The sequence below is a fragment of the Planctobacterium sp. R6 genome (assembly GCF_055755215.1).
On the sequence record NZ_JBVTQY010000007.1, the window covers coordinates 115,344 to 163,364 of the forward strand.

The following is a 48,021-nucleotide window of genomic DNA, read 5'->3' on the forward strand; positions in this document are numbered from 1 at the left end:
GGCCGGGCTGAAGGTGTCAATCAAAATGCCCCCCGTAGGACACACGGCACCGTGCTCTACAAATGGTGGGATAAGGCAACTGTCACCGGGTTTCAGGATTTTCATTTCACCGCCAATACTAAAGTGAAACTCCCCCTCTTCCACATAGGTCACCTGCGAGTGGCGATGTTTGTGGGTGTAGCCTTCCGCCCCTTTGTCAAAGAACACCTTTACGGCCATTAGCTCTTCATTGTAGCCCAACATCTGACGTTTCAGACCGCCACCGAGATCTTCTATTTCTGTTTCGTTGCCAAATAAAAAATGGGCGCTTTGTTTTTGCATTGCGGTTACTCCTGGGGGTCTTTAATCACATAAACGGCCAAGCGCTTATCAAGTGAATAACTGTCGTTGAGATAATTAAATTGAATGGGTGTCTGGTTAAGTTTGTTCTGGTTGTTTTCCGGCATCTGATTAATAACGATCAGGTAGCTTTTGCCTGCTCTATCCAGCCGTACTAACGCCAGGTTTTCTTGTTGTTCGAATGACAGACCGGTTATTAGACTCTCAGCCTGCAAGGTATATTCTTTGGCCGGGTTGTATTCACCGTGCGGTTCCAGTACCGAAACAAACTGGTGACTGGCTTTACCTTGCACCCGACGAATAAACCCTGACTCGTTGCGAAGATTAAAATTGGGATCATTGGCACCCAGTTGCGTAAACAGAAAGGCTTCATCTCCGTTTGTCAGGCTGGTATGCGTATAAAAGCTGCCGTTATCATTTAACCAGGAAACGCTGGCCAGGCCACGCTCAGGTGTCGCCTCCCCCTTCAACCATAAATGCTGATACCCATTCTGGTTGCCCAGCGCGCGCAATTGTTGCTGATGACTATGAATGCTGAAACTGGTATCGATAAGCTGTCCCTGATAATGCAGGGGTAAATCCAGTAGTTTTGCTTCACCGGCATTGACCCTGAACACATCAATCACCAGACTGGTATCTGTGTCAGGCAACTTCACCAGAGCCATGGTCCTGGATAAATGCGCATCCGGATAGGCGTTGCCAATTTCGGCCATGGCCACAGACCCTTGCGGAGTATGTTCAAAGAAATTCAAGGTAGGGTGTGAGCGATTGCCAAGTTCAACATCTGAGTCAAAATGGCTGATTTCATTGACCACCAGCGTATTGTGAGCCACGGTTTGTTTTGCCCAGCTGTTGTTTTCCGGTAGATACCGGCCACCAAACTTGGCTTCGACATTTAGAAAACGGGCAGCGCCATAATCCGACACGATCTCCTGCCCCTGATGGTAGAACTGCCATGTCAGCTTATCAAAATGGCCATGTCCCAGACCTTGTGCTGCGGGCTTAAACACCAAAGCAGAGTTCCCACCTTGTTGTTCACGCATTACGACCAATGCCCCTTCCTCACCTTGTGCCCCGTCTCCGAATGCCACCGACCGGAAAGGGTATGGTGATTGCTTTTGTGCATCCAATGCCTGCGCTATCTTCAGTCCATCACCGGTCAACAGTATCTGATTTTGTTGCCCGGCAATATCCAGATATCCGCTGTCCTGAGTCTGGCTATACGCCACAGCAACCCCATGTACCAGTTCAATGGTGTCGATGCCTTTGCTCTTGATGGCATCGTTAATAGGGAAGAACAGCCCGTTGTAGCTGAGTTGAACGGTGGTATCGATAGCTTTTATCAATATGCCATTGCGATAGTCAAAAATGTTGCGCTGCGGTTCATTGTTTTCTATTGCCTTGGCAAACGTGATAAAGGGCAATAAAGCAAATCTCTGATAATAGGGACCTTCGTTATAATACCCGGCCGGCGAAAAAAGTTCGTCCAGTTGCCGTAAAAAGCCACCTTTACCTGATTTGTCCAAATCCAGCAGCGCCTTTTCCACCCATTCGGGTTTATTCAGGACATATCCAGCCATGCCAACACCGGCGGTTGCCCAGGTGCCATGGTTATGGACTTTGTTAAACGTAGAGGGTTGCCCTTCCGACAAAAACAAAGCGACCGGCACTAACAACTGTCGCTCAATAGTTGCGGTATCCTGTTTTGATAATCCGGAATTTACCAGGTCATAGGCCTGAATGGTGTACACCAACCACATGGCCTCGTTAAGGCTCTGCCAAAACAACTTGCCAGGATTCTGAAAACCGATTTTGCGTTTTGGGTGCAGCGCCAATGTGGGATACAACTGTGCATAAGCCAACAGCATCCGACCGACAAAATCTGCGTATTGTTGCTCCTGAGTTAGCTGAAAGAGCACCCCTGCGTTATACATTAACTGATAATTTTTCTTGTGCTGCTCGTGCGTATAGCCTCCCCCGCCATCACGGGGTACCGGCACAACGATCGGCGCTTGCATTTGCGCGTCAACCTGTAGGCGCACCGCTTGAAAGACGTCAGAAAAACGCCCAGGTTGGGTTATTGCGATACGCATCTGTTCTATGTCACTCTGGGTAATCACCAGATTAGGTGTGTCTTTGGCCACAACTGCCGTTATGGACCCCAACATAAACATCAGCAGCGCGATGCCCCTTTTGAAGTACAAATTACCTAGTAAATTCATCGTATTCTCCGGCTATGGACGTGCGTCATACTGATTGTCAGAAACAATCGCCGTATGCGGGCCTTTGACTCGCAATTCAGCGATAGCCGGTGCCGGTGTTTCGATAAAGGTATTTTCTGTGATCCTGGTTTTGGGTTCACCCACAGTGTGCTCAATCTTTACAGGTGCGGAGCTGAACCACTGATTGTTGAGTAGATCGGCCACCTGAACACCGTGTAAATACAGGCTGGCCTGGGTTTTATTGCGCTTACCATCACCGACATTGATGATTTCGTTACCGCTGGCTAACAGGTGCGGTCCGAAGGTACTTTCGTCCGTACCGCCGCGATATAATTTAAGCAAAGCACCCTGCACATCTTCAAACAGGTTGTCCTGCAAATTCACATATTCCGCATTGTAAATACCCAGGTCTTCTATCTCTGTATCAAGGCGTAAAATGTCGCCGGTCACATTGATAAAGGCATTGTTCTGCAGCGTAATCTCATCGGCAAATGCGCCTTTACCCGTAACAAAAAAATGAAAGGAGTGGTTAATATCCAGATCTTTAATGTAGCTGTTGAGTACCTGCAGGCGATAATTCTCCACCATACCCCATTTTTGCGTGCGCACTACCGCATTGCCTGCCGCATCCGGGCTGGCTTCACCGGAGATATTCAGTTCGTCTAATTTCAGACTACCACCATCGCGGATTTCAAACAGTGCAGAGCGTTCATAAGTTAAAGTAGTGCCTTTTTCCTGCGCGCCTTTAATGGTTAAGGTTTTACTGACGGGGATGAGCCTGGGAATATCATACTGGCCCGGAGACAGCGTCAGAATATCGCCGGATTGGGCACTTTCAATCGCCTTTACTAATGCCTCAGCACCGGCCTCTACCTGAATAACACGACCAGAATCAAATGGGAGCAGTGCCGGTGTTTTTGGATACCAGGTGACCCCAGTTTCGGCTTTAGACACGACCTGCAAATTTGGCTCTGCACCAATCTTTCGCGCTGATGAACTCAACAAGCCATTTTTATTGCGTTGCAAAGTCATTGCCTGGGTATTAATACCCGCTTTTATAGCATCGGGGGCCTGGGTATTGGCCACATTGCCAGAAAATTCAATGCCACTCACATCATCAAACAAAGTAAAAGGCTGTTGACCATCGTCGTTGACAATCAGGTTATTTTTAAAATAGCTGTTCACCGGTACCGCACTGCGCTCTGCGTCGCTACCGGCAGCCAATTGAATATGCCTGACGTTCACAAAGGTGTTGTTTTCAATTCGAGCATTGTCTACCTGATGGTACCGGTTGATTGGCGAGTCAGGCACCCCATTCATAACCGTAAAACCACTGCCGAAACGATAACCGGTCAATCCTTCCAGGTAATTGTTGCGCACTATTTGATCTTTATTGATGATCCGAATTCCACCGGTGTGTGGCACACCATTGCCAATAAAGACATTTTTCTCAATCAGGTTGCCATTTCCATGACGCATAGTGAGTGTGCCCTGGGCTTCGTAAAAGACATTGCCACGTAAGGTGTTTTTACCGGATTTCACCGAAATGATTTCAACTTCGCCATTGGTTTGCTCAAAATAATTGTTCTCAACCAGGGTATACGAGTCTGTCAAAGAAAAGTGACTGGTACCAATGCGTAGTGTTTCGCCACCATTGGACCCAAAGGTTGGGCGATAACCGAAATAGTTGTGATCAATCTGATGATGGTTTTGCTGGCTGTTTTCGTGATTCAGGCGAACGGCAACCGTAACACCTTTATTGCGTTTACCTACCAAATGACTGTGATCAAAGCGATTGTGTTGGCCATACATCGCGACCCAATAATCCGACTCTTGTTTGTCAGGATTGTTGTAATTGTCGATCACGACTTCAGTAACACGGGAGTGATAAGCAAATTCATCTTTGTTGCGACGAAATTCAATCACAGCGCTACTGGGCGTATAGCCATCGCGAAACACCAAACCCGACACCAGCAGGTGTCTACCCGCCAGTCGCAAGTTGGATTGTCCGGATAGTATCACCCGCCCCCTGGTCTCGGCGGTCAGGTGAATCGGGGCGTCTTTCGTCCCATTGGCATGCAGCAATATTTCAAAATCCTGCCAGGTACCATTTTTAAGGACAATGACATCACCGGGTTGCAATCCGGTACTGATTTCCTTAAATGCCTGCTGAGTGTCAATAAAGTACTCTTTTGCCGATAATGGAGAAGCCATTAACAGCAACGCAACTGAGCACAATTTTGCAAAAAAGACGCCGGAGACTTTCATAATCACCCCTTCTGAACCAAGGACACCAAATTACTTTTCTAACTTGCAAAAGTAATCAAAGATTTCCGGCACATTACCCCGGCCCATACCCGCGTCGAATGCGGCCTGTAGATAACCAGATGAGCCTTCCGCGATTTTTGACTCGGTGCCAAGGTCAGATAACATCTGTACAAAGTAGTGCAAATCTTTGTTGGCGTTAGAAATAGAAAAGCCCAGGTCACTGACGTTATCAACCGCATAGTTTTTGCAAAACTGCATAAACGGAGAACTAGATGGGCCGGTTGACATGATGTCAAACAGTTGTTGCTTATCAACACCAGCGCGCTCAGCGACAGCAAAGGCCTGAGACATGGCACAAACCGTGGTCATGCCCATAAAATTGTTAATCAATTTTGTTGTGTGACCGGAGCCTAATGCGCCGAGATAAAAGACGTTTTCACCCTGGTCTTCCAGTACAGGCTTAACCTTGTTAAAGGTGTCAAGCTCGCCTGATGCCATAATATTGAGCAGACCATCTTTTGCATGGGCAGGTGTGCGACCCAGTGGTGCGTCGATCATGCCTACGCCTTTTTTAGCCAAATCGGCGCCAATCTTGCGGGTAGAAGCCGGAATCGAGGTGCCAAAGTCAATCAGTGTCGAACCGCTTTTTATTCCCGCTAAAATACCCGCTTCACCGTAGATAACGTTTTCGACAATGTCAGAGGTCGTCAAACATAACATCACAATATCTGCGCCTGCGGCCAGGTCCTGAGCCGTCTCAACAGTGCGGGCTCCTCTGGCAACACACTGGGCAACCGCATCTTTGTTAAGGTCCATCACAATCAGGTCATACCCTTTGTTTTGCAGATTCTCTACCATATTGCTGCCCATAAGGCCCAGACCGATAAAACCAATAGTTGGTTTAGACATGAATCACTCCTGAGTTTTGGTTGCAGGTGATTGTAATCACCCCGGATGCCACGGACGTAGCTACAGTCGCATCCCAATTATTTCATTCAAGGCCAGAGAGTTTAAAAAGTTTCCTGAAAACCTTCCTTCCAGGTTCGTCCTCTGTTCTTGTCAACATTCAGTCAAAAATGCCAGACAAGTTGGCCACTTGTAAGAGGGTAAATGGTTACCAGATAACAGTTACCACCCAACCCTTAATTAAACTTTATTTTTGTATTACCATTTTGTCAACCAATTATTTACCAATTGTAAATCATTGGTTTGGAAACTGTTTATTAAAACCAAAACAGATCAGATTTTAATTAATAATTTCAATTGGTTATAGGCTTGGATGGTTTGCACCAGAAAACGAAGTTTTAATGGTTGACGCATTAATTTTTAAGTGGAGAGGTTGGACATAGTGGTTTCAAGACAGCTGACCGAGCCACGAGGAACACGAATATTGAATACTGGTAATAACAATTTAACACTGCCGGTAAACAGATCCGTTTAAAATTTGCTAATTGCTCCCTGTTCGAAACAAGAGTGGATAAAATAGCGCTTGCAACGTACCCTAGTATCGATGAGTACAACCGGATTTCAGGGAATTTAATGTCAGAGAAAAACACTAAAAAACTTCCCCCCAACGTAAGGGTAATGATTGCACTGTGTGCCAGCCCTACCCTGATGGTGATCGCTTTTTTGTTTTACAATCTGTACACAGCGCAATGGCGGGAAATAGGGATCAGCACGGTGATATTTTCACTGCTGGGGGGCTTTGCCTACTATGTGGTCATTATGGGGAAATTGCCTTTCACCGGGCGTAAGTAAGTCGCAGCGTAAAACGCAGGATTAGCACTTAAACCGATCCAGGCGCTTTTCTAACCGATTGGCGCTTTCTAGCAAACCTTCGATATCATTGGTATTTTCCTGAACTTCCTTACTTTGCATTTCGGTATTATCGCTTAACAACTGCAGGGACTTAGAGATTGCTGCTGATACCGAGGTTTGCTCCTGCACAGCGTCGGCCACTGACTCCATATTATCAGCCAGTTCTTCAATGGCACGATTCGCTTCAACCATGATCTCTTTGGAATCAGACGCAATGTTGACCACATTTTCCACCATAGTGATGCTTTCGGTCATGGCGACAACTGAGGCGTCGGCGTCTTCAATCAAACCACTGGTAATGCCTGATATCGATTCCGTATTTTCCCGGGTTTTTATGGCCAGTTGTCTGACTTCGTCAGCCACCACAGCAAATCCCCGACCATGCTCACCCGCCCTGGCTGACTCAATAGCGGCATTTAATGCCAACAGATTAGTTTGGTCAGAGATAGCGCGTATGGACTCCATAACAGTTTCTATCTTTGCGCTGCGCTCTGCCAGTTGATTGACCTTAGCCCCGGTTTGACGTAATTCATTGTTGAGTATATTCACTTCAGACACCGCCTTATCAATAGCTGACGCGGCCTTGTCGGTCTCGTTGCGTGCAGCGTGAGACAGGGTGTTAACGTCCTGGGTGCGACGTGCAACCTCTTCGTTGGTAACCGCTAACTGTTCTGTGGCGGAGGCAATCTGGTGAACCTGGTCCATATTACTGCTGGACAACGCGGTAATATGACGCGTATTTTTCGAGACGCGCTGACTCATTTCAGCCACCTGATTTGAAATTTGTTTTGCTTCGCCAGACAGGCCTCTGAAAGCCGTTACCATATTAATAAAAGGGGTCAGGTCTTTGTTGTTTTGGTCCAGCTCCACGGTTAAATCAACAAATCGTTCGTCCTTGAGCATTTCGCTCACTGACTCGATAATACTGTCGCTAAATTCGGCTTCGCGTTTACTGATGTTGGATATCCAGATAAGTACGGCTCCCTCAGCCACAGCAAACCCGGCGTGGATCACCAAAATGTAAAATTTGACATACTCCGGCAAAAACACATACACCGGTGCCCCGCTACTTTGTAAAACGAAAAAGATGATATGATGCACCGCAACCGTTGCTACTGATGCCGCGACCACCTGCCAGTCACGGTACAAAACGGTGAATGCCAGGACTGCAAAAATTTCAAAATGCATTTCTGGCAGACCATAGGATTGCTGAATGTGAAGTGCCGCAAACAACTGGATCGCAATACCGATAACAATGCGGGTGATCCGTGCATGAGGATTGGCGTAAATCAACATCAGTGGCAGTGACAGAATAATTACACTGCCCAATACGGCTTCGCCCCAGGTGTTGGTAAATATTGCGATAACCAGGGATAGTAAAGCCTGACCGAATAATACCATTTTAAAAATGTTGTGGGCCCGGTCGAGATAATCAGTTTTCATGGCGTTCCTGTAGAGGTCTGTCGAAATTCTTTGAAATTTAATTCGTTGTATACTGATAGTTTTAGAGTGTAGATCAAAACCTTGAAACCACCATTAGACCAAAGTGTTAGCTTGCTGCGTGGCACAATGACAAAAGAAAGGCTGATTTACTGGCTGGTAGCACTTTGGTGTGTACTGTGTTTAACACTGGTGTTTTCCTTCACCTTTTCCAAAACCCGAGATTTCGATGCTGATGGCACCTTCATCCAGTATTCGGCCGCAACGGATTTTGATCAGGCATTTAGCGGTTGGTTGAGTGCTGAAGTGGGCGAGTTAAAAAACAAAGTCGTGCATTTCAGTCAGGGGAATTGCACCTGCGAATGGATAGCACAATCCCACATTCACAGTGTTAAATTACTGGCCGAACAACAAGGCAAAACCAATCTGCAACTAGACATCTCCGGCTTGCCTGAAATGACAAAACGACTGCCGGTAACCCCCGCAGTTGCGGTATACGACCAACATGGTCAACTCACTTATCTCGGCCCCTATGCCACCGGATTTTTTTGCAGCGCAGGTCAGGGCCTGGTAGAAACCTTTATTAAGCAATCACATAGCAAGACAGGTTACGGAGGAGCAACCATCCCGCTGGATGCCAATGGATGTTATTGCGATATTAAGTAGACTATCTATTAACCATTCTCATTCTGGTAATGATTGAGGCAGCATGTGGCACATCCCCAATATTATGGCCAAATTGTATTCGCTGAATACCATCTTGTAGATCAGAGTTAAAATTTGTATCTGAACTATTTTTGATGTACCAGAAATAAGTTGAAGACCTCCTTACTGCAACATCGGCACGCCCATCACCATCATAATCTGCAGGGACGGGAATATCTGATGCCTGGCTTCCAAATGCAACTCGTTGTATTGCGTTGTCAGAACTATTCAAAATATACCACATTTTATTTGAAGGTCTTCTAACTGCGATGTCTGCGATACCATCACCATCATAATCTGCAGGAACCGGGATATCATCGATATTTTTTCCGAACTGAACACGTTGTATTCCATCCCCTCTTTCAGAATTGAAATTCGTTCCGGAACTATTTTTTATATACCACATAAAGGTAGAGGGTCTTCTAACGGCAACATCCGCTTTACCATCACCATCATAGTCTGCCGGAATAGGAATATCAGTAGCTTCGCTCCCAAAGGCCACTCGTTGAATTTCACCATCAGAGCTATTCAAAATATACCAAGTTTTATTGGAAGGTCTTCGGACTGCAATGTCAGTGATACCATCACCGTCGTAATCCGAAGGTACAGGAATATCATCGGCACTTTTGCCAAATTGTATACGTTGGATACCGTCAGCCATTTCTGAGTTGAAGTTTGATCCTGAGCTATTGATTATATACCAATAGAAATTTGACGGACGCCTGACGGCAATGTCTGCAATTCCATCGCCATCAAAATCTCCTGAAACAGGAATATCTCTGGAGTCTTTCCCAAATTCACTCCTCATTATCTGCCCTGAAGATGAACTGAGTGCATACTGAAAATAATTTGAAGATCTGCGAATAGAAACATCTGCAATACCATCACCATCATAGTCAAGAGGAACAAATTCTGTTACTTCCTGCGATATCGTAGTTGCAGTAAAGGTTTCGCTCCGGTCTCCAACAGTCAGAGTTGCTTGTACCTCTTTATTCATTTCTTCACTTGAGCGCAACTGTATCTGTACGATGTCCCCATTGTCCACGAAACCACGCTCAGTTGTAAAATCGCCTTCATTTACTCTATATTCCCCATTTTCGATTGAAATGGTAGCTACGCCAGAAATACCCGTCACGGTAATTGAATTCGATAATAAATCGGTTGAGACAGCAACATCGTATTGGGGAGAAAATTCGAATGCATCAGGAGAAATATCTGAATCGCCGATAGCGTGCCTAAATACGCCACCACCATTAGTTCCCACATATAACACATAATTGGCTATCGCCAGTTTGTTTGCTGCATATTTGGTTAATCCCGGCATACCAGAGGAAGGGAATTCGGACCAGGTTGAGCCATAATCATTTGAAACAAATACACCATTGTATGCCTCAGCTAGATATACTGTATTTCCCTGCGAAACGAGGTCAGTAACATAGTCTTCATTTCCAGGTTGAGTAGAATATGGTCCTCTCCAGCTAACATCAGCGAATGATTCTGCCGAATAAGCATCACTGCTTTCTAAAACTCCAGTGTACAGGCTACCCGCTATGACCCTGCGGTCGTCAGTTATGGTAATTGCACCAATATTAGAATTATCCAGTATTTTAAAAAAGCTCTCCCCGCCATCAACTGACTTATACAAGCCCCCCAGGTGATCATCATCACCTGGATTTAAATCTGAAGCAGCAACATAAATATTTAAGTGATTGTTTATATCCACATGCAAGTCATTGATATACAGATTCGAAAACAAATCCTCTGTGTTGATAGCGTTGAAACTCACACCACCATTGTCTGAACGGTAAATTACACTCCCGGAAATACTCTGATTTTTACGATTGGATGCCAAAGTTGCATAAACGTAACTTTCATTTGAAGGAGCAAATTCGATATTATTGAATCCTCCTTCAACTTCATCTAAATGATGTTGCAATACAAGAGAAAACGTGTCACCAGAATCAGCGCTGTAATATAACGTCCCGTTGAATTTGTCCGACACGAGAACAATGTCGGGATTTACGGGGTTAATTCCAACGCCAAACGTTTGAAAAAGACTGCTGGCTTCGCCAGTTACTATACCTTGCCAATCATTACCATACTGTTCAGAACGAAACGGCCCACTCAATCCAACCGCGTATACAATATCACCATCTGCATTTGCTTTTAAACCATCAATAGATGCACCTGAAAAGCCTCGACTCCAGGTTTGCCATGTTTGACCTCCGTCGGAAGATTTAAATACACCTCCGCCGTAATTATTTACGTAAACAATGTTCTCATCCTCAGGATCAACGACCAGGTCTACTGGAATTCCTGCGTTTATTCGGGCAGGTCCATATTTCCCAGATTCCTTACTATACCCAATCCAGGTATCACCAGCGTCTTTACTTACATAAATAGCGTTCTCGAATCCTGCGTATAACGTATCAGGATTGGAATGCGAAAAATTTACAGTCGATATAGGGCCGTTGATAACATTGACTGCCACCCTCTCCCAGGAGTTTCCGCCATTGGATGTACGGAATAGCCCCCCCACCATTGGGATATTTTCATTTTGACAGGCGTCGTTCGCTACACCACCAGCATACAGGATACTGCTATTAGTTGGATGCATGCGTAAAGTGCCCAGGTAAGGGTCTTCAAGACCATTGTTAATACTTTGCCAGGTATCACCACCATCGGTACTTTTTAAAACTCCCTCACCTCCAAGATCTTCAATACTGTTACCATCGCAATTACTATTTGCAGCCTCAACATCAAAAATCCCGGTAGAGAGGTAAAGTGTATCCGTATTATTAGGATCAACTATTAGGTAGCGGGCAAGATTGTCGCCCGTCCAAATGGTGCTCCAGTTCTCACCTCCATCTACACTTTTAAAGACACGCCCCTTAACTTTAAGAAATGTTCTCCCCATCTCACCGATTTGCAATTCAGCCTGAGCATAGACAATGTTTGAGTTCTCAGGCGCTACCGTAAAACCACGAAATACTAAATTTGTGTTCTCTTCACCGGCCAAACCCTTGTCTATACCATTAACTTTTCTGGTCCAGGTGCCACCACCATCAACAGATTTAAATATGCCAAAGTCACCTTCACTTTTAGTACCTGCCCAAAGAATTTCAGGGTTATTGGGATCTACGGCAAGGCTAAATATATTGATATCTACCCCTTCTTGCCCTTCGGCCAATATCCCACTATTGGATGGAGTCCATAAAGCCCCGGCATTGTTTGAAACCAACACGCCAGCAAAATTGTCCGACAAAAACATCTGATTTGATTCAGTTGGATGGATCAGTACATAGTACCCAAGCCCGCCAATAGGCCCACCTGTAGGTTGCCATTCGGCAAAAACGTGACTTGAAATAAGCATTAGAAAGCTCATAAACATGCGTTTCATAAACTGAACTCCCGAAAAAACACGGTTGTGGTTTTAGGCTCACCTAAACCTAACCAATCATCATAAAACTCTCTTAGTAGTAACGTGACCGAAATACGGCCATTTTGAACCGGTTCAAATAGTATTGACTCTACAGCGGGAATCATTGGAGCCAATCTGTTATCAGACTCGATGTAACTATTCACCCAAAAAGGGGACGGATACAAACGGTTCACCTTACTGACTCTGTCATAACCAGTCTTTGCAACGAGTACTTTGCCATAGGCGTTTCCAGCTTTTCCCGGTAGGTTTCCTCGCACCCAGTTTGGAATCCTACTTCCTTTAATCTGCTGCACAGGTTTTCCATTGCTGTCCACCACGTCTATAATCAAAATGAGATGTCTCATAGGATTTCCACCGGGAACTCTGTGACCAGCTCCGCGATTAACTAACTCTATTCTAATAGATAACCCATCACTTTGATTATCAAATTCAACTTTACTCTCTATTGCTTTAACCACATCAGATAATTCTGTTTTAAAATGATGATTTGACAATGTATCTGATGCTCGAAACACACCTCCCTTGTGTGGATCAGCCGCATAATTTTCAGAAGTAACCATATGGCAAGATTGACACTCTGTTCCTTGCTCTGCATATTGGCTCTCAATCCATTCGGAATAATCAGAGTAGATATTTGTTTTCCAAAATCGTCCCTGGTGACAAGCGGCACAATACTCGCTTTTTTTGTACAGTGGATTGAAACTATCCCGCTCTCTTGCAACGTCATCCAAAGAGCCAAAAAAAACTTGAGAATCTTGCGGTTTTAGAAATGAAATTCGTTGTTTTCCCAGCAAGAGTGAATCACTGCTGTCAACATCAATAATTTTGTGGCAAAAATCGCAACTTATAGACGCAACCGAATTTGAACTCACGGGAGTATGACACAACATACATTGCGCAGTCGGCAGTGCAATATTTTCAGAATTTATTAGTTTATTGAAAAGTGACTGGTTGTCGATGTTAGCGTGTGAACTCTGTCCCCATTCCCTGGTTATTCTTTGGTGGCAATTTTCACATGGCTGAAATTGGGTGGGGGTATTCTCACCCATCTCTGAATGTAATGATGCTAACCATTCATATCTTTCATCATTTTCAGGTAATCTGCTAAGTGTAAAAACAACTTTTTCGACCTGCTCTTCAATAAGGTCATGTTTTACTCTAACTTTTTTTGCACTGATTAAATAGCCATTCTTCCAAACAGTTAAAACTGACTCAGTATTCGTCAGGTTGATACAAAACTGCCCTTTAGCATCTGTAGATACAGTGTTCACAGTAGCCTGCTCCCTTACTGTCGCATTATTCAGTGGAGCGCCATTATGGTCTTCAACAAAACCACAAACTTTAAGTGAGGCGACAAAGATAAACGCACTAAGCATAGGGAACTAATATACCCGCAAAAGGTTGTACAAAAATCACTCTATCAGTAACCAACACTGACATAGTATAAAAATCAGTACAACCGATTTATATTAATTTTATTACGCTCCTTAGAAAATGAAGTTTTAAAGATTCACCAATTCGCCTGCTTTATGGCATTTTCAATATTACTGATATCCGCATTCACTGCATCGCTGTTCAGGTCGGCCAGGGCAGCGCTAAAACTAAACGTCATCAAGACAAACTTATCGGCATTTTTGATAGAAGAAATCCGCCAGCGAGTGACAACAATATCCTCACCATCTTCTTCACCGCGCAGTTCTTCTAAATCACAAAGCACCCCTTCGGTAATGGTTTCGTAATCAGCCTGGGGATAGACACTGTTTATCAGATGCTGTTGTTGCTGTTCATCCTTAACATCAAACTGATAACATTTTATGGTCAGGTTTCCGGCTTCGTGGTTTTGATTGAGTAAAACGATTTCAGGTACCTGACTTCCAAAATTCAACGACTTATCCGGTTTCATATCGGATTCGTGTTGCAACCATTCTTGCGGTAATGTCAAAGTGGCAATGCCAAATAAATCAATACTGTTCATCAGGCACTTTCCCCCATCGGGCCAACATAGGCAAATCGAGGGATTTGCTTGCCGTCAACCAGTACAGTTTCGGTAAACATGCTGAAGGGCCGTATCCACAATTTGCCCTCGCCATACAGGGGCCGGTAAATCACATACAAGCTTTCATCCTCAGAATGGGTGGCCGTATCGATCACCTGATAATCATGGCCTTTGTAATGCCGGTACAATCCGGGTAACAGGGTATTGTTTGCTGAATGTTGACTCATAAATTACTCTTTTTCGGAAAGCAGGGCTGCCTGAGTGCTCACCGCTACAGTTGCATCCTGATGCCACCAGCGCAGCACCCACAATAAGAAAATCAAAACGGGGATACAGGACAACATCATGGCCTGCCACCCAAGAAAATACAGTACCGCTCCGGCTGACAATGAGGCTGCGGCCTGAATGGCAAACATAACGCCATCGTTCAGCGCCTGTGCCTGAAACCGTTCTTCCGGTAAATAAGCTTTGGGTAATAAACTGGTTCCGGCAGTAAACAGGAAGTTCCAGGCGATGCCTAAGAGCACTAAAGTTACCCAGTAATGCCAGTAGCCGACGGCAAAAAATCCGGCGAGGATACACAATCCAAACATAACAATGCCTGTTAATATGAGCTTTAACTCGCCTATTTTGCCAATCAACCAGCCACTGAAAAAAGACGGTAAAAACATGGCTACAATGTGGCTCTGGATCACAATTTTAGTATCCGCCAGGCTGTGATGCTCAAAGACGTGCATATGCACCGGTGTTGCCGTCATGATAAAGGCCATTAAACCGTAACCCAGACTGGCCGAGAGTACCGCCACCACAAATCCCGGATTGCGCAAAAAGCGTTTATTACCGGCTGTTTGCAAAGCGTGTGCGCGGCTCTGTTGTAGTTCTTCTGTCTTTTTGGGTTGATAAAACAAAAACAAAATAAAGCAACAGACCTGGATACAGGCCAGTAAATAAAAAGTCCCCTGAAAACTACCGGGTGTCAGTCCCTGCCCCAGTACAGACAATTCCGGTCCCAAAATAGCAGCTACCAGCCCACCTAATAAAACCAGTGACACCACCTTAGGCACACGATCTAAGCTGACCCATTCTATCGCTGCAAAACGGATTTGCTGAAACCCGGCAATTGCACAGCCCAGCATGGCAGAGGCCAGACAAAATTGCACAAAGGAAGCCTGTTTTACCGCATTTGCGGCCACCAGACTGGCAGCAATTCCCATCACTGCCGCCATCATAAATACCTTTTTACGTCCCAGCTTTCGCATTAACAGAGCAATGGGAGATACCGAAAATGCGGTCCCCAAAATCATCAGTGCCAGAGGCAGTGTGGCATATTGCTGAGCCGGAGCCACCTGCGCACCAAAGATACCCGCCACCAACACCATTAAGGTGCCTGAAGTGGTACTCAGTGCGGCAATAGCGGCTAATAGCCACACAACAGGAGGAAATCGCATTGGTCTTTCTCTTTAGATGGAGCAACCTGCTCCGGGTTAAATTAAATAACGACCTGCTAACATCATCAATCCCGCAGCCGTCGGTTTACCATGCTGCCAATCCCCCCCTTCGACACCGCTACCTGCAATGTCGACGTGAGTATAGGCGTACTGTGTATCATTCAGCCCTGACGCCAGTTGCAAAAACGCCATAGGGAACTGATGGCCTCTGGCCGTCACCGCAGACGCTGCATTGTTAGAGGATAAAATATCATCGGCTTTGGTGCGCGGTTTAACAAAATCGAAATCTTCCCGACGGGAACGCGATATCTCAGCCGGGTCCGCCCACAAGTCGCCCGCAACAGATAATTGCTGAGCACTGTTTTTTGCCCTGGCAACCCCGTTTTCGACCAACGCTGTATAAGGTCCAACGGCACGAGCGGCATGGCCGGTCAGCGTGGCCACTGAAAAGAATTCCGCTTTGTCATCTTCTGCAGCCAGCTCTTTCAGGTGAGTCAATACATCGCATAATACCAGACGTCCTTCGGCATCGGTATTTCCGATACGGACCCTGACGCCGGCGCGACTGGTAATGATTTCATCTGCCACAAAAGCGTTGGAGCCGATACTATTGCGCACCGCACCCACTTCGGCTACCACTTTAATGCCTTTGGGCTGAATCTCGGCCAGCATTTTCATAAAACCAACCACCGTTGCCGCACCGCCTTTGTCACGACTCATACCCGCCATGTGACCACCAGTTTTCAGGTCTGCGCCACCTGTGTCATAGGTAATACCCTTTCCGGCCAGGTACAAACTGTGCTCAATTGGTCCCTCGCCTTCATAAGTCATGGTAATAACACGTGCCTGATGACGTTCTACCGACTCAGACGAACGAGCCACGGCAAACAATAAAGGGTAGTCTTTTTCCAATTGGCGTTGGTTGCTGATCACTTCCACCTTTACCGCGCTGCCCGCTAAGGCAGAGACACAATAGTCTGCAAAACCGGGAGGGGCCATACGCTCCGGTTCAGTGCCACATAAATCTCGCGCCACGCGTTTTCCCGCTTCAGCTGCCATCAACCAGGAGGAAGACGTCACAGAATCGCCGGTAATAAGGCCAATTTCCTGAATGGGTTCGATATCATCCTCACGCAGCGCTTCACGCGCTTCCAGGGGTTGCCACAATCCCTGGGTAAACCCGAGGTAAGCGGCACCAATGGCATTTTGAAAGTTTTGACCTTCTGCGGCTTCCACCCACATCAGCGGCTTGCGTATACCCGCCGACACTGCCACTTTTGCGGCTTTATTGGCCACATCGAAATACCGTCTGACATCGTCATAATAACGTGAAAGCTCCCCGGTTGGGGCAAATACAATACGCTTTCCGGGAACGTTTTCACCACTGAACAGCAATACTTCAGCATCCACTCTGGCGTCTATTTCCTGATGTTTTAGTAGCACAGTTTTAATGCTGGTGTCGGTAACGGCTTCCGCCTTGGGGGCCACGACGATCAGGGCATCCCAATCTGAGGATTGGGCCAATGCATCGGTGATACTGTTAATGTCGATAATATTTGGATAAGCCATGGGAAAACTCCTTGTTATCGGGTTTGATACCAACCTCTGTAAGCGACGATTGATATTAGGCAAATGAAGAAAATGAGGTGCTCATTTTGCCGGGTTCAGCGCAGCGTCACAAGCCACTGACAAAACCATCTATTCAAAAATACCGATAAATTGTGCAGTTAAGATTCCGTTTCGCCGCCGCCCCCGGCTTCAAACCGCAATGGCAGTTGCCGACTATCGGCTTCGTGGGGCATGGCCACATGCAATCCTACCAGGCGAATACCGCGTTTTTGCTGGCGCGCCAGAATTTGTGGTAATAAGGTCTCAAAGGTACTTAACGATACCACCTGAGTGCGTTGGTCCATGGTGGTTTGTTGAAAATCAGAAAATTTCAGTTTTATTCCCTGGTTGTGAACGGTGAGATTTGGGCTTACCTTTTTCAGCCTTTTGATCAGTTTAGGGTAGAGCTTATGAATAATCTCCAGACATTGCTGCTGCGTGTGAATATCCTGGGCCAGTGTCGTTTCGATACCCACGGATTTTCGTTCACGGTGAGTGCTAAGCGCTCTATCATCCACCGCATGACAGCGATCCCAAAGTATCTTACCAAACTTGCCAAATTGTTTTAGCAAACGCTCTCTGGGATAGTTTTGCACGTCGGCGCAAGTTTCCAGCCCCAACAATGCCAGCTTTTCCTGAGTAACCTTACCTACGCCTGGAATTTTCTTGAGTGGTAATCTGGTGACAAATTCCAGCAGTTTTTGTGGTGGGATGACACACAATCCATCGGGCTTGTATTCATCACTGGCAACCTTTGCCACGAACTTTATGGGCGCCACACCGGCAGACGCCGTTAGACCGGTTTCATCGAATATTGCCTGTCGGATGTCTTGCGCTATCCGTGTTGCACTACCTGCAAACAGGGTGGAATCGGAAACATCCAAGAAGGCTTCATCTAAAGACAGGGGTTCAACGATGTCAGTGTAACGCTTAAATATCGCTTTTATTTTGCGTGACTCTTCCACATACACATCCATGCGCCCCGGCACCAATGTCAGGTGCGGACATAGCTTCATAGCGTGCGCAGTCGCCATGGCAGAGCGAACCCCGAATTTTCTGGCCGGATAATTACAGGTGGATATCACCCCTCTGCGATCAGAGCTCCCCCCGATGGCAATCGGAATTCCACGCAACGCTGGATTGTCTCGCATCTCCACGGCAGCATAGAAGCAGTCCATATCGATGTGAATGAATTTACGCAAAACACACTAAAATACTGTTTATTTGAACAGTATTCTAGTGGATTTTTAAGCGAATTAATACGGTTTTTAGCTGGTGGGATTATGTTGTAGTAGTGATGTTGATTTGCGGAACCTGCAGACCGTCACTGAGAGTGTATCCCTGCATTTGCAATGACCTGGGCAACATCCGTGTTGCCTAACTTGAGTTTTTTCCTGGCCATTCGACGTGTTGCACGAAAGGCCCTGATTCTCATGAACTTCGAACACAATCACGGCGGACCTGTAAAAGAACACAGGCAACGCGCCGACAATAGTGCCATTAAAGCAATGTTTAAATTAACCTCCGTCTTGCTGGAAAGCTCCGGCCAGGCAGACTAAACCTTGAACTGTTTCAGCACTTCGTCCAGATTACTGGCCAGACGCTTAAGCTCTGAGATGTTTTTCTCAACGTCTTTACTTTCCATGACAGTTTCATCGGCCAGTTCAGTAATGTGGCTGACGTTTCTGGCAATTTCTTCAGCTGTATATGATTGCTGCGTGTTGGCAGCTACGATACTTTGCATTTGCTGTTGGATTTGCTCTACACCAGAGAACGCCTGATCTAACACGGTTTGCAAATCAGCCACCCGTTGCACACCAGACTCCGCCTGAGAATTACTGGCGGTCATGGCCTGACTGGCTTGTTTTGCCGTAGTTTGCAGAGCGCCGATGATTTCCTGGATATGGCGGGTGGATTCCTGGGTACGGCTGGCCAGGGTTCTGACTTCATCCGCGACCACAGCAAAACCACGTCCCATTTCACCAGCGCGGGCCGCTTCAATAGCCGCGTTGAGGGCTAACAAATTGGTTTGTTCGGTAATGGCAGAGATAACGTCCAGCACTTCACCAATTTTATCGGTTTCCGCTTCCAGCGCGGCAACAACCGTCGCGGCTTCGCCAATCTGCGTCGACAAAGAGTTGATATCACCAACAGCCGATTTTACTACGGCGCTGCCTTTGTCCATTTCAGCTTTTACATTGTCCGCCACTTCCATAGCACCACTGGTATTGCGGGAAACATCTTTACTGGTTTCGGCCATTTCATAACTGGCGCTGGCAACCGATTCAATTTCGCTCTTTTCGTTATTCACCAGATCCAGGTTGTGTTGCGTGATCTCACTAACGCTTTTGGTTGTACGGTTAACCTCGGTAGTAATATCCATGGTCTGTTTTACCAGGGCCTGGATCTTGTCCATAAAGCGATTGAATTCGCTGGCCAGCTGACCAATTTCATCTTCGCGCTTTAAATCAATGCGTTTAGTCAGGTCGCCATCGCCGCGGGAAATGTCTTTCATGGCGTGTACCATGCTGTTCAGCGGATTAAGCATCGGACGCACAATCATAAACACCATCACTGCAATAATGGCCAACATAATAATCATCAGGAAAGTGACCTGCCATACGGCACTGGTCACCGGCGCACTAATTGCTTCGTCCGGCACCATAAAGCCCAGTTTCCAGTTAAAGTAAGGGTATTCACCGGCGACTTTGTCGAAGATGACTTTATAGTGTTCATCTTTCCAGTACACTTCGGTGATACCGCTGTCCTGGCGGGTAACCATATTTTTCAACTGGGCAAAACCTTCAGTATCACTAAAAATACTGTCAACCTTGCTCATATCCGACCCCGGAGGGAAGCGTTCATTAAAGCCGGGAAAATATACCAACACCCCTTTGTCGGTTACCAGAAACGCATTGCCCATGCCCTGATATTTGATTTTACTCAGCAGCTCTTCGCCAATGGTGGAAATCAGAATGTCCATACCGCCGATACCCAGAAAACGCCCGTTGCGGTTCACCACGGTTTTAATGGTGGCTGAAATTGAACCGTCGTTTGCATCCACTGCCGGATCTGACAGGTATAAGCGCCCCTTATCCTGGGCTTCAAACCACCAGGGGCGTTTATTGGTGTAATAATTCGGGTCGCCGTCGTAACGGCCATTTAAATCGAAATATTCAAAAGTATTGGCAGAGCCAAAGAAGACACTTTTTATCGCCGCGTCTTTATCGGAGAAAAACTTAAAAAAGTCCCAAACCTTGCGATAATCTTCATCATTGGAAATATCACTGCGGCGGTCGTCGTAATTTTCAAACCAATCCAATACCAGCGGATTAGCAAATACACTGTGGATCACCTGCCCTTTGGCATAGAAAAACCCGGCAATTTCTGTGGCTTTTTGGGATACGATGTTTTGAATATCGCCGTTGACGCGTTCAATAGTGCTGGATTTCACTTGTTGCACCTGCCAAATTCCATATAGCAAAAACAAACAAGCAATTCCCGAAACACAAATAGCGATCAGTCTTTGACTAATAGACTTCTGAAACCACATATTGCAACCTTATTGATTTAATTTTTATTGTACTTACGCCTAACCTTAACGGCCGCGCTCAAAATTTGTTGAGTCGGATTCAACCTGAGCCTGCAGAGCTGTGCTACACAAGGCTACTGACAAGATGAATGAGCTCTGAGATGACTGGATACAGTGATGGATGTCATCTAAAACGATGCTTATTGTCTGAATTTAAGCCAGATATGTAAAGGATTGTAAGCGCTTTATTGCATCAATGACAGATGGAAAATAAACCGCATAGCGTGAAACAAAGTTTACTTTATGGAGTAAAGTCAGGCATCTGACTACCAGATGCCCGTAAATAACCGTAACGCTGACAATTAAACAATTTTATTGTTTTGCCATTCCTCAATCTTTTTTTGCCGGGCTTCTTCCCGTTCAATACGGGCCTTTTTACGATCACAGGGTTCAGGGCAGTCACATGCCTTGTCGATGCCCAATGCACCGAGCCCACCGCAGGAGCCTGAAATTGTTTTATTTTGTAAAATATAACCAATTGCCATTGCGGCAACGACTATTAAAAAGAACACGAATGCTAACAGAAAGGTACTCACTGCGTACTTACCCTTTTTTACTCATAAATGAATCAAAACCCGGCGTAGTATACTCTTTAAACTCGCCATTTTCTCGGGTAATCAACAAAACCGCCAGATCATTTTCCAATGCCATAGCCAGCCCCGCATCTTTACCCATTACTGCAATTGCCGTGGAATATCCGTCAGCGGTTAAACAGGAAGGATGCACCACAGTAACAGAGACCAGATTATGCTGAATTGGCTTTCCGGTTTTTGGATCAATGAGATGGGAGTAACGCATACCGTCTTCTTCATAATAATTGCGGTAGTCGCCTGATGTCGCGATAGCGTTATTACCAACAGTGATAATTTCCTGTATTGCCCGCTCAAGAGAAACCGGTTTTTCAATAGCAATTCGCCACGCCTGGCCATTGCGCTTAACACCTGCCACACGCATTTCTCCGCCTATCTCTACCAGATAATTGTCAATGCCAAAAGACGCGACTATCTCCGCCACCTGGTCAACACCATAGCCTTTTGCCACGGTGGACAAATCTACGTACATATCCGGATGAGCCCGGCTTAAACTGTTACCGCTTACAGATAGTTTATCAATGCCCACTCTGGCTCTGGCAGCATCAATATCCACATCGGAGGGGATCACTTCCGGTCTGGCCTGGGGACCAAATCCCCAGAGGTTTACCAAAGGTCCGACGGTGATATCCAGATACTGATTGCTCAGTTTGCCAATACGTAAAGCTTCTTCAACCACCACCAATGTTTCAGAGGACAGTGGGTAGGGTTCGGTACTTTTTGTCTGATTCAGCATCGACAACTCAGACGCAGGGTCGTAAGTAGACATCAGCTTGTTGATATGTACCAACTCATCATCAATGCGTTGCTGCAGCAATGTGCTGTCAGTTGTATGTTCTGACCAGTATTTAATATTGTAGGTCGTGCCCATCGTCGGGCCAGACAGATGGACTTCCGCTGGAGGTTGCTGGCACCCTGCCAGCAACATTAAGCAAAGGGCTATCAGGGTAAATAGGTAGACGCGAAGAGATAATATATTCATTTAGAAAACTTCAATTCGTTGCTAAAAAAGGCTTATTAAAAAAGGGGCCTTAGCCCCTTTTTTCAAATGTTTACGGTATTAACCGCCAAAGTCATCCAGCATAATGTTATCGTCTTCTACGCCCAGGTCTTTGAGCATATTGATAACCGCTGCGTTCATCATAGGTGGTCCACACATATAGAACTCACAGTCTTCCGGCGCCGGGTGATCCTTCAGGTAGTTTTCTAACAATACCTGGTGGATAAAGCCGGTATAGCCTTCCCAGTTATCTTCTGGCTGTGGATCAGACAATGCAACATGCCACTGGAAGTTATCGTTTTCATCCTGCAGCATATCGAAATCTTCTACATAGAACATTTCGCGCAGTGAACGGGCACCGTACCAGAAAGAAATCTTGCGGTCTGATTTAAGACGACGCAGCTGATCGAAGATGTGCGAACGCATCGGCGCCATACCTGCACCACCGCCGACAAACACCATTTCAGCCTGGGTTTCTTTCGCAAAGAATTCACCAAATGGACCAGAAATAGTGGCTTTGTCACCTTCTTTCAGACTCCAGATGTAAGAAGACATCTTACCGGCCGGCAGGCTCAGGTTATTAGGTGGCGGCGTAGCGATACGCACGTTCAACATAATAATGCCTTCTTCTTCCGGATAGTTAGCCATGGAATAAGCACGGATGGTTTCATCATCCACTTTAGATTCGATATCAAAGAAACCAAAACGCTCCCAGTCAGGACGATATTCCGCCGGGATATCGAAGTCCTTGTATTTAACGTGGTGAGCAGGGGCTTCGATCTGAATATAACCACCTGCACGAAAAGGTACACTCTCCCCGTTTGGAATCTTCAGCTTAAGCTCTTTAATGAAAGTGGCCTTGTTGTCGTTAGAAATAACTTCACAATCCCACTTCTTGATACCGAAAATTTCTTCCGGTAATTCAATGTCCATATCTTGCTTAATAGCAACCTGGCAGGACAAACGGCAACCTTCACGGGCCTCGCGCTTGGTAATGTGATCCAGCTCAGTGGGCAGGATTTCACCACCACCGGCTTTGATATCGACACGGCACTGGCCGCAAGAGCCACCACCACCGCAAGCAGAGCTTACGAAAATACCATTTTCCGCCAGGGCACCCAGCAGCTTGCCACCCGGTGATGCGGTGATCGCTTTATCAGGATCACCATTAATCAGAATTTTAACATCGCCGGTGGGAACCAGCTTCGATTTAGCGAACATGATGATAAACACCAATGCCAAAACGATAGCGATAAACATACCTACGCCGAGGTAAATATCAGTTGGATTCATAATCTTTTATTCCTCTCCTGACGCCGCTTAGATTGATACACCGGAGAAGGACTGGAAGCCCAACGCCATCAAACCAGCAATAATAAATACAGACCCCAGGCCACGAACACCTTCAGGCATGTCTGCATACTTCAGCTTTTCACGAATACCGGCTAACAGGACAATGGCAATCGCCCAGCCCGCACCACTACCTACACCGAAAAAGATGCTTTCGGTAAAGGTGTATTCTTTCTGGATAGCAAAGGCCACACCACCAAAGATGGCGCAGTTAACCGTGATCAAAGGTAAGAAGATCCCCAGTGCGTTGTACAATGCCGGGAAAAACTTATCTAAGGTCATTTCCAGAATCTGAACCAGTGCAGCAATAACACCGATAAAGGTCAGGAAGCTCAAAAAGCTCAGGTCAGCCTCAGGGAAACCGGCCCATTCAAGCGCACCAGGAGCCAGAACGTTTGAATACACCAATTGGTTTACCGGCACTGAAATACCCAGTACTACGATTACCGCAACACCCAGACCCATTGCCGTTTTGACCTTTTTCGATACCGCCAAAAAGGTACACATACCGAAAAAGTAGAAAAGTGCCATGTTCTCAAGGAAGATTGAGCGCACTAACAAGCTAATATAATGTTCCACTTTATTTACTCCTTAGGCTCAACTTGTTCCGGACGAATGGTACGGATGAACCAAATCAAGCCACCAATCAGGAAGAACGAACTAAACGGCAGAATCAGCAGGCCATTACCCTGATACCAGCCACCGTTTTGTACCAATGGCAGAATCTCATATCCTAATAACGTACCGAAACCACCCAATTCTTTGATCGTACCAATAACGATCAAGACAAATGAGTAACCCAGGCCGTTACCGATACCATCGAGGAAGCTCATGGTAGGTGGACTCTTCATAGCGTAAGCCTCAGCACGCCCCATAACGATACAGTTGGTGATAATCAGTCCAACGAATACCGAGAGCTGTTTTGACACTTCATAGGAATAGGCTTTTAACACCTGGTCAACCAGAATTACCAGTGAGGCGATAATGGTCATCTGAATGATGATACGCACGCTGGAAGGGATCTGATTGCGAATTAACGAGATAAATAAATTAGAAAACGCCGTTACAAAGGTCAGTGCCGCTGACATGACCAGTGCGGTTTCCAGTTTTGTAGTTACTGCCAATGCTGAGCAAATACCCAGGATTTGCAGTGCAATTGGGTTACTGTCCAGGATGGGCCCGAACAATACCTTTTTCATTTCTTTTGCATTGCTAGACATTGTGCCTCTCCTTATGACTTAAGCCATGGCTTATTAGCCAGAAAGTTACCCAACGCGCGATCACTTAACCAATAGTCTAGTGACGCCTGAACACCGTTGGAGGTCAAAGTTGCACCTGAAAGTGCATCCACTGTGTGCGGATTATCGGCGCTGGCATTTTTCTTCAGTTGAATAGCAACGTCACCATCTTTAAACAGCTTTTTACCATCCCAAAGTGCCTTCCAGGCCGGGTTCTGAACCTCACCACCCAATCCAGGAGTTTCTTTCTGATCATAATAGATCAGGCTACGCACTGTATTGCCATCAGCATCAACCGCCAGCAATCCATACATCAGGTTCCAAAGACCGCTGCCGTACACTTCCAAAACCAGTCGGGTTACGTCTCCGGTTTCGTTTTTAATATGGTACACGCTGACCACTTTCGAATGACGGAACACCTTTGCCGTATCTGGCTTAGGGCGAACCTGATATTCGTCGTCTTTGGCGTATTTGAACATGTCGAAATCTTCCGGTACTTCAACGTACTGGCCAGATTCTAAATCCACATAACGCTCTTCAACGAATTCGTCATAAGTACCGGCAATGTCGCCAGCGGCTTTATCTAACAGACCTGCCGCTTCTAATACGTTGGTTTGTTTATCCAACTGGGCATTAGCCGTTTGCAGACTTCTAAGGCCTACCGCTGCTGTAGAAACAACAATAGAGCAGGCAAGACATACAGCGACAACGATGCCAACTGTTCTTCCAAGAGTTTCTTTACGCGCTGACACGTGCCATCCTCCGTTTAATATTGCTCTGAGCCACGAAATAATCAAACAGCGGCGCCCACAAGTTAGCAAACAGAATTGCCAACATCATGCCTTCCGGGAAGGCCGGGTTCAGGACTCTGACCAGCACGCACATTGCGCCAATCAATAAACCATACGCCCACTTACCTTGATTGGTGAAAGATGCAGAAACCGGATCAGTTGCCATAAAGAACATACCAAAGGCAAAACCACCGGTAACCAGATGCCAATACCAGGGCATTGCCATCATTGGGTTGGTATCACTGCCAATCAGGTTTAACAATGTCGCGAAGATAGCGGCACCGAGTAACACACCTAAAACGATGCGCCACGAAGCGATCCGCAAATAAATAATAAATAACCCGCCCAGTGCCAACATCAGTGTAGACACTTCACCTGCTGAGCCCTGGATGTTGCCGTAGAAGGCATCCCACCACAACGCAACGTTGCTGTAATCCAGCGCACCAGAAGCCGCCTGACTTAACATAGTTGCACCTGAGTAGCCGTCGGCCGCCGTCCAGATAGCATCACCGGAGATTTGCGCCGGATAAGCAAAATACAGGAAAGCACGACCCGATAGCGCCGGGTTAAGGAAGTTACGACCAGTACCACCAAAGACTTCTTTGGCAATAACCACACCGAAAGTAATACCCAGTGCAACTTGCCACAAAGGAATCGTTGCCGGTAAGGTCAGAGCGAACAGTACCGAAGTCACGAAGAAGCCTTCGTTAACTTCGTGTTTGCGGATAGAGGCAAACAGCACTTCCCAGAAACCACCTACAATGAAGGTCACGGCATAGATTGGCAGGAAGAAACAGGCACCATAGCCCATCATGCCCAACCAGGACACGCCGTCTACGCCCAGTTGTCCACCGAATGCGGTAAACAGGGCAGCTTGCCATACATCTGGTAAAGCCACCGCACCTGCGCCATTCAAAATGGCAAGGTGAGCTTGCTGACCAATGTTGAACATGCCGTAAAACATCGCCGGGAAAGTAGCCATCCACACCAAAATCATGATGCGTTTCAGGTCAATACTGTCTTTAACGTGAGTAGACCCTTTGGTTACCTTGCCAGGTGTATAGAAAATGGTAGCTGCGGCTTCGTAAAGCGCATACCACTTCTCGTGTTTGCCACCCGGTTCGAAATCGGGTTCAATCTTTTCGAGATACTCTTTTAAACTCATGATTAGCCCTCTTTCTCAATCTTATCCAGACAATCCCGCAGCACGGAACCGTAATCGTATTTGCCTGGGCATACATAGGTACACAACGCCAGATCTTCTTCGTCCAGTTCCAGACAGCCCATAGTCTGAGCGCTGTCAGTGTCACCGGCCAGCAGATCGCGTAAAAGCAGTGTGGGTAATACATCCAATGGCATTACGCGTTCATAGTTGCCGATTGGCACCATGGCACGATCTGAACCATTGGTCGTTGAAGTCATATTGAATAATTTGCCTGGGTTCAGGTGACCCAGATAGGCTTTAGTGATCGAGTGCTTATCAGAGCCTGGAGTAATCCAGCCGAACAGCTTTTTCTCCCGGTCTTCAGCAACAACGGAAAGCTGTGTCGCATAACGTCCTAAATAAGCGTGGACACCGTGAGCGTGTAAGCCATGTAATACTGAACCAGAAATGACTCTGGGTTCGTCACAGTTAAGCTCATCAGCGGTTAATTCCACCGTGTTGGCACCCACCAGAGTACGCACCAGTCTGGGGTTCGATACGACAGGACCGGCTAACGCAACAATGCGTGAGGAATCAATCTGCCCGGTGGTAAACAGTTTACCAATGGCGATGACGTCCTGATAGCCCACATGCCAGACGAACTTGTTTGCACCTGCTGAGTCAAGGAAGTGGATATGCGTACCCACCAGACCCGCAGGGTGCGGACCAGAGAACTCTTCAGTAGTTACTGCAGCATTACCCGTGCTGACAGAGGCACCAGAAGCCTTAGTCACCCAGGTTTTCCCCTGAGTTAACTTGCTGACAACCTGCAAACCGTTTTCAAAATCTGCCTGACTCTGCGCAATTATAACTGCAGGGTCTGCTGCTAATGGATTGGTATCCATCGCATTGACAAAAATTGCAGTTGGCGTGGAATCAATAGCAGGAATTTTACTGTAAGGGCGGGTACGTAGCGCTGTCCATAATCCGGAATCAACAAGCTGAGATACGATGTTCTCTCTGTCTAAACCGGCTAATTCCGACGCTTCATATTTGTTAAACTCTACCTGCTCATCACCGGCAATCTTGATCACAACCGATTGCAAAACACGTTTTGCACCACGGTTGATTTCAATGATTTCACCAGCAGAAGGGGCAGTGAATTTAACGCCAGGATTCTTTTTGTCTTCAAAAAGAATCTGCCCTTTTTTCACGACATCGCCCACCTGACAATGCATAGTGGGACGCATGCCGATGTATTCTTCACCCAAAACAGCAACGCGCGTAATCGGCGCACCGTCGTGGATTTCTTGAGTTGGCGCTCCCGATATAGGGAGGTTGAGGCCTTTCTTTATTTTAATCATACTTACATGCACTAGTTAAGGATTAATACTTATCAGGGTTGTGCTCACGAGCAAACCCAATCCTGATAAGTATTTTGAATTCCATACAAAAACCTGAAAAGGTCTTAAGAACCGTTTATCAATCCGCTTCGCGCCACTGTCTTACAAAATAAAATTTGTAACCACATGAAACGTCGCTTAACAAACTGCCGAATTCTAGCACTACATGACCAATTTGCGCTACGCCTATGTGCCCAGGCTGGTTTTTTTGCTTTATTTTTAGCCATAAGCTGTACAGATTTTATTCATTACACTAGCAATAGATTGTGTTTTGTCAACGAAGCTGGCTTTTTATCCGATACGGTTTTTCGCCCAAATTGTTCTGAGTAAAAACACAAAACACCGCCTTGGCGGTGTTTTGTCTGAAACATCGGTGTAAATTTATAGTTACCAGTCGGCTAAAGGACTGACATCCTGTTGATAATCTACCGCGTCGAATCCAAAACCAAACAAGTGTAAAAACTCGCGGTGATATCCCTGATAGTCACTCAACTGATGGAAGTTTTCCTGAGTCACCTGATCCCACAACGCTTTTATTTTGGCCTGAGTGGCATCATTGGTTTCTTTACCATCCATGCGCAAACGCCCGGCTTCATCCACTTGTGGCGCTTCCTGTTGTAACAATCGGAATAAACCATCGATTTGCTCAATACAACCTTCGTGGGTGCCCTCTTCTTTCATCACCTTATATATCAGGGAAATATACAATGGCATAACCGGAATTGCAGATGATGCCTGAGTTACCAGTGCTTTTAATGAAGACACATAGGCTTTGACGTTTAACGCCGCTTGCTTGCTCTCGATGGCCTGCACAGCGCGATCCAGGTCTTCTTTCGCTTTACCAATCGTAGCATGACCGTAAATAGGCCAGGTTAATTCTTTGCCAATGTAGGTGTAAGCAGTCGTTTTGCAGTTTTGCGCTAATACCCCGGCTTCGCCTAACGCATCTAACCACAATTCCCAATCTTCGCCGCCCATCACCTTAACGGTATTTTGAATATCATCGTCAGAAGCTGGCTCCAGTGATACCTCGTGTACCAGGTCCTTATCTGTGTCATACGTTTTGGTGGTATAGCTTTTTCCAACAGGCTTGAGTACCGACTTATAGACTTCACCGGTTTCAGGGTCAGTGCGACGCGGCGATGCCAGACTGTAGATCACTAAATCCACCTGCCCCATATCCTGCTTAATCGCGTCAATCACCTGTGCTTTGATCTCTTTAGAAAACGCATCCCCATTCAGGGTTTTGTGGTACAGCCCGGCTTCCTCAGCCTGCTGATGAAACGCGGCGGTATTGTACCAGCCAGCGGTGCCGGTTTTCTTTTCTGACGGTGCCTTTTCGAAACACACCCCCAGAGTTTTAGCACCGTAACCAAATGCCGACACAATACGCGACGCCAGGCCATACCCAGTCGAACAGCCTAAAACCAGTACATTTTTCGGGCCATCTTCTGAATGGGATTGCGCTTTTACATAATCAATCTGACTGCTGACATTATGCGCACATCCAACCGGATGAGCATTAGTACAAATAAATCCGCGAATTTTTGGTTGAATAACCATAGCTGAGGACATTCCTTATTGTGTTAAATGGTGACAGCCAAACACAGTAACGGTTCAGCTGTTTAATTGCTGCCTATTGTAACCAGCGCACAGGATTCAACAACTCTGAACAGCTGTGTATCTCTGTTATGGCAATGCAAAATCATACTGTCGATCCGGCTCAGTCACCCTGAAGTTCAATCCATCAGGGCGTGTTATTGCCGGCTCTGGTACAGTCTGGCCTCAGTAATACCATGGAAGTTAGCCACTTCTTGCTGGAACTTTTTATAGTGTTGATAAATTTTGGCAAATTGCGGATCTGCCGCCGATTGCTCTGCTAACACTTCGTCGGTGGCCGCTTTGAGTGCCTGTATCACATCGTCCGGTAGTTGTTTTAACGCTACCTCATGAGTATTCAACAGGGTTTGTAACGCGGCATTATTGCGCGCCGTGTATTCATCTAACATGTCCTGGTTTACCGCTCTGGCGGCAACTTCCACTATCTTTTGCAAATCCGCAGGTAATGCTTTGTAAGCCTGTTCGTTGACGATAAATTCCAGCGTGGTGCCGGTTTCATGCCAGCCAAATGCATAATAGTAATCGGCGGCTTTATGTAACCCAAACGCCAAATCATTGTAAGGCCCCACCCATTCAGTGGCATCAATCGCACCGGTTTGCAATGAAGTAAACAGCTCGCCACCGGTGAGTGACACTGGCACGCCACCCAGGCGTTTTAACACTTCAGCGCCAAGGCCTGGTATGCGCATTTTCAGACCTTTAATATCCTCAACACTGTTGATTTCTTTTTTAAACCAACCCGCCATCTGAGTACCGGTATTACCGCCCGCAAAGGGAATTAGCCCAAATGGCTTATACAATTCCTGCCACAGCGCCAGACCACCACCGTAATGCAGCCAGCCGTTCATTTCCTGGGCATTCATACCAAAGGGGACTCCGGTGAATATTTGTGCTGCAGGTGCCTTGCCTTTCCAGTAATAGGGGCCGGAATGACCAATCTGAGCGGTCCCCTGCGCTACAGCGTCAAACACTTCAAACCCCGGTACTATCTCACCGGCGCCATAAACTCTGACATTAAGACGCCCGGCTGACATCTGATTAACCATTTCAGCAAAGGTTTCCGGCCCTTTGCCCAGCCCCGGAAAATTCTTCGGCCAACTGGTGACCAGTTTCCATTCGAATGATTGCTGCGCAACAGCACCATCAGCCTGCGCCGGTGAATCTGACGCTGAATCCGTACAACTCATCAACAGCGTCACAGACGCCACTAAAAACCATTTTTTGAATACCAACATAGGTTTCCTATCCGTATATTTTCTCTGGGAGCCAGGTAATCAATTCAGGCCATATAGCCATCATGATCAATAGGCCCAATTGTATTACCACAAATGGAGCAACACCTTTATAGATTTCAACCGTTTGCACCTGTGGTGGTGCCACGCCACGTAAATAAAATAACGCAAAACCAAACGGTGGCGTTAAGAATGACGTTTGTAAATTCACGGCAATCATGATCCCCAACCACACAGGATCAACGCCCATCATAAACAAAACAGGCGCCACTAAAGGTACGACAACAAAGGTTATTTCAATAAAATCCAGAATAAAGCCGAGGAAAAAGATGATCACCATTACCATCAGGACAGCGCCAAACTCCCCACCTGGCAGTCTTTCGAAAAAGCCGTGAATCATTTCTTCGCCACCAAAGCCCCGAAATATCAGTGAAAATATGGAAGCGCCAATGAGGATCATAAAGATCATGGCGGTAACTTTGGTGGTATCCATGGCCGCGGCTTTGAGACGACTCCAGTCCATTTTCTGTTGCGCAAACGCTAACAATATTGCGCCGGTAGCCCCAACACCTGCAGCCTCTGTGGGTGTCGCAAAGCCAGCCAGAATCGATCCCAACACCAGAATAATTAACATCAAAGGTGGGAATAAGGCGCCAAAAACACTGCCCTGAAAGGTGTCCTCGCTGGCACTGTCATTGTTTTTCGCGACGATTGGCGTCACGATCAAAACATACAACGCATACAGGGCCACCAACATTAATCCAGGGACAATAGCGCCCACAAACAAATCACCGACGGACACAGAATCAGGCGAAAAATTCCCCATATTTAACTGAGCCTGTTGATAAGCCCCGGAGAGCACATCGCCTAACAACACCAGTGCAATAGACGGAGGAATGATTTGCCCTAATGTGCCGGTAGCACAAATGCTGCCGCAGGCCAGTGATTGCGGATAACCTTTGTTGAGCATTGCCGGTAGCGATAACAGCCCCATGGTAACCACAGTTGCACCAACTATGCCGGTACTGGCTGCCAACAGCATCCCCACTAAAATTACCGATAACACCAGACCAGACTGAAAATTACCGAATAACTTTGCCATAGCGTTTAGCAGATCTTCTGCTACTTTGGATTTTTCCAGCACAATCCCCATCAGCACAAACAATGGTACCGCTAATAAGGTTTGATTGTTAATAATGCCAAACAACCGGCTGGGCAACGCATTGAGATAGGAGGTTTCGAAGGTGCCGGTAACTATGCCCAAACCGGCAAAAAGCAACGAGGTGCCCGCCAGGGTAAATGCCACCGGATAACCCAGTAATAACGCACCACAGACACAAACAAACAACAATAGCGCCATGATTTCCATTTACTGATCTCCTGAAAAAGCCAGTTGGGCATTCTTTGCAATTTCAGAAATTCCCTGTAAAAACAAGGTAGCCGCAAACAACAGGATAAAGGTTTTCAACAGGAACAAGGTCGGTAAACCACCGGCGGCCTGCGAGGCCTCCATCAATGACCATGACTTGGCCACATAATCCCAGCTCATGAAAAAGATAAAACTGGTGAGCGGCAGTAAAAATACCAGGCCTCCCCAGAAATTTACCCGGGCTTTTTTCCTGGGACAAAAATTGCGATAAAACACATCAACCCGCACATGCTCATCCAGTTTTAGCGTATGTGCCGCACCCAACATAAATATCGCAGCATGCAAATACATCACTGACTCCTGCATGGCGACCCACCCCATGTCAAATCCATAGCGCAACACCACAATAAGAAAGGTCAATGCCGTCATCAGCAGGGTGAACAAACTAACCATAAAGCAAAGCTTTTCATGAACAACATCAATAAGTTGACTAAGTTTTTGCGACATGAAATTCCAAAGATTTTGATTGAGACGATGTGTTTAATCTCAGAACCTGTGTTTTTAATGCAACGTCCAACAGGTTCTAAATGATTGATAGAAGAGCTTTTTATCAAAATTTCGCAAAAATGGGAATGTTAAACTCTTGTAAATTCCCTGGCTGCGCGATTTTTGTCCGGCTATATAGCAAAAAAGACGTCACAATGACGTCTTTTTAACACTTCGCTCTGTACCGGGTTCAGGAAGCTTTGCGACCTGAGCCACCGAGACAGGCAGGAGAATCCGGTGCGTCTCCATACAGGCGCTCCCATTCCTGAGCAGTGTATGTATGCAGTGCAAGGGCATGAATGTGGTTTTCTATTTCATCTTTGAGCACGCGGTTAACATCTTTGTGACGATGCAACAAACGCTGCCCCTGGAAACGCGGTGTTACCAGTACCACCTTAAAGTGTGTTTCCGACCCAATAGGTACATTGTGATTAGAACTCTCGTTGATGACCTCCAGAAAAGCGGGCTCAAAGTGGGCCGTTAACTTATCTTCAATCGAATTTTGAATGTTCACTTGTGAATGCCTCCATAATCAAATCTGACGCTAACACAGATAAGAGCTTATTTGCCTTTGTAGAGGAGCCAGAACATTGCCTACCTCAAATACGTGCTTTGTACTTTTAAGATGTAAATCCGATGCCGACTTACACTGAAAAACACAAAACACTTAACTAAATTTAGCCTGTGTTTTTAATTTTAAATACTGAAATAAGCAGAAAAAGCGCTTGCTTTTTGATAACTGATTGAGTGCCAAACTTATATTTTTATTTTTGGATTTTATCAGATTCTATAACCGATGTTCTCTTGCCTTTGATACGCCTGAAGGTCAGGTTAATTCGCTCTGCAACGGGTCGCTTTATTCGGGCAATACCGTGTTGCCAATGCTGCTGAGTGGTTCCCTGCATAACCAGTAAACTGCCTGATGGCAGGTCCAGTTGCAGCTTAACAGCCTGCTTTTTGTGGATCAGATCAAATCGACGGGTCGCGCCCAAAGTCAGTGACGCTATCACCGGATTGTGCCCCAGTTCAGGCTCATCATCACTGTGAAAGCCCATACAATCCTGTCCATCGCGGTAGAGATTAGCCAGCACACTATTAAACTCGACTCCGGCAAAACGACTACACAAGGCGCTTAAGTGCGCCAATTCTTCCGTGAGCGGCAACGGCACCATGTACTTTCCGGAATATTGATAGCCGGCATCAGGTAAACCATACCAGGCCTGTAATCTCGGTATCACATGCCATTTGCCATAAACTTTTATTTTGTCTGACTGCCATTGCAAGGAAGTCCGCAAAGCAGTAAACAACTTCGCGCTATCCCGCTTCGCCACAAAATCGGGCACATAGCGAAGCGTCCCATCAAAAAACCCATCAATGCCCGGTAACAAAGCACGTTTCGAGGAGCCTGTTGCAGGTTTGCGGGTGGCGTGGCCAGGATTTGTGATAGACTGCCCTGACGATGCCTGCCCACCGGGCAGGTTGGTGAGTAAGTCAATTTGTTTCATAGCAACAGCATAGCGTCCCGACCGGCAATATTTAAGAAAACCTGATGAAAACAGAACTCAGTATACAGGATAACACCTGGCAGCTTTACCGATATCCCCCGGAAAAACAACACACCAGCCTGCAGGCGTGGGATTCTGCCGATGAATATCTGATAAACTATCTGCAGGAACAGCAATTACTCAGCAGCCGTTCAATACTGGTATTAAATGACGATTTTGGCGCACTGGCCTGTGTATTAGGCGATGCTGTTACCAGCTGGTACTCGGATTCCAAAGTTGCGCAACTGGCCTTGCAGCAAAACTGGCAACGCAACACTGACATAGCACTGCCGTTTGATATCACCAATAGCCTGGGCCAGTTACCCGACACCGCAAATATTGCCATTATCAAACTCCCGAAAAACAATGGTTTTCTGGTGGAGCAGCTGATCCGGTTGCGGCAAGTGCTTCCCGACGGAGCCACAGTTATCACTGCCGGAAAAGCGAATCAAATTCAAAAAAGTACCCTGGCCCTGTATGAAAAACACCTGGGCAGCACGCATACCTCACTGGCCGTAAAAAAGTCCCGGCTTATCTTCAGCCAGGTAAATAAACAACGACAAAGCCAGTCCAAATATCCTGTCTGTTGGGACACAGAATCACCCCAATTAACAATTTACAACAAGGCCAATGTCTTTTCTGGCGCCTCATTAGATATCGGTGCCCGCTTTATGATGGACCACCTGCCAGATTGTCGGGATAAAAACGTACTGGATTTAGGTTGCGGAAACGGTGTTTTGTCTGCGGCCATTGCCAGGCACAAGCCAAATCACCTCTATTGTGTGGATGAATCAGCCAGTGCAATAGCGTCCGCATCCCTGACCCTCAGGCACAATGCGCCAGATATCCCGGTGACGTTTTTTCATTCTAACTGCCTGGAGCAGGCCGCAGTATCGGCATTGGATCTGATTGTTTGCAATCCGCCTTTCCATCAACAAAATACCATCACGGATCACATTGCCTGGCAAATGTTCAGCGATGCCCAACATGCCCTGCGAAAAGGCGGTGAACTGCGCATTGTGGGGAACCGACATCTGGGTTACCACGAAAAATTAAAGCGCCTTTTCGGCGGTTGTAAAGTGGTTGCAAGTAATCGCAAATTCGTTATTTTAAGCAGCACTAAACGTTAACAGGAGTCTTCATGCGTTTTTTAATTACCGTTTTTTTCATGGCTTTTATGCTCATTCCTTGTGCATCCCAGGCCGCCAAGGACGGTTCCCATATCCAACCCAACAACCTGTATCCCCGTGTCAAAGTTGAAACCGACTATGGCGATATGGTGGTAGAGCTCGATCGTCGTCGCGCACCGATTACCGTGAACAACTTTTTGCGTTATGTGGAAAAAGGCAGTTACGACAACACCGTATTCCACCGTATTGTCCCGGGTTTTGTGGTGCAAGGCGGAGGCTACGATAAAGAATTCAATGAATTACCTTCATTCGGTAAGATTTTTAATGAGTCTGGTAATGGCCTAAAAAATGATATCTATACCGTCGCCATGGCGCGTGAAGATGATCCTCACAGTGCCCGCCGGCAGTTCTTTTTTAATGTTGCAGACAATGATTACCTGAATCCGGGCCGCAACTGGGGTTATGCGGTATTCGGTTTGGTTCTGGAAGGTGCAGAAGTGGTGGACCAATTGTCACAGCTGGAAACTGCCTACAATGTTGAACTGGGTTGGCGAGATGTACCTGTAGAAAACGTGATGCTAAAGAAAGTCACCCTGCTACCGGAACCCGTTATTAACCCGCAATAAGCTTACTGCGAAACTCAAATAAGGGCTGCCAGACCATGATTACACCTTTTGGTAATCATCATCCATTACAGCCCCTTTTCTTTTTTCACCAGCTCATAAGCCGCCTGAATATCCTGGGCTTTTTGCTTGGCAATGTCCAACGCCTGAGGCGGCAAGCCTTTAGACACCAGTTTATCAGGGTGATGTTCGTTCATGAGTTTCCGGTAGGACTTTTTAATCGCTTTAGGATCGGTATTGGCGTTTACCCCTAATATCCTATAAGCATCATTCAGTCGATCGGCCTGTGAGTAGGTTTGCCGGGATTGTTGACCACCCTGATAGGTCCCATCCCGCTGCTGATAATGTTTGCGCGAATATTGCTCTCGTTGACGCCGGTAATAGGCTTCTTCATCAAAACTGTCGTCGCTCTCATCTGCCCGCTCGTCTCTGGAGCGTTTTTGCTCTGCCTTACTGCGCGGGCGCCAGCCGGGTCCTTTGGCAGCCTGCTCCTGTTGCCAGGCTTGCTGTTGCTGACTGGCCCGGCGAAAACGCAGTTCCGCTTCAAACGCAGAAATCAAATACAGCAACTCTTGTTTCTGGAACTTCAGGGTCTGTGCTACTTCCAGCAGGATTTTTTGCTCTTTGGCATCCATGCGGCCATCGGCGTAAGCGGCCTGAATCAAAATTTCCAGATAGATTTGCAAAATATCCCGGCGGCCATAACATGACTCGTAAAATTCTTTCAGGATATCTTTAACCGGAAAATCGGCCGCCTTGCCCTCACGAAACGCCTGCTGTGCTTCTTTGCGGGTGTCACCGGTGAGATTCATATCATTCATCAATTGAGTAGCAACCTGGATTTCAGCTTCAGTAACCCGACCATCAGCCTTTGCCACATGGCCCAGAACAGAAAACAAGGCATGAAAGAAAACAGCCTGATTTTTGACCGAGTCCTTATCCACAAAAAAGCGACCAAAACCGCCCATCTGATTAAAGTCCTGACTGTATCCCCTATCGAACATATGGCCGACGATAAAACCGAGGATTGCCCCCGGGATTTTGGCGAACATGGCGCCAAACAGCGTCCCTAATACTTTTCCCCAGATATTCACGCTTGCAGTTCCTCTTCTAATTGCGCCAGTCTTTCAGGTGTTCCTACATCACACCACTTACCCCTGTGCCATTCGCCCTGCACCTGACCGGTAGCAATGTGTTTGCGAATTAGCGGTGCCAGGCGCATTTTTTCAGGACGCAGCCCGGCAAAAAAATCGGGGTGATACAGCGCAATACCAGAGAAAGTGAAACTGTTTAACTGGGGTTGTTTTTCCCGCAGCTTCCCGTCTACCAGGGAAAAATCGCCCTCAGGATGATGTTCAGGATTCGTCACCAGCAGCAATTTGGCCAATGCCTGCAACGGCGAATGCAGCAAGGGTGCAAAGTCGACATCCGCATAGACATCACCATTGACCACCAAAAACGGAGCATCCCCCAGCAGAGGCAATGCCTTAACAATGCCACCAGCGGTTTCCAATGCTTCGGTTTCAGCACTGTAGTGAATATCAAAGCCAAATTGCCTGCCATCCCCAAATGCCGCTTCAATTTTATGACCCAACCAGGCGTGATTGATAATCACTCGCTTGATCCCGGTGTTTTGCAGCTTCTCCAGATGATATTGCATCAGTGGCTTACCATTGAGCGGCAGTAAGGGTTTAGGCAAGATATCAGTCAAAGGACGCATACGCTCCCCTCGACCTGCAGCCAGAATCATGACACTTTCAATATTCACTGTTCAGGCCGCTTTTTTCGCCTGTACGGCAGGAATGATCACCTCGCGAAGCAAAGCCGCAAACGCCTGAGTCTGCGGATAGCGTTCGCCAAAAGTAACGATGTATTGCAGAGTTCTGGGTACATCTGCCAGATAGCCTTGCTTGCCATCGCGGTGACACAAACGACAGAAAATCCCGCTGGCTTTGATATGTCGTTGCATACCAACAAAATCAAACCACAGACGAAACGTCTCAGCATCAAACTGGGGATAATATTCTGCCTGCCACTGCGCCAGCAGCCTGTCTACCATGGACTCCGGCCACACTACATAACAGTCCCGCAATAAGGACACCGCATCATAAGTAACCGGACCGACTACCGCATCCTGAAAATCGATGATCCCCACTGCGTCATTATCTAAAATCATTAAATTGCGCGAGTGATAATCGCGATGCACCCCAACCTGTGGCTGGGATTTAAACACCGTTCTGATAGCGTCCTGTGCCTGTTGGATAACGCTTTTCTGGCTGGTCGTTAACGGCAGGTCCAGATGCACCTGTAACAGCCAGTGATTAAACAGATAAAATTCATTGTCCAGCAAAGTATCATCGAACGGCGGTAAGGCCCCCACTTCGGTGTCGGTGACCTTGTGTATCGCCGGTAACACGGCCAGTGCGGACTGGTACAGGGATTCAATATTGTCCTGCGTAAAAAAATCAGACAGCAATTTATTGCCAAAATCCTGAAGTACCCAAAAACCCTGAGTCAGGTCTACCGCTTCAATATTTGGCACCTGAACACCTGCCGCTAAATAGCGTCGGGCAATGTGATAAAACGCCGGATTGTTTTCTTTGTCAGGTGGGGCATCAACAGCAATGTAAGCCTGTTGTTGCCAGGTAAAACGGAAGTAACGACGGAAACTGGCATCCCCGGAAACAATGTCCAGAGACGGAGTTTGGAAACGGGTCTCCGAGTTTATCCAGGCTAACAGGGCTGCCGCTCTGGCTTGTTGGGCATCTTTTTCAATAATGGCCATGAGGAACTCTTTTTGTAGCGCAAGTAAGTCGAACAAATTCTCTTGGGAAAAGTTAATTTGCTGAACGTTAACTTTTTTGTTTTTATGGTTGTCAGTTTATCAGGTTCAACGTAGTGTGTGAGCCAAATCTGAACGCTATTTAGTATTTTTTTAACGATACGCTGGTAAAAAACAACGAAACCTTTAGAATTCAGCCGTGATTCTCACTGTTTCTGGTCAATTAAGGCATCACAATACCTTTTTTTATGCAAATCAAGCAACATTACTTTCTCCCGTTTGCTGTCGTGTTCAGCAGTATGTCACTGGCAGACGAACAATGTCTGGTGCCGGTGCCATCCATTGATAAGCAAGCTTTGGCGGCTAAGGGTGAAATTGTGGTAAAAGCCAATTCTGTATCCATGATTCAGGACCAGTTAGCTGACTTCAGTGGCAATGTAGAAATTGCCAGTCAAAAAGCCCAAATCAAAGCGCAAAACGCCCGAATTGACAAAAATACCCGAAAACTGACTGCTTCCGGTGATATTCAATTTCAGGACAGGCAAATGCAGGTACAAAGCGAGGATCTGTTACTGGATCTCGATTCCAACAAAATGGAAATGAACAGTACCGGTTATCGGATGTTGCAATTTCAGGGCCGTGGTGCCGCGCAAAAAATCCAGCTCAATCAAACTCAGGGAATTGCGTTACAAGACGTTAGTTTCAGCACCTGTCCGGAAGACATGGAAGACTGGAAAATTGTCGCCAGTGAAATTGAACTCAAACCCAATGAGCTATGGGGAACCGTAAAACATGCGCGTTTTTACATCAAAGATGTACCGGTGTTTTATTTACCTTACTTTTCTTTTCCGGTAACCACGCAGCGCCAAAGCGGTTTGCTGTTACCCAAAATTAACAGCTCCGATACCTTTGGTTTGTCGTATCAACAACCAATTTACTGGAATATCGCACCGAATTACGACGCCACCATTACGCCCCGGGTGATGACCGATCGGGGATTCCAGTTAAAAAACGAATTCCGCTACTTAACCGAGCAACACACCGGCGCGGTTCACCTGGAATACATGGCCAAAGATACCGATACGCCGGATAACGATTCCCGCTATTTCTATCGCCTTACCCACCAGGGCGAAATAACCGAAAACTGGTTTATCAATGCCGAATGGAATCAGTTAAGCGACGATAACTATATCGTCGACCTGGGTTCTGACTTTTATAACCGGGCGGATACACACCTGTTCAAAACTGTGTCATTGGCGTATGACAGCCATAACCTGGATATTAATGCCAGCTTCAGAGATTTCGAAGTTATTGGTGATCACCCCAGTACCTATCGCGCACTACCGGAGATCAAACTGGATTACGACATCTGGCAGGGAGAGTACCTCAATTTAGACGTGCATTCTGAGTTAGCCCTGTTTGATAACCGCGAAGGGGGCTTGCCCAAGGCCGCCAGGTTACACATCGCCCCCAAATTATCACTGCCCTGGTATACGCCCTGGGCGGAGTTTTTAGCTGAAACCAGCATCCTGCACACCAGCTATCGTCAGAAAAATACCGAAGATACCAACCTGGATAAAAATGTCAGTCGTACCCTGGGACAGGTGCGGCTCTACGGCACTATGGCATTCGAACGAGACACCCAGTGGTTTGGCAAAAACCTCACCCAAACCCTTGAGCCCAAAGCCCAATATCTTTACACCAGTTACAAAAACCAGGACAACATCGGACTTTACGATACTACGCGTTTGTTGAATGACTTTGATGGCTTGTTCCGCGGACAGGAGTTTACCGGACTGGACCGCATCAGTGATAAAAATCAGATAACGCTGGGTGTAACCACCCGACTAATTGATGACGCAGGCAGAGAACACCTGAAATTTAGTCTCGGCCAAATCTTTTATTTAAGTGACAACCGGGTACTTGAAGCTGAACGTCAAAACAGCAACCGTTCCGCACTGGCCACCGAGCTTGACTGGAACATCACGTCACGCTGGACAGCCTCACTGGATGCACAAGTTTCCTCACAAAATGAACGAGTTGAAAGAAGCAGTGTCTCACTGGAGTATCGTTTTGATAACAACAATTTGATTCAGGTTGGGCATCGCTATGTCAGGGATTTATCCGGCGTTGAAATCAGCCAGGCGGGGGTTACAGCCAGTTGGTCGATTACTGAAAATTGGCAATGGGTGGGCCGCTACTATCGGGATTTAGATCTGAACAGAAGCACAGAAAGTTATACCGGTTTCCAGTATGACTCCTGTTGCTGGTCGTTACAAATTGTATGGGAAAGGCATCTTACGAATCGCTTCGATGCCCTTGGAAATCAGAGCCTGGACGAATATGATTCAGGTATAGGTTTAAAATTCGCTTTCAAAGGAATGGGTCAGGGCAGTAGCCAGAGATCATTGTTAAACGATGGTTTATATGGTTACCAGCAACCTTATGTAATAGGTCATTAAAACTAGTTATGAAACTTAAAATCATCTTTTCAATATTATTACTATCGTGTGCGCAGTTAGTGAGCGCTCAGCAACAAGAATTAGACAGTGTCGCGGTTATCGTTGATCAAACCGTGGTACTGGAAAGTGAAATTGAGGAGCTAATTGCCACGGTTAAATCCAATGCCTTGCGCAACGGACAAAACCTGCCCAACGACAGAGTTTTGCGCACCCAGGCGATTGAGCGATTGATCACCGAAGCGCTGCAAATGCAAATGGCACAGCGAATGGGGATGCAGGTCAGCGATCCACAACTGGAAGACACTATCAAAAACTTTGCCTCTGCTGAGGGCATGTCTGCAGAGCAGCTACGCAACAAAGTTGAATCAGAAGGCATGAATTGGGAGCAATACCGGGAGCGCATTCGCAAAGAACTGATCACCGGTGAAGTAACCCGCGCCAATGTGCGCCGCCGGGTTTATATCACGCCGCAGGAAATTACCAACATGGTACGCCTGATTGACGAACAGGGTGCCAACGAAGTGGAATATCGCATGGGCCACATTTTGGTGGGTTTTCCCTCAGGTGCTTCACAGGATGATATCGACGACGCCAAATCTCGTTCTGAAAAGGTGATGGAGCTCTTACAAAAAGACGATGCTGATTTTGCCAAAATTGCCACTACCGCCTCGTCCGGCCCAAGAGCCCTGGAAGGCGGTGATTTAGGCTGGATGAATGTTAACACCATGCCGACGTTGTTTGCTGAAGTGGTTGGCGACGCCAGCAAAGATGAATTAATTGGGCCAATCAGAAGTGGTGCAGGTTTTCACATTCTCAAAATTATTGATATTCGCGGTAAAGAAGTGGCCGAAATTGAAGAAGTTAACGCCCGCCACATTTTGATTCAGCCTTCGGTTATTTTAAGTGAAGAACGCGCCGAGCAAATGCTCAAAGACTTTAAGGCACAAGTGCTTGCCGGTGACGCCGATTTTGCCGAACTGGCCAGGGAACATTCAAAAGATCCAGGTAGTGCTGCTCGCGGTGGTGAACTGGGCTGGAACGATCCGTCCATTTATGTGCCAGCCTTTAAGAATGCCCTTGCCAATCTGAATCAACCTGACGAACTTTCAGACCCTTTCAGATCATCACACGGTTGGCATTTAGTACAATTGATCGGTAAACGCGTCGGTGACGTAACCGACAAATTGAAACAGGAAAAAGCTTATCAATTATTATTCCAGCGCAAATTTGGTGAAGAAAGAGAAGCCTGGGTTAGAGAGATGCGTGATCAGGCTTATATCGAAGTACTGGAATAATTCTTTCGGAGACAAACATGCCATTAAAACTGGCTATCACACCCGGTGAACCCGCCGGAATAGGACCAGATCTGGTGATACAGATGGCACAGCTCGAATGGGATGTGCAACTGGTGGCCTTTGCGGACCCCGATATGATGCAGCAACGGGCAGCCCGCCTTGGGTTACCCCTGACACTGGTTGAATATCAGCAGCAGGATGATCGCATTCTGGCCCCCGGGCAGTTGTTTATTGTCCCCATCAAAGCTGCGGCCACTGTAGAAGTGGGCCAGCTCAATGAAGAAAACGGTCACTACGTGGTTGAAACTCTGCGTCAGGCTGGTGAAGCCAATCTACGCGGTGAATTTGACGCCGTCGTTACCGGCCCGGTGAATAAAAGTATTATTAATAAGGCCGGGATATCCTTCTCCGGACATACTGAATTTTTTGCCCAGCAAAGTAATACCTCTGACGTGGTGATGTTACTTTCCACACCGGGCTTACGCGTTGCACTGGTAACCACCCATATACCGCTGGCCTATGTCAGTAAAGCCATTACGCCGGAGCGACTGGACAAAGTGATCAGTATTTTGCACCACGACCTGATCACTAAATTTAAAATTCCGCAGCCCAAAATCTATGTCTGCGGACTCAATCCGCACGCCGGTGAAAATGGCCATATTGGCAAAGAAGAACAACTGGTGATCAACCCCACTTTGGATATTTTAAGGGCGCGGGGCATCAATTTAATTGGCCCCCTGCCTGCCGATACCATTTTTCAGGAAAAATACCTGAAAGAAGCCGATGTAGTCTTGTCCATGTACCACGACCAGGGCCTGCCTGTGCTGAAATACAAAGGATTTGGTGCATCGGTCAATGTTACGCTAGGCTTACCAATTGTCAGAACCTCGGTAGATCACGGCACCGCCCTAGATTTAGCCGGAACCGGCAACATCGACAATGGCAGCTTTAAAGTTGCTATCCACAAAGCAATAAAACTGGCGACAAATATTAATGAGTAAAGCCCATTTAGGCCATGTAGCCCGAAAACGTTTTGGTCAGAACTTTTTACACGATGAGCAAGTGATTGCTGACATCGTCAGCGCCATCGGACCTCGCGTAGGCGACAATTTAGTGGAAATTGGACCAGGTCTGGGCGCACTCACCGAACCGGTTTGCGCTCAGGTAGACAAACTCACGGTAGTGGAGTTGGACCGGGATCTGGCCAAACGCCTGCGTTCACACCCCTTTATTCGCGATAAGCTCACCATAATCGAAACCGATGCACTGAGCTACGATTTTGCACAACTGGCGCAAGACAAACCCTTGCGCATTTTCGGCAACCTGCCCTACAACATCTCTACGCCCCTGATGTTCCACCTGTTCGAATTCACCGGTATGGTGAGCGATATGCACTTTATGCTGCAAAAAGAGGTTGTGAATCGTCTGGCGGCTTATCCGGGACACAAAAACTATGGCCGGTTATCAGTCATGGCACAATATTATTGCCAGGTGATCCCGGTACTGGAAGTCCCTCCACACGCTTTTCAGCCACCCCCCAAAGTAGATTCAGCGGTGGTCAGATTAATTCCACATGCTGCGCCTCCGGTGGCCGTTAAGAGTAAAAAAGCACTGGACCAGGTGTGTGCCGTCGCGTTTAATCAGCGGCGCAAAACCATACGCAATGGCCTTAAAGAGTTGTTGTCAGAGGCAGAAATAGAAGCGGTAGGCATCAACCCCGCTGCCAGAGCAGAAACCTTGTCTCTACAGGACTTTGCCAACCTGGCAAACACATTACCTACGCAGGAATAGCTATGGATAAGGACAGCGACATTGCAGATTTGATCAACATCGAGGTGGAAACCGCCTGGTTACCGGAACAAATCAGTAAAGAGCAAAAAAAATACGCCTTCTCCTATCACATCACCATCACCAATGGTGCCACTGTGCCGGTGCAACTGTTAAATCGTTATTGGTTGATAACCGATGGCGACGGCAAACAATCGGAGGTGGCTGGCCCAGGTGTGGTAGGCCAAACCCCGGTGATACAACCGGGAGAGAAATTCGCCTATAAATCCGGCGCCATTCTGGACACTCCCATTGGCTTCATGCAGGGCCACTATGAGTTTAGCTGTGGCGACAGCCAGCTGTTTAAAGCGCCTATCGATGTTTTCACACTGAGCGTTCCCAATACACTGAATTAATCTCGAGGTACAGGCATGGCTGTATACGTGGTAGGCGACATTCAGGCTTGCTATTCCGGTCTTAAAAAGCTGTTACTAAAAGCCAAATTTAAACCCGAAAGAGATACTTTATGGGCGGTGGGAGACCTGATTGGACGGGGACCCCAGGCACTGGAAACCATCGAGTTTTTAATGTCATTAGGGGACAGCTTCAACACCGTATTGGGTAATCACGACCTGCACTTTCTGGCGGTCAGTCAGGGTATCAGGGAAAATCGCGATAAAGAAGGATTTGGCGCCATCCTGCAAAACAGCCATAAAAACCGCATTGTGAACTGGTTACGCAATAAGCCATTGGCCGCGTCGCCGGCACCGGGATTTTTTCTCAGCCATGCTGGTCTGTATCCTTTATGGTCTGAGCGCAAAGCCTTTAAGCTGGCACAGGCAACCTGTCACTATTTGAACAGCCCGCAGTGGCTGAAATTGCTGGAATACATGTACGGCAATGAAGAAGTGCGTTGGAACGACAGTTTAACTGGCCTCGCCAGACACAAGTTTGTCATTGATGCCTTTACCCGAATGCGATTTGTGGACCAAAACGCCGTGCTAAACCTGAACCTCAAAACCGGGCCACAGGACGCGCCTGAGGGTATTTTCCCTTGGTTTGAACACCCGCGACTGAAACATGATGATCATTTGCTGTTCGGTCATTGGGCAGCGCTGGATGGCTATTGTCCGAATAAACGGGTACATGCTCTGGATACGGGTTATATCTGGGGTGGAAAACTCACGCTGATGAACCTGTCCACCCTGGAAACTCTGTCCGTCAAATCCCGCACACTGTAATTTAATCCCTGTGTCTTTGCAGTGTAACGAATTGATAGTTATAGGGGTTTTTATCGTCTGGTGAATGGCTTTGTTTCTCAACTTCGCACCAGGTTGCCACCTGCTGATAATCAGGGAATTGCGTGTCGCCTGCAACGTCAAGATCAATAAAGGTCAGATACAAGCAGTCAGCCTGCTCTAAGAACAAATCATAGATAACCCCACCACCGATAATCATCACTTCCTCAGCGGCGTCAGCAGCTTCCAAAGCCAGCTGTGGTGTGGTCACGACAGTAACGCCCTCCGCCGCAAAGCCTGATCGGCTGATCACTATATTGAGCCGTCCGGGTAAAGGTCTGCCGATGGACTCAAAAGTTTTACGTCCCATGATCACGGGTTTGCCTAAGGTCACAGCCTTAAAGTGCTTCAGGTCGGCAGGGAGATGCCAGGGCATCTGATTCTCCGCACCAATTACCCGGTTATGGGCCATTGCTGCAATCATGGAAATTTTCATAGAATTCATGCTCGTAGGTCACTTCAGCAATAATTACCCGATTCGGTAATAGCTTGCCTGAAAAAACAAAGTCCGACATTGTCGAACTTCAGGTGACGGTATTGTACTGAACCAACGGCAAAAGTCTAAGTGATAGCGATTTCTTTTCCGAGTTTTAAGGCCTGCGCTTTTTCCTGCAAACTCAGGCCCTTATGGCTATTCGCTGACTTTCTCCAGCCAGTGAACAGTTTCGCCCTTTATGGCATTTTGAATCGCATAGTGGCTCATGCTTTTTGATTCGGTGGCGCCGTGCCAATGCTTGACGAGTGGCGGAGTCCATACAACATTACCGGCTTTTATCAGCTGCTTTTCACCATTCCATTCCTGCACCCAACCTTCGCCCTGGGTAACGATTAGGTATTGCCCCGCAGGATGACTGTGCCAGTTAGAATGCGCCCCCGGTGCAAACTCCACCAGGCCGACACTGGCCTGAGTTTCACCGTCAGCGGAATACAACATATCGACCACCACATGGCCACTGAATTTTTCTGCTGAGCCAACGATTTTGACACCCGGGCTACTGGTGTGTATGGCCTGCTCACTGTCAACGGCCACAGTATCTGAGGTATCCGCTACAGCTGACAGACAACAACTCAAAGCAATAGGAATAAATGCCCTGCTTATCACGCTTGATGTAACTTTCATAACTTATTTTCCTTCCGGTTTTCGGTACAAATCTTAAATAATGTTTAAAGAGGTACAGTGCCGCAACCTCAGTCAGGGCACCCCAAATTCGTTGCTATGGCTTAGTGCTGTTGTCCTTTATGTTCCTGAACTTATTGGTAACCGTTTCGGTTAAAAGGTAAAACATGGGCACAAACAGGATAGCCAGACACGTTGCCCCTACCATGCCACCAATCACCACAATACCGATGGCATTTTGGCTTTCAGATCCGGCGCCACTGGAAGTTGCTAAGGGTACGACCCCCATGGTAAAAGCGATGGAGGTCATAATGATTGGCCTGAAGCGCTGTTTTGCGGATATCGAAACGGCTTGCAACAGATCCATGCCCTGTTCGTGTAAGTGTTTTGCAAACTCAACAATAAGGATGGCATTTTTTGAAGCCAGTCCGACGGTTGTCAACAGTGCCACTTGCATAAAAATATCATTGGACAAATTAAAAACCCAGGCGGCCAAAACTGCGCCCAGTAGCCCCAATGGGACAACCAACAATACCGCAAATGGTACCGTCCAGCTTTCATACAATGCCGCCAATGACAGGAAAACAATCAGTATCGACAACACATACAACATACTGGAATCACTGCTGGTTTGCTGTTCTTCATACGAAATGCCGTACCAGGCTACCCCAAACCCTTCGCCCAATTGTGCTGCCAGTCGCTCTATTTCCTGCATCGCTTCACCGGAACTGGTTCCCGCTGCAGGTTGTCCGAGTATGTTCAATGACCCCCTGTGTCAGGATAGTTGTCGCCTCAGTTTTTCGTATTGTTAGACAGGGGGTGGATGACAGGTTTGAGTGAAA

The 48,021-nt window shown here is 46.9% G+C and carries 44 protein-coding genes (1 of these 44 cut by a window edge); 11 read left to right on the top strand and 33 right to left on the bottom strand.

Annotated features, from left to right (window positions below):
• The 4 genes in view from AC0J20_RS06950 to AC0J20_RS06965 are tightly spaced (at most 30 nt apart) and all read right to left on the bottom strand, a layout consistent with a single transcriptional unit that may run on beyond the window.
• Positions 1 to 321, bottom strand: the 5' portion of a protein-coding gene (locus AC0J20_RS06950) for a cupin domain-containing protein (protein ID WP_229528409.1). The gene continues 24 nt to the left of window position 1, outside the view; the window shows 321 of its 345 coding nt (coding positions 1-321); it begins with the start codon at positions 319 to 321; the stop codon falls past the left edge of the window.
• A 5-nt stretch (positions 322 to 326) separates the two neighbouring features.
• A complete protein-coding gene (locus AC0J20_RS06955) occupies positions 327 to 2,561 on the bottom strand; it encodes an alginate lyase family protein (protein WP_473021146.1) in 2,235 nt (744 codons plus the stop codon).
• A gap of 12 nt (positions 2,562 to 2,573) precedes the next feature.
• Complete coding sequence (locus AC0J20_RS06960) at positions 2,574 to 4,829, bottom strand: polysaccharide lyase 6 family protein (protein ID WP_473021147.1); 2,256 nt, start codon at positions 4,827 to 4,829, stop codon at positions 2,574 to 2,576.
• A gap of 30 nt (positions 4,830 to 4,859) precedes the next feature.
• Positions 4,860 to 5,738, bottom strand: coding sequence for an NAD(P)-dependent oxidoreductase (locus AC0J20_RS06965; protein ID WP_473021148.1), 879 nt, complete (start codon positions 5,736 to 5,738; stop codon positions 4,860 to 4,862).
• Between the two features lie 630 nt (positions 5,739 to 6,368).
• Here AC0J20_RS06965 and AC0J20_RS06970 point away from each other — a divergent pair.
• Entirely contained in the window at positions 6,369 to 6,587 is a 219-nt protein-coding gene (locus tag AC0J20_RS06970; protein ID WP_229528406.1) for a hypothetical protein, read from the top strand.
• A gap of 21 nt (positions 6,588 to 6,608) precedes the next feature.
• On the opposite strand, the gene AC0J20_RS06975 is transcribed toward AC0J20_RS06970, so the two are convergent.
• The gene (locus AC0J20_RS06975; protein WP_473021149.1) at positions 6,609 to 8,090 is read right to left on the bottom strand and encodes a methyl-accepting chemotaxis protein; all 1,482 of its coding nucleotides are present in this window, start codon (positions 8,088 to 8,090) and stop codon (positions 6,609 to 6,611) included.
• Between the two features lie 126 nt (positions 8,091 to 8,216).
• On the opposite strand from AC0J20_RS06975, the gene AC0J20_RS06980 reads away from it, so the two are divergent.
• A complete protein-coding gene (locus tag AC0J20_RS06980) occupies positions 8,217 to 8,753 on the top strand; it encodes a DUF6436 domain-containing protein (protein WP_473021150.1) in 537 nt (178 codons plus the stop codon).
• A gap of 1 nt (position 8,754) precedes the next feature.
• Here AC0J20_RS06980 and AC0J20_RS06985 read toward each other — a convergent pair whose 3' ends face one another.
• From AC0J20_RS06985 to dinB, 7 genes are all read right to left on the bottom strand, one after another.
• On the bottom strand, positions 8,755 to 12,192 hold the full coding sequence (locus tag AC0J20_RS06985; protein ID WP_473021151.1) for an FG-GAP-like repeat-containing protein: 3,438 nt from the start codon (positions 12,190 to 12,192) through the stop codon (positions 8,755 to 8,757).
• Entirely contained in the window at positions 12,189 to 13,610 is a 1,422-nt protein-coding gene (locus AC0J20_RS06990; protein WP_473021152.1) for a carboxypeptidase-like regulatory domain-containing protein, read from the bottom strand. The genes AC0J20_RS06985 and AC0J20_RS06990 overlap by 4 nt, the downstream gene beginning before the upstream one ends.
• A 134-nt stretch (positions 13,611 to 13,744) precedes the next feature.
• Positions 13,745 to 14,209 (bottom strand): hypothetical protein, encoded by a 465-nt coding sequence (locus tag AC0J20_RS06995; protein WP_229528400.1) that lies wholly within the window; start codon positions 14,207 to 14,209, stop codon positions 13,745 to 13,747.
• A complete protein-coding gene (locus AC0J20_RS07000; protein WP_229528399.1) occupies positions 14,209 to 14,457 on the bottom strand; it encodes a DUF1653 domain-containing protein in 249 nt (82 codons plus the stop codon). The genes AC0J20_RS06995 and AC0J20_RS07000 overlap by 1 nt, the downstream gene beginning before the upstream one ends.
• Positions 14,458 to 14,460: 3 nt before the next feature.
• Positions 14,461 to 15,678, bottom strand: a complete 1,218-nt coding sequence (locus AC0J20_RS07005) for an MFS transporter (RefSeq protein ID WP_473021153.1) — start codon at positions 15,676 to 15,678, stop codon at positions 14,461 to 14,463.
• Positions 15,679 to 15,714: 36 nt separating this feature from the next.
• Positions 15,715 to 17,247 carry a M17 family metallopeptidase gene (locus AC0J20_RS07010; protein ID WP_473021154.1) on the bottom strand — a complete coding sequence of 511 codons (1,533 nt, stop codon included), beginning with the start codon at positions 17,245 to 17,247 and terminating at the stop codon, positions 15,715 to 15,717.
• 158 nt (positions 17,248 to 17,405) lie between these two features.
• Positions 17,406 to 18,488: a DNA polymerase IV gene (dinB, locus tag AC0J20_RS07015; RefSeq protein ID WP_473021155.1), complete on the bottom strand. Its 1,083-nt coding sequence runs from the start codon at positions 18,486 to 18,488 to the stop codon at positions 17,406 to 17,408.
• Positions 18,489 to 18,638: 150 nt separating this feature from the next.
• Here dinB and AC0J20_RS07020 point away from each other — a divergent pair, with 150 nt between their 5' ends.
• Positions 18,639 to 18,845: a hypothetical protein gene (locus AC0J20_RS07020; protein ID WP_473021156.1), complete on the top strand. Its 207-nt coding sequence runs from the start codon at positions 18,639 to 18,641 to the stop codon at positions 18,843 to 18,845.
• Here AC0J20_RS07020 and AC0J20_RS07025 read toward each other — a convergent pair.
• From AC0J20_RS07025 to AC0J20_RS07095, 15 genes are all read right to left on the bottom strand, one after another.
• Positions 18,842 to 20,740, bottom strand: coding sequence for a methyl-accepting chemotaxis protein (locus AC0J20_RS07025; protein WP_473021157.1), 1,899 nt, complete (start codon positions 20,738 to 20,740; stop codon positions 18,842 to 18,844). The genes AC0J20_RS07020 and AC0J20_RS07025 overlap by 4 nt on opposite strands.
• A 440-nt stretch (positions 20,741 to 21,180) precedes the next feature.
• Positions 21,181 to 21,414, bottom strand: coding sequence for a (Na+)-NQR maturation NqrM (gene nqrM / locus AC0J20_RS07030; protein ID WP_229528389.1), 234 nt, complete (start codon positions 21,412 to 21,414; stop codon positions 21,181 to 21,183).
• Positions 21,415 to 21,421: 7 nt separating this feature from the next.
• Positions 21,422 to 22,450: an FAD:protein FMN transferase gene (locus tag AC0J20_RS07035; protein ID WP_473021158.1), complete on the bottom strand. Its 1,029-nt coding sequence runs from the start codon at positions 22,448 to 22,450 to the stop codon at positions 21,422 to 21,424.
• Between the two features lie 78 nt (positions 22,451 to 22,528).
• Positions 22,529 to 23,761, bottom strand: coding sequence for an NADH:ubiquinone reductase (Na(+)-transporting) subunit F (gene nqrF, locus AC0J20_RS07040; RefSeq protein WP_473021159.1), 1,233 nt, complete (start codon positions 23,759 to 23,761; stop codon positions 22,529 to 22,531).
• A 27-nt stretch (positions 23,762 to 23,788) separates the two neighbouring features.
• Positions 23,789 to 24,397, bottom strand: a complete 609-nt coding sequence (nqrE, locus tag AC0J20_RS07045) for an NADH:ubiquinone reductase (Na(+)-transporting) subunit E (protein WP_229528386.1) — start codon at positions 24,395 to 24,397, stop codon at positions 23,789 to 23,791.
• Between the two features lie 5 nt (positions 24,398 to 24,402).
• Positions 24,403 to 25,038, bottom strand: a complete 636-nt coding sequence (locus tag AC0J20_RS07050) for an NADH:ubiquinone reductase (Na(+)-transporting) subunit D (protein WP_229528385.1) — start codon at positions 25,036 to 25,038, stop codon at positions 24,403 to 24,405.
• Between the two features lie 11 nt (positions 25,039 to 25,049).
• Positions 25,050 to 25,808 (bottom strand): Na(+)-translocating NADH-quinone reductase subunit C, encoded by a 759-nt coding sequence (locus AC0J20_RS07055; protein ID WP_473021160.1) that lies wholly within the window; start codon positions 25,806 to 25,808, stop codon positions 25,050 to 25,052.
• The gene (locus AC0J20_RS07060) at positions 25,795 to 27,012 is read right to left on the bottom strand and encodes an NADH:ubiquinone reductase (Na(+)-transporting) subunit B (RefSeq protein WP_229528383.1); all 1,218 of its coding nucleotides are present in this window, start codon (positions 27,010 to 27,012) and stop codon (positions 25,795 to 25,797) included. Before AC0J20_RS07060 ends, AC0J20_RS07055 begins: the two co-directional genes overlap by 14 nt.
• 2 nt (positions 27,013 to 27,014) lie before the next feature.
• A complete protein-coding gene (locus AC0J20_RS07065) occupies positions 27,015 to 28,355 on the bottom strand; it encodes a Na(+)-translocating NADH-quinone reductase subunit A (RefSeq protein ID WP_473021161.1) in 1,341 nt (446 codons plus the stop codon).
• Between the two features lie 426 nt (positions 28,356 to 28,781).
• Positions 28,782 to 29,957, bottom strand: a complete 1,176-nt coding sequence (gene fabV, locus AC0J20_RS07070; RefSeq protein WP_229528381.1) for an enoyl-ACP reductase FabV — start codon at positions 29,955 to 29,957, stop codon at positions 28,782 to 28,784.
• 194 nt (positions 29,958 to 30,151) lie between these two features.
• Entirely contained in the window at positions 30,152 to 31,249 is a 1,098-nt protein-coding gene (locus AC0J20_RS07075; RefSeq protein ID WP_473021162.1) for a TRAP transporter substrate-binding protein, read from the bottom strand.
• A gap of 7 nt (positions 31,250 to 31,256) precedes the next feature.
• Complete coding sequence (locus AC0J20_RS07080; RefSeq protein ID WP_473021163.1) at positions 31,257 to 32,615, bottom strand: TRAP transporter large permease; 1,359 nt, start codon at positions 32,613 to 32,615, stop codon at positions 31,257 to 31,259.
• The gene (locus AC0J20_RS07085) at positions 32,616 to 33,122 is read right to left on the bottom strand and encodes a TRAP transporter small permease subunit (protein WP_229528379.1); all 507 of its coding nucleotides are present in this window, start codon (positions 33,120 to 33,122) and stop codon (positions 32,616 to 32,618) included.
• A gap of 229 nt (positions 33,123 to 33,351) precedes the next feature.
• Positions 33,352 to 33,675, bottom strand: coding sequence for a BolA/IbaG family iron-sulfur metabolism protein (locus AC0J20_RS07090; protein ID WP_229528378.1), 324 nt, complete (start codon positions 33,673 to 33,675; stop codon positions 33,352 to 33,354).
• Positions 33,676 to 33,925: 250 nt separating this feature from the next.
• Complete coding sequence (locus AC0J20_RS07095) at positions 33,926 to 34,666, bottom strand: alpha-ketoglutarate-dependent dioxygenase AlkB family protein (protein ID WP_473021164.1); 741 nt, start codon at positions 34,664 to 34,666, stop codon at positions 33,926 to 33,928.
• Positions 34,667 to 34,710: 44 nt separating this feature from the next.
• On the opposite strand from AC0J20_RS07095, the gene AC0J20_RS07100 reads away from it, so the two are divergent.
• Both AC0J20_RS07100 and AC0J20_RS07105 read left to right on the top strand, forming a co-directional pair.
• A complete protein-coding gene (locus AC0J20_RS07100; RefSeq protein WP_473021165.1) occupies positions 34,711 to 35,835 on the top strand; it encodes a methyltransferase in 1,125 nt (374 codons plus the stop codon).
• Between the two features lie 11 nt (positions 35,836 to 35,846).
• Complete coding sequence (locus tag AC0J20_RS07105; RefSeq protein WP_473021166.1) at positions 35,847 to 36,461, top strand: peptidylprolyl isomerase; 615 nt, start codon at positions 35,847 to 35,849, stop codon at positions 36,459 to 36,461.
• Between the two features lie 65 nt (positions 36,462 to 36,526).
• Here the strand turns inward: AC0J20_RS07105 and djlA are convergent, their stop codons facing one another.
• Genes djlA through AC0J20_RS07120 form a run of 3 tightly spaced genes read right to left on the bottom strand, consistent with a single transcriptional unit; the run spans position 36,527 to position 39,243 of the window.
• Positions 36,527 to 37,552, bottom strand: coding sequence for a co-chaperone DjlA (gene djlA / locus AC0J20_RS07110; RefSeq protein WP_473021167.1), 1,026 nt, complete (start codon positions 37,550 to 37,552; stop codon positions 36,527 to 36,529).
• Complete coding sequence (murU, locus tag AC0J20_RS07115; protein WP_377307148.1) at positions 37,549 to 38,226, bottom strand: N-acetylmuramate alpha-1-phosphate uridylyltransferase MurU; 678 nt, start codon at positions 38,224 to 38,226, stop codon at positions 37,549 to 37,551. The genes djlA and murU overlap by 4 nt, the downstream gene beginning before the upstream one ends.
• A 3-nt stretch (positions 38,227 to 38,229) precedes the next feature.
• Positions 38,230 to 39,243: an aminoglycoside phosphotransferase family protein gene (locus AC0J20_RS07120; RefSeq protein WP_473021168.1), complete on the bottom strand. Its 1,014-nt coding sequence runs from the start codon at positions 39,241 to 39,243 to the stop codon at positions 38,230 to 38,232.
• Between the two features lie 245 nt (positions 39,244 to 39,488).
• Between AC0J20_RS07120 and AC0J20_RS07125 the strand changes: the two genes are divergently transcribed.
• Genes AC0J20_RS07125 through AC0J20_RS07150 form a run of 6 tightly spaced genes read left to right on the top strand, consistent with a single transcriptional unit; the run spans position 39,489 to position 46,005 of the window.
• Entirely contained in the window at positions 39,489 to 41,702 is a 2,214-nt protein-coding gene (locus tag AC0J20_RS07125) for an LPS-assembly protein LptD (RefSeq protein WP_473021169.1), read from the top strand.
• An 8-nt stretch (positions 41,703 to 41,710) separates the two neighbouring features.
• Positions 41,711 to 42,997 (top strand): peptidylprolyl isomerase SurA, encoded by a 1,287-nt coding sequence (gene surA / locus AC0J20_RS07130; protein ID WP_473021170.1) that lies wholly within the window; start codon positions 41,711 to 41,713, stop codon positions 42,995 to 42,997.
• A 17-nt stretch (positions 42,998 to 43,014) separates the two neighbouring features.
• Positions 43,015 to 43,998 carry a 4-hydroxythreonine-4-phosphate dehydrogenase PdxA gene (gene pdxA, locus AC0J20_RS07135; protein ID WP_229528372.1) on the top strand — a complete coding sequence of 328 codons (984 nt, stop codon included), beginning with the start codon at positions 43,015 to 43,017 and terminating at the stop codon, positions 43,996 to 43,998.
• Positions 43,991 to 44,788 (top strand): 16S rRNA (adenine(1518)-N(6)/adenine(1519)-N(6))-dimethyltransferase RsmA, encoded by a 798-nt coding sequence (gene rsmA, locus AC0J20_RS07140; protein ID WP_229528371.1) that lies wholly within the window; start codon positions 43,991 to 43,993, stop codon positions 44,786 to 44,788. The genes pdxA and rsmA overlap by 8 nt, the downstream gene beginning before the upstream one ends.
• Positions 44,789 to 44,790: 2 nt before the next feature.
• Entirely contained in the window at positions 44,791 to 45,180 is a 390-nt protein-coding gene (gene apaG / locus AC0J20_RS07145; RefSeq protein ID WP_229528370.1) for a Co2+/Mg2+ efflux protein ApaG, read from the top strand.
• A gap of 15 nt (positions 45,181 to 45,195) precedes the next feature.
• Positions 45,196 to 46,005, top strand: a complete 810-nt coding sequence (locus tag AC0J20_RS07150; RefSeq protein ID WP_473021171.1) for a symmetrical bis(5'-nucleosyl)-tetraphosphatase — start codon at positions 45,196 to 45,198, stop codon at positions 46,003 to 46,005.
• A gap of 1 nt (position 46,006) precedes the next feature.
• Here the strand turns inward: AC0J20_RS07150 and folA are convergent, their stop codons facing one another.
• The 3 genes from folA to AC0J20_RS07165 all read right to left on the bottom strand — a co-directional run bounded on the left by folA (position 46,007) and on the right by AC0J20_RS07165 (position 47,942).
• Positions 46,007 to 46,498, bottom strand: a complete 492-nt coding sequence (gene folA / locus AC0J20_RS07155; protein ID WP_473021176.1) for a type 3 dihydrofolate reductase — start codon at positions 46,496 to 46,498, stop codon at positions 46,007 to 46,009.
• A gap of 195 nt (positions 46,499 to 46,693) precedes the next feature.
• Positions 46,694 to 47,182, bottom strand: a complete 489-nt coding sequence (locus AC0J20_RS07160; RefSeq protein ID WP_473021172.1) for a (R)-mandelonitrile lyase — start codon at positions 47,180 to 47,182, stop codon at positions 46,694 to 46,696.
• Between the two features lie 94 nt (positions 47,183 to 47,276).
• Positions 47,277 to 47,942 (bottom strand): efflux RND transporter permease subunit, encoded by a 666-nt coding sequence (locus AC0J20_RS07165; RefSeq protein WP_473021173.1) that lies wholly within the window; start codon positions 47,940 to 47,942, stop codon positions 47,277 to 47,279.
• Positions 47,943 to 48,021: the final 79 nt, after the last annotated feature.

Excerpts from the sequence above, each read along its gene's own strand:
- AC0J20_RS07120 (WP_473021168.1), bottom strand. The coding sequence starts at position 39,243 with ATGGCCATTATTGAAAAAGATGCCCAACAAGCCAGAGCGGCAGCCCTG.
- AC0J20_RS07100 (WP_473021165.1), top strand. The coding sequence starts at position 34,711 with ATGAAAACAGAACTCAGTATACAGGATAACACCTGGCAGCTTTACCGA.
- AC0J20_RS07105 (WP_473021166.1), top strand. The coding sequence starts at position 35,847 with ATGCGTTTTTTAATTACCGTTTTTTTCATGGCTTTTATGCTCATTCCT.
- AC0J20_RS07095 (WP_473021164.1), bottom strand. The coding sequence starts at position 34,666 with ATGAAACAAATTGACTTACTCACCAACCTGCCCGGTGGGCAGGCATCG.
- surA (WP_473021170.1), top strand. The coding sequence starts at position 41,711 with ATGAAACTTAAAATCATCTTTTCAATATTATTACTATCGTGTGCGCAG.
- apaG (WP_229528370.1), top strand. The coding sequence starts at position 44,791 with ATGGATAAGGACAGCGACATTGCAGATTTGATCAACATCGAGGTGGAA.
- AC0J20_RS06970 (WP_229528406.1), top strand. The coding sequence starts at position 6,369 with ATGTCAGAGAAAAACACTAAAAAACTTCCCCCCAACGTAAGGGTAATG.
- AC0J20_RS07020 (WP_473021156.1), top strand. The coding sequence starts at position 18,639 with ATGACCTGGGCAACATCCGTGTTGCCTAACTTGAGTTTTTTCCTGGCC.
- AC0J20_RS07065 (WP_473021161.1), bottom strand. The coding sequence starts at position 28,355 with ATGATTAAAATAAAGAAAGGCCTCAACCTCCCTATATCGGGAGCGCCA.
- AC0J20_RS07060 (WP_229528383.1), bottom strand. The coding sequence starts at position 27,012 with ATGAGTTTAAAAGAGTATCTCGAAAAGATTGAACCCGATTTCGAACCG.
- rsmA (WP_229528371.1), top strand. The coding sequence starts at position 43,991 with ATGAGTAAAGCCCATTTAGGCCATGTAGCCCGAAAACGTTTTGGTCAG.
- AC0J20_RS06960 (WP_473021147.1), bottom strand. The coding sequence starts at position 4,829 with ATGAAAGTCTCCGGCGTCTTTTTTGCAAAATTGTGCTCAGTTGCGTTG.
- AC0J20_RS07160 (WP_473021172.1), bottom strand. The coding sequence starts at position 47,182 with ATGAAAGTTACATCAAGCGTGATAAGCAGGGCATTTATTCCTATTGCT.
- AC0J20_RS07080 (WP_473021163.1), bottom strand. The coding sequence starts at position 32,615 with ATGGAAATCATGGCGCTATTGTTGTTTGTTTGTGTCTGTGGTGCGTTA.
- AC0J20_RS07150 (WP_473021171.1), top strand. The coding sequence starts at position 45,196 with ATGGCTGTATACGTGGTAGGCGACATTCAGGCTTGCTATTCCGGTCTT.
- AC0J20_RS06980 (WP_473021150.1), top strand. The coding sequence starts at position 8,217 with ATGACAAAAGAAAGGCTGATTTACTGGCTGGTAGCACTTTGGTGTGTA.
- AC0J20_RS07125 (WP_473021169.1), top strand. The coding sequence starts at position 39,489 with ATGCAAATCAAGCAACATTACTTTCTCCCGTTTGCTGTCGTGTTCAGC.
- AC0J20_RS07075 (WP_473021162.1), bottom strand. The coding sequence starts at position 31,249 with ATGTTGGTATTCAAAAAATGGTTTTTAGTGGCGTCTGTGACGCTGTTG.
- AC0J20_RS06990 (WP_473021152.1), bottom strand. The coding sequence starts at position 13,610 with ATGCTTAGTGCGTTTATCTTTGTCGCCTCACTTAAAGTTTGTGGTTTT.
- fabV (WP_229528381.1), bottom strand. The coding sequence starts at position 29,957 with ATGGTTATTCAACCAAAAATTCGCGGATTTATTTGTACTAATGCTCAT.
- AC0J20_RS07005 (WP_473021153.1), bottom strand. The coding sequence starts at position 15,678 with ATGCGATTTCCTCCTGTTGTGTGGCTATTAGCCGCTATTGCCGCACTG.
- AC0J20_RS06955 (WP_473021146.1), bottom strand. The coding sequence starts at position 2,561 with ATGAATTTACTAGGTAATTTGTACTTCAAAAGGGGCATCGCGCTGCTG.
- AC0J20_RS06995 (WP_229528400.1), bottom strand. The coding sequence starts at position 14,209 with ATGAACAGTATTGATTTATTTGGCATTGCCACTTTGACATTACCGCAA.
- AC0J20_RS07010 (WP_473021154.1), bottom strand. The coding sequence starts at position 17,247 with ATGGCTTATCCAAATATTATCGACATTAACAGTATCACCGATGCATTG.
- AC0J20_RS07050 (WP_229528385.1), bottom strand. The coding sequence starts at position 25,038 with ATGTCTAGCAATGCAAAAGAAATGAAAAAGGTATTGTTCGGGCCCATC.
- AC0J20_RS06965 (WP_473021148.1), bottom strand. The coding sequence starts at position 5,738 with ATGTCTAAACCAACTATTGGTTTTATCGGTCTGGGCCTTATGGGCAGC.
- AC0J20_RS07000 (WP_229528399.1), bottom strand. The coding sequence starts at position 14,457 with ATGAGTCAACATTCAGCAAACAATACCCTGTTACCCGGATTGTACCGG.
- AC0J20_RS07085 (WP_229528379.1), bottom strand. The coding sequence starts at position 33,122 with ATGTCGCAAAAACTTAGTCAACTTATTGATGTTGTTCATGAAAAGCTT.
- AC0J20_RS06975 (WP_473021149.1), bottom strand. The coding sequence starts at position 8,090 with ATGAAAACTGATTATCTCGACCGGGCCCACAACATTTTTAAAATGGTA.
- AC0J20_RS07035 (WP_473021158.1), bottom strand. The coding sequence starts at position 22,450 with ATGAATATATTATCTCTTCGCGTCTACCTATTTACCCTGATAGCCCTT.
- folA (WP_473021176.1), bottom strand. The coding sequence starts at position 46,498 with ATGAAAATTTCCATGATTGCAGCAATGGCCCATAACCGGGTAATTGGT.
- nqrF (WP_473021159.1), bottom strand. The coding sequence starts at position 23,761 with ATGAATCCAACTGATATTTACCTCGGCGTAGGTATGTTTATCGCTATC.
- pdxA (WP_229528372.1), top strand. The coding sequence starts at position 43,015 with ATGCCATTAAAACTGGCTATCACACCCGGTGAACCCGCCGGAATAGGA.
- AC0J20_RS06985 (WP_473021151.1), bottom strand. The coding sequence starts at position 12,192 with ATGAAACGCATGTTTATGAGCTTTCTAATGCTTATTTCAAGTCACGTT.